Origin of the sequence: Streptomyces sp. P1-3 (assembly GCF_050613155.1) — a bacterium.
GTDB lineage: Bacteria > Actinomycetota > Actinomycetes > Streptomycetales > Streptomycetaceae > Streptomyces.
The window spans coordinates 2,236,769-2,294,439 of record NZ_CP192512.1 but is presented as its reverse complement, the minus strand read 5'-3'; the positions used below and the strand labels follow the sequence as shown (position 1 = coordinate 2,294,439).

The following is a 57,671-nucleotide window of genomic DNA, read 5'->3' as shown; positions in this document are numbered from 1 at the left end:
GTGTCCTGGAGCCGATACTGGCGCCGAGCCGGGCGATGCGCGCGGGGATGTAGCTCGGCGGCCGCCCCTTCAGGATCTGCGCCAGGGTGGTTCCGGGAGCCTTCAGCGGATGTCCCTTGAGGTACTTCTTCAGGTTGAGCGTCCCGACGACGGCCATCTTGAACGCCCCTGGGACTTCCGAGGCGAATGCCGTCAGCCTGATGTAGTCACTGACCACCTCACCCAGATTGCTGTTGTCGGTGATCTTGGCGATCGCCTCACCCTTGACCCGGGCCCGCCATTCGTCGAGTGTCTCGTGCGGCTGCCGCTTGATCCACTCGAATTCCTTGTCGCCGCTGGCGGCGGCGGCGCCCGCCAGGAGGGCGATGTCCGGATTCAGCGCGAGCGTCCTGGCGTCCTTCATCGACCAGCCGGCCCACAGCAGACCGCCCAAGGGGTCCCCGTCTTCGGCGCGCGCGATGGCGGCCCGCTTCCGCAGGTCCGGGGCCGTGGTGGTGATCCACGTCCGCATCGGCGTGAGCGTCGCCAGCTTGCCGCTCACGTTGAGCGTCTTCGCCCTGGTGAAGGCCTCGTTGAGGTCGTCGCTCAGGCCGCCCTTTCCGTCCAGGAGCTTGGCGAGTTGCTCCAGATCCTCCGGATTGACGTTACGCATTCCCCGTACCCCTCTGGTGTCCCCGTGCGCCTGGACCGATGGAGCCAGGCATTGTCAGAGTGGGACGATGATAGGCGTCGGCAAGATGGAGTTGAGTCAAATGCTCCGCCGGCGTCTCATCCAGTGGCCAGCGACAGCGCGACGACGGCGCCGCACGTGACGGACATCCCGACGAGGAAGAGCACCCCTGAGTAGGCCAGGGCGCGCCGGGCCGCGAGCCTCAGGGCCGGCGGGAGCCGTGGGGTGCGCGGCTTGGCGTGGGCGCGGGGGAGTTGGGGTCGTCGTTCCGTGGGCTCGGGGCCGGGCGCGGGGGTGGTGGGGGTCGGGTCGACCCGCCAGTGCCTGTGGGTGGTGACGAGGAACTGGCGGTGGGTGGGACTGTCTCGCGTGTGGGCGATCGCCCACACGCCGACGGGGCGGGTGTCGTCGTCGACGAGGCCGGATTCCTGCCCGCAGGTGATGCATTGCGCGCCGTAGATGCCTTGAGGGGCGCCCTCGGCGGTCTCGGGGCTGAGCATCCATTCAGAGCCCTTGATGACGGTGCGGTCCATCGTGGCGCTCCTCCGCTCGTTGCAGCAGTTCCGTCTCGATGACCAGCGACTTGCGTTCGGTGTGGTCGTCCAGGCGCGACCAGACGTAGGCGTGCTCGGCGTCCACGCCCGCCCACCCGCTGCCGACCTGGACCACGACGCCCTCGAAGGGTTCGGGTTGCTCCCGGGCGAACCGGTCCGGGTGGACGTAGGAGATGCCGCGTACGCGGTCGCCGATACGGAAGGGCGCTTTGTCGTTTAAGTGTTCGGGTGGCTTGTGTGCAGGCATAGCTGTCCCTGGGGGCAGAGTTGGGGGTTTCGCCCTCTTCGTTCATCGGGCTCAACTACCGTGGCGCGTGGGGGCGTTAAACCGCAAGCGAAACGGACGGGTGTCAGCCCTCGTCAGGAAAGTGGCACATGCCTGCGCGAGCACATGGGCTGTTGCCACGGACGCAAGGCGCGGCAGACTGCGCGCATCGACCCGAGAGGCAAGCACATGGCACAACGAGCACGGCCAACAGCGCGGCGCATCGAACTCGGTTATGAGCTGCGTCAGTTACGGAAGAGCGCCGGGCTCACGCTTGAGCAGGCCGTCCAGGAGCTCCCGTTCAGCGACACGAAGCTGTATCGGGTCGAGACCGGATTGCAGGACCTGCGGAACTCCGGCGACCTGCGCAAGCTGCTCGCTCGCTATGGCGTCACGGACGAGGGCGTCATCGAACACTTGGTGGCGCTCCAGCGTGAGGCGTCCAGCCAGGACTGGTGGACGCGGACCGAGAGCATGCTCCCGGCGGGGATGGCGAGGCGCGTTGCCACCGAGTCCATTGCTCAGGAGATCCGCGCCTTCCACCCCTGCTTGATCGTGGGGCTGCTCCAAACCGAGGCGTACGCTCAGGCCCTCTTCGAACTCGCGAAGCCGATCCACGAGACCACAACGGAGTTCATCGAAAAGGGCGTCGCCGCTCGGATGAAGCGGCAGGAGCAGCTGACTCGGGAGGAAGACCCGCTGAAACTCTGGGTCGTGCTCTACGAACCAGCTCTGCGTTATCGCGTCGGCGGGTCCGACGTGATGCGGGAGCAGTACGACGCGATTGCCAAGCTGGTGATGCGCGACAACGTGACCGTGCAGGTTCTCCCGCAGACAACGCGGGGGTACATCGCCCCACACGACTTCAGCATCAAGTACTTGGGTGACACGCTGCCGTCCACGGTGACGGTGGACACCCCGTGGGCTACTTCGGCGTTCTCCGACAAGCCCCGCGAGGTCGGCAGGTTCAACCGCCAGTTCAACGCCCTGGTGGCGTCTTCGCTCCCGCCCGAGGACACTCCGAATTTTCTGCAACGACTATCACGAGAGATCACGGAATGAGCACCGGCACGTACAACTGGTTCAAGTCCTCCTACAGCGACGGCGCTGGCAACGGCTGCGTGGAGGTCGCCAACCTCATACACACCGCCCACCACGGCGTGGGAATCCGCGACTCCAAGAACCCCGACGGGCCCTCCCTCCTCGTCACCCCCGACGGCTGGGCCTCGTTCATCTCCTCCGTCCGGCGCGGCGAGTTCCCTACCCCATAGGCAGCCGCATCCCCGCCGCTACCTGGAGGCGGGCGTGCACGATGCCCAGCGTGTCGTCGATGAGGCGGGACGCCGAGGGGCGGCTGGTGGGGACGGGGACGGGGATCGTGACCGGGGTGCGCGTCAGCGCGGCGCCCCGGCTCTCGATGGGGTCCATGAGGAGTCGCAGGGCGACCAACGCGGGCCGCAGCAGCAGCCGCCCCTCCGGGGCGGCTTGGTCGAGTGCTCTGAGGGCCGCGTCCACGGCGGTTCGGGCTCTCTGGCAGGCGTGGGCCAGCAGTGCCCGGACGGCGGGGGTGTCACGGCCGGATTCCAAATCGATGCGGGTGACGCCGAAGCGCGCCAGATCCGCCTCCGTCAGGGTGAGTTTGCCCGCGCGCAGGTCTGTGGACAGGTCCGCGAGGTCGTCCACCCGCTGTGCCGCTTCGACGAACATCCGTGCCCAGGGGCCGGGGCCGGTCTTGTCCGCGCCCCTGGGGCGGCAGACGGCCAGCATGAGGCGGATGATGGTCAGCCCGGCGCGGTCGATGTAGTCGTCGTACTCGCGCTCGGTGGCGTATCCGGTGCAGAAGAGCTGTTCTGCTTGTGCGGCCAGATGCGTGTGCACGTCGTCGTGCGGAATGCCGCGCGCGGCCAGTGTGTGGAGGAAGGCGCGCAGGTACGGTTCGTCGGCTCGCCCGGTGGCCAGCCCGCCGCGTACCTCGTCGGCCCAAGCGTGGTACCGCCTGTGGTCACGCTGGCGCACCGGTGCGTCGACCAGGGCGTCCCCGCGGCCGCCGAACGCGACGACGGCGAACAGGTGGGGTTGCCACGCGGACGGCAGCACGAATCGGACGCACGCGTATTCAGTCGGGCACTGGCGGGCCAACCGCCGTGCCGTCTGGGTGTAGTCGTCGCGCACCCGGTCGCCACGGACACCGGCGGCGTCCAGCGCGTGGTTCCAGGGCGCGACCACTCCCGGCAGGCGGAGCCACGAGGGAATGCTCCGGATCGGCACGTACGGGACTCTTGTCACAAAGGGACGGTATCCGTCGGAGCCGCCCGTCACACCTCCGTTCTCAGTAGCCGCAGGTACACCGCCGAGAACAGCGCGCCCACGAGCAACAGCAGCAGCGCCACCGCCGTGCCGTAGCCGATCAGGGCCTTCAGGAACGCCTGGTCGTACATGAACACCGGCAGGGTCTGGCTGCGGTTGCCCGGGCCGCCGCGCGTCATCGCCCAGATCAGGCCGAAGACCGAGAGGGTCTGGAGGGTGTTGAGCATGAGGTTGGTGCCGATGGAGCGGCGGATCATCGGCAGGGTGATGTACCAGAGCCTTCGCACCCCGCTCGCCCCGTCGACCTCCGCCGCCTCCGTGACCTCCTTGGGGATCTCGGCGAGCGCTGCTGAGTAGACGAGCATGGAGAACGCCGTACCGCGCCAGACGTTGGCGAAGGACACGGCCAGGATGGGCAGCGTGTACAGCCAGTTCTGTGACGGCAGATGCAGCCAGTCCAGGACCGCGTTCAACGTGCCCTCGCGGCGGAAGAAGGCGTACAGCAGGAAGCCCGCGACGATTTCCGGCACCACCCACGCGGCGATGACCACCGACCCGACGGCTGTCCGGACTCCTCGGGACGCGCGGCGCATCAGGGCCGCCAGCACCAGCCCCAGGGTGTTCTGGCCGATGATGGACGAGATGACCGTGAAGACGAAGGTCAGGACGACGGCGTTGCGGAAGTCCGGGTCCTGGAAGGCGCGCTGGAAGTTGTCGAATCCGACGAAGTGCGTGGACGCCGAGCCGGTCAGCTGCATGTCGGTGAACGCGATGTACACGCAGTAGCAGATCGGCCCGCCGAGGAAGAGCAGCAACAGGATCGTGGCGGGGGCCAGCGGCAGCCAGCGCAGCGGGCCACGGCGGCGCGTGCCCTTCGCCGCACCCGATGTCGTCGCACCCGATGTCGCCCCACCCGATGCCGCCACACCCGATGTCATCGGTCCCGAAGTCATCGGTCCCGCTTCACGACGGCGCCGTCGGTGATGTCGCCGAGTTGGTCCGCGTAGGCGTCCGCCGCCTTCGCCGGGGACGCGTCGCCGGTCGTCACGGCTTCCATCGCTTCGCCGATCGCGGACGACACCTGCGGATAGACCGGCAGCGCGGGCCGGTAGTGGGTGTGGCGCACGAGGGCGGTGAAGAACTCGATGCCGGGCATCGAGGAGAGGTATTCCGGGTCCTCGGCGACGTCCTTGCGCACCGCGATCTGCGCGCCGACCACGTCCCACTCGACCGCGTTGGCCTTCGTCTGGAGGGTTTCGACGACCTTCCACGCCAGGTCTGGTTTGGTGGACTTGGCGGTGATCGACCAGGTCCAGCCGCCGGACATGCTGACCGTGCCGGGGGCCTGGCCGTGCTGGGTGGGCATCGGCGCCCGTCCCAGCACCTTCGACCACTCGGGCCACGGCTTGCCGCCTGTCCTGACCCAGTTCTGGCCCATCCAGGAACCGTCGAGGGCGATGGCGAGCCTGCCTTCGGGCAGCCATTCGTTGGCCACGATGGTGCCGACGTTGGCGTCGAGGGCGTCGGAGGGGTCCGGGCCCAGCTTCTCGGCGAAGACGGTCCGTACGAAACCGAGGGCGTCCTCGAAGCCGGGGCCGCCCGCGACCCACTTCTTCTCGCCGGGGTCGTACAGCGGGTCCTCGCCCGTGCCGTACAGCAGCATCTCGAAACCCTGCATGACGGCGGCCTCGCCCGGGGCCTTGCCGGTGTAGACGTTGAGCGGGGTGACGCCGGGGACCTTCTTCTTGATGGTCCGGGCGGCCTGGAGGATCTCGTTCCAGTCCTTGGGCCGCCAGTCGGCGGGCAGTCCGGCCTTGGCGAAGATCTCCTTGTTGAACCACAGGCCACGGGTGTCGGTGCCGTCCGGGACCCCGTAGGTCCTGCCGTCCTCGGCCTTGGCCGCGGCCTTCGCGGTGCCGACGAACTGGTCCCAGTTCTTCCAGGATTTGAGGTAGTCGTCGATCGGGCGCAGGTAACCGGCCGCGATGTCGGAGTTGATCCGGAAGGTGTCCTCGTAGACGACGTCGGGCGCGGTCTTCGCGGACCGCATCATCTGCTGGATCTTGGTGGCGTAGTCGTTCTGGGACGCCTGGATCGGGATGAGCTTGATCTTCTTGCCGGGGTTGGCCTCCTCGAACTGCTTCTTGACGCCGTCGAGGAAGCGGTCCTGGAATCGGATCTTGTTGTCGGTGCTGCGGTTGTACGCGACCTTGACGGTGTCCGGGTCGTCGCCGGAGCCGCCGCAGGCGGTGAGCGTGGCGGCGGCGGTGGCGGTGAGGGCGGCGGCGAGGATCAGCGGGGCGGTGGGGCGCACGGGCACGACCTCCTAGTAGCCTCGGCGGGCTGCCCCGTGACGCTATGGTCGCTCTGGGTGAAAATCAATCCCCGGCGTGCCTGCGGCGGCGGGGGGCCTGTCAGCAGATGTCGCGGTACGGCACCTCCGGGATGTACGTCTCCCAGTCCGCGCGGGACAGGCCGCCGCCCGCGCGCTCGCAGACGGTGGCGGTGGCGCGGTCGGGGTCGATCGCGTAGGCCCGCAAGGGGACGTGCTCTCCGGCCACCAGCAGGGTCCGGTCGTCCTCGCCGAACGCGACGGACTGGACGGCGTCGCCCGCGGTGGGCAGCGGACCGCCGAGGGGGCGGCCGGAGACGGCGTCCCACAGCCGCACCGTGCCGTTGTCGCCGCCGACGGCCAGCATCGTGCCGTCGTGGGAGTAGGCGACGGCGTTCGCCGGCTCCTCTCCACCGCCCGCCGAGACGGTCCCCGTGAGCGAGCCCATACGCCGCGTGGTGCGGCCGTCATACACGGTCACCCTGCCGGAGGCCTCACCCATGGCGAACCGGTCGCCGTCGGGGCTGTAGGCCAGTGAAAGGCCTTCCGGCATGCCGGTGGCGTCCTTGGCCCGACGCCCCGACGGCAGGTCGAAGCTCATCCCGTAGGTGGTGGCGAGCCGGCGCCCGTCGGGCCGCACCGCCACGGCACCCACCGGAAAGGCCGACGAGTACGTCACGTCCGCACCCGCGGGCCGGACCGTCCTGGTGCCGCGGCCTGTGTCCCACTTCACCAGGGCGGGTTCGGGGCCCCGCCGGTAGGCGAACAGGAACGTGCCGTCGTGGCTCAGCGCGATCGCGTCGACGACCTGGCCCTGTTCGGACGTCGTGGCGAGCACGAGCTCCGTCCGCCGGCGGTTCTCCCGCAGGTCCCACACCCTGATCCGCTGCGGGTGCAGCAGGTTGCCGTCCCCGTCCCTTGCGCTGACCCCGTAGGCCAGCACCCGCCCGTCGCCGCTGAACGCCATGTGCGCCCAGCATGACTGGCGCTCGCTCGTCCCGCAGTCGACGGGCGGCAGCACGGCCGTCCGGCCGCCACCGGCGGTGGGCCGCACCTCGAACCGCGTCGGTCCGCCGTCGAAGCGGGCCGTGGCGGCCAGGCGTCCGTCCGGGCTGAACGCGGCACTCAAGGAGGGACGGCGGTGCCACGAGGAGACGGCGGCATCGCCCAGGAACAGCGTCCGCACGGTGGCGTCCCCACTGTCGAACCCCTCCCCGTAGCGGATCACCCCGTGGTCCAGGTCCAGCCGCAACTCCCAGAGAGCCTCACCGGAGAGGCGGTGCCGGTAGACGCGCTGGTACGAGTCGCCCAGGATCCGCCACAGCGTGATCTCCTCGTCGGCCACCCCGGCGAGGAACCGGCCGTCGCGGCTGAACACCACGTCCTGCAACTGTCCGACGTGGTCGACACCGGGCAGTTTCCTCCCGGAGCCGAGGTCCCAGACGCGCAGATCCTCTCCGGCCACCAGCAGCTTGTGGCCCTGCGGATCGAAGAGCAGTTCCGGCGCGCTGGCGGACTCACCACCGGCACCGCACGCAGCGCGGGACACCGCCGCCGAGCGGAGGGTCCGCAGCTGCCGCCGCGCCGCGACGTCCCACACCTCCAGGGAGGACTCCCTGCACAGGGCCAGGTGCCGGTCGTCCCCGCTCACGACCGGCAGTTGGATGTCGTCGCCCTGGCGTGCGAACACCCTGCGCCCCCGCCGGGGGTCCCACAGCTCCACCGATGTGCCGCTCGTCACCAGGACGGTGCGCCCACTCGGGGCGTATGACGCCGAGCCGCCGGAGGGAGTGATGGGCCGGCCGACCGGTTTCCCGGAGGCCACGTCGCGGATCCGCAATCCGTCAGCCACGTTCATCAGCAGCCGTCGCCCGTCCGGGGAGAGGTCCGCTATCTGCTCGTCGTCGGCGATCCGGAAACCGCCCACTCGCCGATGCCCGACCACATCCGACCCGAGCACGCGGTCATCCGAAGCCGTGACCAGCCTCCGCCCATCGGCGCTGAGCCACATCTGGCCCTCGGCGCCTGCTCCCGGCACCGTGAACGAGCCCTGCTCCTGCTGCGCGACAGCGCCCAGGAGCGCCGCCCGCGCCTCCACCGTGTCGCTGATCCGCCACGCCGCCGCGCTCAGCCGCATCGCCGTCGCCGGGTCCGTGGCGCGCATGTTCTCCGCGATCGACGCGATACGGCGGGAGGTGGCCTCCGCGCGGCGCCGGTCGCCCTCCCGGCTCTGCTGCCACGCGACCGCGCCCGCCACCAGGGCCAGGACCAGCAGCAGGGACAGTGAACCGAGCACGGCCCGGAGGCGGCGGCGGTCGCGGGTTCGGCCGCGGCCGCTCGCGGTGAGGAACGCCCGCTCCAGCTCGGTGAGGTCACCTCCCTCCGGGGACGGGGACGCGCCGAACGCCTCCTCCGCGTCCGCCAGGCGCGCGCCGCGGTACAGGGCGCCCGGGTCGCGGTCCAGTTCGTCCCACGCCCGCGCGGCCTCCGTCAGCTTCCGGTGTACGCGCAGGCGTCCGCGGTCCTCTTCGATCCAGCCCCGCAGCCGCGGCCACGCCGTGATCAGCGCCTCGTGGGCGAGGTCGACCATCCCGTCGTCCACGGTGACCAACCGGGCCCGTACCAGGCGCTCCAGGACCACCGAGGCGTCGCCCGCCCCGGTCTCCAGCTCGGCGCGCTCCGCCGGGCGCCGGGTGTCCTGGGCGCCCTCGCCCGGGGTGATCAGCCGGAGCAGGAGGCGGCGGGCGAGGTCCGCCTGCCGCGGGGACAGTTCGCCGTGGACCCGCTCCGCCGTCGCGGCGATCGCGCCGTGGACCCCGCCCACGGCCTCGTACGCCTCCTCCGTGAGCGTCCGGCCGCGCCGCCGGCGCCAGGTCTCCAGCAGGGCGTGGGACATCAGCGGCAGGCCGCCCGGCTCGTCGGCGACCTCGGCCACGATCCGGGCGGTCAGGGTCCGCTCCACGATCAGGCCCGCCGCGGCGGCCGGCTTCACGATCGCCTCGCGCAGCTCGGCCCGCCCCATCGGGCCGACGAGCAGCGTGGCGTCGCGCAGCGCGGCGGTCAGCGCGCGGTGTTCGGCGCACCGGCCGAAGAAGTCGGCCCGTACGGCGACGACGACCCGCAGCTTGCTGCCGGGGTCGCGTGCGGCGAGCAGGGCGTCGATGAACTCCGTGCGCTCCGCCGGATCCTGGCAGAGCGTGAAGACCTCCTCGAACTGGTCGACGACCAGCCAGGTGTCGCCGTCCCCGGCCTTCGGGACCAGCGCGTCGCGATGCGTACGGGCCGGGTGCTCGCCCGGGGTGAGGACGCGGATGACGGCGGGCGGCGGCTCGCCGGGCGTACCCGGTGTGCCGTTCGCGCGGTCGATGCCGTTCGTGCCGTTTGTGCTGCTCGTGCTCGTGCTCGTGCTCGTGCCGTTCCGGAGCGCGGGGATCAGGCCCGCCCGCAGCAGCGAGGACTTGCCGCTGCCCGACGGGCCGAAGACGGCGGCGAACCGGTTGCGCCGCGCCAGGTCCGTGACGTCGGCCACGAGCCGGTCCCGGCCGAAGAAGCGTTCATGGTCGCCCGGCTCGAAGCGGGCCAGGCCCCGGTACGGCGGTTCGGCGGCGGCGTCGTCCGCGGCCCGCTCACCGGCCGCGGCCTCCGCCGCTTCCGCGGCCGCCGCGCGCCAGCGCGCCTCCCAGTCCGCCCGGTCGCCGCCGCACGCGTCCACGTACGCCAGCGTCACCGGCAGCGACGGCAGTTGCTCGCCCGCCGCCGCCTGGGACAGCGTCGTGACCGAGTACCGGGCGCGCTGCGCCATCGCCCGGTAGGTCAGCCCCCCGGCCTCCTGCCGCAGCTTCCGCAGCTCGTAGGCGAAGCGCTGGACCGGCCCCGCGCTCGGATCCAACGGGCTCTCACGTCGGCCCACCCGTTCCCCTCCCCATGCTTCCCCCGTCCGACGCACCCCCGCCCACCTGCCCGTTCGTGATTGTTCAGTCCGTCGGGAGGGGGGTGCCGAACAACCGTACAGCCGCTGGAATGGCGGAGCGGACGCGTCGTGCGTCCCTCGCGGGGGTGGGGGCGCACGGCGCACACCGTGTTTCGCACGCGACCTGGGAGAGGCGCAGGAATGTCCGTCCAACTTCGCATAACAACAGCGCTCATGGCGGCCCTCTTCATGGCCTGGCCGCTCATCGTGTTCGTCCCGGGGGTCGGGCCGGAGGTGCTGCTGTGCGCGGGGGTGTTGGCTGTCGCGGGGTACTACGCACGGGACTAGCCGGGCCGGGCCCGTGTGCCGCCTCCGGCACCTCAGCGGTTGTCGTCCGGGCGGTGGACGCTGAGGTCGCCGTAGGCCGACAGAACGGAGGTCAGGTCGTCGGGCCCATGCCGCAGGGTGCTGTCCAGGAACGCGGCGGAAACGGCGGCGGTGACACGCGGGCCCTTGGTACGGCCCAGCGACCCGACGAGGGAGGGCACCGGCGGCATGTAGAGCGGAGCGTCGGTGAAGGTGAGGTGCGCCGCACCGGGGATGGTGAGCCGGTAGCTCGTCGCGGTGCTGAGCTTCAGGACCCGGGTGAGGCGGGGGATGTAGTCCGGGTCCGTGTCCGGGCCGATGGCCTGGGTGAGGGCGAGCACCGGCTGCCGGAAGGAGCGGGGGGCGGGGTCGTGCGGAAAGCCGTCCAGATCGATGACGGCGGCGAACCGCCGGTCCTGGCGGGCTGCCTGCAAGGCGGCGCCGCCGCCGAGGGAATGACCGGCGGCCGCGACACGATCCGTGTCCAGGCGACCGGTCAAGGGGCCCGCGACCTCGCCCCGGTCGAGACGGCCCAGCTGGGTGAGGACGAAGCTGAGATCGGCGGCTCGGACCTCGGTCCAGCCGGCGGCCCGCTTCTCGTCCTTGTCCGGGTCGCCCGTGGAGTCCACCTTCGTGTCGATCCTCCGGCCGTCGGCGAGGACGACGGCGGCGGAGTCGTACGGGTGGTCAAGGGCCACGACGACATAGCCGCGACCGGCCAGTTCCTCCGCCCAGGCCGTGTTCTGGGTGCGCACTCCCCCCAGCCCGGGAGAGAACAGCACGACGGGGAAGCGCCCGCCTCCGTCGGCCACCGCGGCGTCGAAGACCGCGTGCGTGCGGGCGCGGGGGACGCCGTCGAACAGGAAGCCCGGCACGCCGACGTAGTCCGCGAGGGCGTCGGAGACGGTGCGCGCTTCGTGCTCCGTGCGCCCGAGGTACTGGGCCTGCCGCGCGCCCGCGGGGCTCTCCTGCGCGGGGTACCAGAACTGGACCACGACAGTGCGCCGGTCGCCGGGGTCGGACGTGGCGGCTTCGGGGCGGTCCCGGTCGGTCCACTGCAGCACGCTGGTGCCGACCGCGAAGCCGCCCGAAGGCTCGGGAAACACGGGTATGGGGAAGGACCAGGCCGCCACCGGGCCCGCGGCGATCAATCCGGCGCATGCCACCGACCCCGGCAGCGCCAGCCACCACCGGGCCCGCCGCGCAGGCCGTCCGGTACGGCGTTGCCGCAGCCAGGAGATGGCGAACGGGAGGAACGCGAGAACCGCGCCCGCACAGACAGGCACCATCTGCCAGCGCATCCCCACCACGCTCAGCACGGTCCCGGACAGCAGGACAACCGCTCCCGCGCCGAGCGTGGCGGGTCGGCGGGCGCCGGGGGGAAGCCAGCGCGCCAGCACCAGCGCGACAGCCCCCAGCGCCACGAGGAATTCGAGCGGGGACATGTGCAGTCCCGTGGTCGTCTCGGTCACACGACCATCCTTGGCGCGCATGCGCGGTGCCGCATCGCTCCCAAGTCGCGGCCGTATGCGACCTCAGTCGCATACAGCGGGCCGTCCGGCGTCAACCTGTATGCGTACTCCTCGAGATGCTCGTACCGCTGTGGTGGCGCCGTGCCCTCGCTACGCCTCCTGGCGTTCCGCGGCCGTGGGGCCGCTCTGCTGGGCCGGGATCCTGTGTACGCACTCGATGAGGTAGTCGCCGCTGTCCGGGTCGAGGGTGACGCCGTGGGTCTCGCTGCGGAAGCCGGGGAAGCGCCGGTCGAAGGACTCCAGGGCGGTCAGGTAGCGCAGCAGCGGGCCGTCGGGGGCGCCGGTGTTCTCGCCGGGCATCAGGACGGGGATGCCGGGCGGGGTGACGGTGACCATGGCGGCGGCCACCCGGTCGGCCGCGTCGGCCAGCCGTACCCGCTCGGTGCCGCCGCGGATGAGGCGCTGGTAGCAGTGCTGGGGCGGGGTGACGGGCTCGGGAAGGTCCTGGAAGGCGGTGTCCAGCAGCTCCACCAGGCGCGCCTCGCGCAGATGGTCGTGCATCTCCTGGCACAGCTCGCGCAGGGTCCGGCCGGTGTAGCGCTGGGGGTACTCGGCGACCAGCTCGGGCAGCACGCGCTCCAGCGGCGCGTCCTCGTCGTACAGCGTCTTGAAGTCCATCAGGGCGTCCATGAGGGTTCCCCACTTGCCCTTGGTGATCCCCATGGAGAACAGGATGAGCGTGGTGTAGCTGTCGGTCTTCTCCACCACGATGTTCCTGGTGGCCAGATAGGCGGTGAGGACGCGCGCGGGAATGCCCCAGTCGGACATCCGGCCGGTGGCGTCGATGCCGGGGCAGGTGAGGGTGACCTTGACGGGGTCGAGCAGGCAGTAGCCCTCGGTCAGACCGGCGAAGCCGTGCCAGTCGGCGCCGGGCTCCAACTGCCAGCAGGACGGCTCGGTACGCAGCAGTTCGGCCGGGGCGTCGGCGAGGGGCAGCCGGTCCCCGGTGGCCGGGTCGGTGACGGTCTCGGGCTGCCAGACGCCGAAGAACCAGCCGGGCCGGTCACCGGCGGCCGCGATGCGCCGGCCGACGCGGACGACCGTCTGGCGGAAGCGGACGGCCTCGGCCACCGCCTCGTCGATCAGCCAGCGGCCCTGCGGCCCGTCCATCATCGCGGTGGCCACGTCCAGGGAGGCGATCATCGGATACAGCGGCGAGGTGGTGCCGTGCATCATGAACGCCTCGTTGAACCGGTCGTGTTCGACCGGCGCCCGGGGCGCGGGCTTGACGTGCACCATGGCGCTCTGCGACAGCGCGGCCAGCAGCTTGTGGGTGGACTGGGTGGAGAAGACGGTGGGGCGCTCCGGCCCGGGGAAGGTGTCGGGGCCCACCGCCATGCCGTACCGCCCGGCGTAGAGCGGGTGGAAGCGGGCGTAGGCGAACCAGGCCTCGTCGAAGTGCAGCCGGGGCGTGCTGGGCGCCAGCGCCTGGGCGACCTGGAGGGCGTCGTAGCACAGGCCGTCGTACGTGGAGTTGGTGAGCACCGCGTACGGGGCCTCGGGGGAGACCGCACCCTGGGCCAGCGGGTTGCGGCTGATCCGGGAGGCGACCGACTGCTCCTGGATCTCCGCCGGCGGCAAGGGCCCCGCCAGTCCGTAGCCGTTGCGGGTGGGCACCAGATAGACCGGCCGGGCCCCGGACAGGACCAGGCCGTGCAGGACCGACTTGTGGCAGTTGCGGTCCACCAGCGCGATCTCGTCGCGGGTGACGCTGAAGTGACCGACCATGCGGTCGCAGGTGGAGTCGCCGTGCAGGACGAAGTACGTGCGGTCGGCGCCGAAGACGCGGGCGGCGTTGCGCTCCGCCGCGCCGACCGGGCCGGTGTGCTCGAACAGCGAGCCGAGCTCCTCGACCGAGATCGACAGGTCGCTGCGGAGCAGCCGTTCCCCGAAGTAGTCGTGGAAGGCCCGGCCGACGGGGGACTTGAGGAACGCGACGCCGCCGGAGTGGGCGGGGGTGTGCCAGGAGTACTCGTGCGCGTCGTCGAAGCGGCGCAGCGCCTTGAAGAACGGCGGCAGCAGGTCCTGCTGGTAGCCGCGGGCGGCGCTGGCGATCCGACCGGCGATGAAGGGCGCGGTGTCCTCCAGCGGCCAGATGTAGCCGATCACGGTCTCCGCCACCCACAGCGGCAGGTGCTCCAGGTCCTCGCCGGCCGTGACCAGGAAGACCGGGAGATCGCGGAAGCGCCGGCCGACCTGGCGCAGCACTTCGGCCCCGCCCGGCTCGCCGCTGGCCTTGCAGTCCCCGGCGAGGCCCCAGTCCACGACGGCGGCGGCCAGACCCGCCTCGGTACGCAACACGGCCTGCGCGTCGTCGGCCGTGGCGGCCCAGCGCACCTCGAAGCCGCAGCTCTCCAACTCCTTGTGGATCCTGCGCAGTTGCTCGGCTCCGGTACCCCCGCTCTCCGGGAACTCGCGTACCGCGAACAGAACCGTTCCCTCGTCTGCCATGGTGCCCCTTCGTGTGTGTCGGCGATCGGCGTATCTCCGCTGAGAGGCAACCGGACGCGTGGCGACGGGGACGACGGGACGGGTTCGAAACCACCCCGATGAGGGAACACGCGGGTCCTTGGGGGGCGCTTGGGCGTTCTCAGGTTCGGTCGTGGGACTGCCAGCGGTAGACCAGTTCCGGTCGGCCGACCTGGCCGTACTGCGGAGCCCGGTCGGCCCGGCCCGCCTCGACCAGGTACTCCAGATAACGCCGCGCGGTGATCCGCGAGATGCCGACCGACTCGGCCAGCGCCGCGGCCGAGATCCCCTCCGGCGCGGACCGCAGTGCGCGGGTCACGGCGTCGAGCGTGGCGGGCGTCAGCCCCTTCGGCAGGGCGGCGGGCTGAGGGGCGCGCAGCGCGGCCAGGGCCCGGTCCACCTCGTCCTGCCCGCTGGCCTCGCCGGCGGTGGCCCGGAACTCCGCGTAGCGCAGCAGCCGGTCCCGCAGCGTGCCGAAGGTGAACGGCTTGAGCACGTACTGCACCACCCCGAGGGAGACGCCCTCGCGGACCACGGCCAGGTCCCGGGCCGAGGTCACCGCGATCACGTCGGCGCTGAGGCCCCCCGCGCGCAGCGACCGGATGAGCTGGAGGCCGTGCCCGTCGGGGAGATAGAGATCCAGCAGCAGCAGGTCCACGGCCGAGCGCTCCAGAAGGCGCCGGGCGCCGGCCGCGGAGTGCGCCGTTCCGGTCACGGTGAAGCCGGGCACGCGGGACACGTAGAGCGCGTGGGCTGCGGCCGCGACGGGGTCGTCTTCGACGACGAGTACGCGGATGGCCTGCCCGGGCGGCGTGCCGGTCCCCGGCGCGCCGGTCATCTTCGCCGCCCCGGGCCATCGGCGGTATGGGGGGCGCCGTGGGCCGCCGTTGGCGTGCCGGATGTGGCGTCCTGGGCCGTCCCGGGCGACGGGGGCGCGCCGTCCGGCGCGGGGGTGCCGGTCGGCGGGGGCGGGCTGTTAGGCGCGGGGGTGCCGTCCGGCGCCGTGGTGGCGGGGCCGTTGGCCGCGGTGGGTGTGCTGGGGGCGGGGGGTTGGCCTGCCCTGGGCGACGTGGGGGCGCTGCCCGGTGCGGGGGCGTCGGGGGCGCCGTTCGGCGCCGGGGGGTCGATCGGTGGTGTGGGGTCGGTTGGTGGTGTGGGGCGGGATCCGCTGTCCCGCCTCTGCGGGCTGGGTTCACCCGCCGTCGGCGGTACGCCGGGCACGCTGTCCGCTACCGGAGCCCGGCGCTCGTTCGGCGGGGCCGGGGCGCGGCGTTGGGCGGCCGGTGCCGGGGACGGTCCCCGGTGGGGCCGTGTCCCCACGCGCTCCGTGGGCGGCGTGGCATCGGTGCGGTCGGCGGCGGCGTCGTCGGCGGGCGGATCGGCGTCGGCCCGGCGCGGCGCGCCGGATGCCAGCGGCAGCCGTACGGTGAACTCCGCGCCGCCGCCCGCAGCCGGGCCCACCTCCACCGTGCCGCCGTTCCGCCGCGCCGCCTGGCGGACCAGGGCCAGCCCCAGGCCGCGGCCCGCCGGACCCGCTGCACTTGCCGCGTCCGGCACGCCCGTCGTATCTCGTGCGCCCGCCGCGTCTCGTGTGCCTGCCGTTTCCGGCACGCTCGCCGGAGCCGGTGCACCCGCCCGATCGCGTGCGCTTGCCGCATCCGGCATGCCCGTCGTATCTCGTGCGCCCGCCGCGTCTCGTGTGCCTGCCGTTTCCGGCACGCTCGCCGGAGCCGGTGCACCCGCCCGATCGCGTGCGCTTGCCGCATCCGGCATGCCCGTCGTATCTCGTGCACCCGCCGCGTCTCGTGTGCCCGCCGTTTCCGGCACGCCCGCCGGAGCCGGCGCACCCGCCCGATCGCGTGCGCCCGCAGCGCCTCGTGCGCCCGCCGCGCCTCGTGTGCCCGCCGTTTCCGGCACGCCCGCCGGAGCCGGCGCACCCGTCGTACGTCGTACGCCCGCCCCACCTCGTGCACCCGCCGTACCCCGGATGCCCGGCCCGCTCGGCCCGCCCGGCGCCCCGGTCGCGGCGGAGGTCTTCGTCGTCCAGCCGCGGCGGAAGACCTCCTCGGCCGCCGCCGGGTCCACCCCGGCACCGGTGTCCGCGACCCGCAGCAGCAGCTCGCCGTCGGCCGCGCGCGCCGTGACCGTGACGAGGGCGCGGCGGACCATGTCGCGGTGGTCGGCGGCGGCGTCGATCGCGTTGTCCACGAGGTTGCCCAGGACCGTCACCAGGTCGCGGGCCGGGAGGCCGGGCGGCAGCAGGCCGTCGTCGATCCGGCTGTCGGGGGCCAGCACCAGCTCCACGCCGCGCTCGTTGGCCTGGGCCGCCTTGCCCAGCAGCAGGGCCGCCAGCACCGGCTCGGCGACCGCGGCCACCACCTGGTCGGTGAGCGCTTGCGCCAGCTCCAGTTCCGCCGTCGCGAAGTCCACCGCCTCGTCCGCCCGGCCCAACTCGATCAGGGACACCACCGTGTGCAGCCGGTTGGCGGCCTCGTGCGCCTGGGAACGCAGCGCCTCGGCGAACCCGCGGACGGAGTCCAACTCCCCGGAGAGCGCTTGCAACTCCGTATGGTCGCGCAGGGTGACGACCGTACCCCGCTGTCCTCCGCTGCTCACCGGTGAGGTGTTGACCACCAGCACCCGCTCGGCGGTCAGATGCAGCTCGTCCACCCGCGGCTCGGCGGCCAGCAGCGCGCCGGTCAGCGGGGCGGGCAGGCCCAGGTCGCTGACGAGCCGGCCGACGGGGTCCGCGGCAGCGGACCCGGCACCGTCCTCTGTTACGACCCCCGCTTCCGTTACGCTCCCCGCCCCTCGCGTTCCGGCACCGGACAGGCCCAGCAGCTCCCGCGCCCCGTCGTTGACCAGCGCGACCCGCCGCTGCCCGTCGAGCATCAGCAGCCCCTCGCGCACCGCGTGCAGCGTGGCCTGGTGGTAGTCGTACATCCGGCTCAGCTCGCCCGCGTTCATGCCGTGGGTGTGGTGCCGCAGCCGGGCGTTGATCACGTACGTCCCCGCCCCGCCGAGCGCGAGGGCGGCCAGCGCCATGCCCAGCAGCGTGAGCAGCTGGTCCCGCAGCCGCGCGCTGATCTCGTCGACCGTGATCCCGGCGCTGACCAGCCCGGTGATCCGGGCGCCGTCGCGCACCGGGGTCACCACCCGGACCGAAGGGCCGAGGGTGCCGGTGTAGGTCTCGGTGAACGTCTCGCCGCGCAGCGCGGGGCCGGTGTGGCCGAGGAACTCCTCGCCGATCCGCTCCGGGTCCGGGTGCGTCCAGCGGATGCCCCGCGGGTCCATGATCGTGACGAACGTGACGCCGGTGCTCTTCCGCACCTGCTCCGCGTACGGCTGGAGTGCGGCGGTGGGGTCCGGGGTACGGATCGCCCGGACGACCGAGGGGGAGTCGGCGACCGCGGAAGCGGCGGCGGTCGCCTGGCGGCGCGCGGCGGCCTCGGCCTGGCTCCGGTCGGTGAGGTACGTGAAGACCGCGCATCCGGCGACGACCACGGCGACGAGCACGACCTGCATCGCGAAGAGCTGGCCGGCCAGGCTCCGGGGCCTTCGCGGTCTCCGGGGCCTCCGGGACGTCCGGGGGCGGTGAACGCGCATGTCGCTCAGTGTGCACGCGAGACGTTGTGTGAACGAAATGAACACAAGGGTGACCGCCGTCACAAGCGGGGTGCATAGTCACCGGGACCGTCCGGGACATGGGAGTCCGGGACGTCCGGGACGTGTGAGCCGCACGGACCGACCAGGACTTCAAGGAGGCAGCCGTGGCTGCGCAGACCTCGCCCCCGGTGAAGGGACAGCCCGGGCGCACCAAGCGGGACCGGACCCACTACCTGTACCTCGCGGTGATCGGCGCGGTGCTCCTCGGCATCACGGTGGGCTTCGCCGTGCCCGACGTGGCCGTGGAGCTCAAGCCCATCGGCAAGGGATTCGTCGATCTGATCAAGATGATGATCTCGCCGATCATCTTCTGCACGATCGTGCTCGGCATCGGATCGGTCCGCAAGGCCGCCAAGGTCGGCGCGGTCGGCGGCCTCGCGCTCGGCTACTTCCTGCTGATGTCCACCGTCGCGCTCGCCATCGGCCTGCTCGTCGGCAACGTCCTGGAGCCCGGCAGCGGGCTGCACCTGACCGCCGAGGCGGCCCAGGCCGGACAGGGCCAGGCCGAGGGCACCCACGAGTCCACCGCGGACTTCCTGCTCGGCATCATCCCGACCACGATGGTCTCGGCCTTCACCCAGGAGAAGGTGCTGCAGACCCTGCTCGTCGCGCTGCTCGTCGGCTTCGCCCTCCAGGGGATGGGCAAGGCCGGGGAGCCGGTGCTGCGCGGCATCGGGCACATCCAGCGGGTGGTCTTCCGCGTGCTGTCGATGATCATGTGGGCCGCCCCGGTGGGCGCGTTCGGCGCCATCGCGGCGGTGGTCGGCGAGACCGGCGCGGACGCGCTGAAGTCGCTGGCGGTCATCATGATCGGCTTCTACGTCACCTGTGCGCTCTTCGTCTTCCTGGTGCTCGGCACGGTCCTGCGGCTGGTCGCGGGCGTCAACATCCTGCACCTGCTCAAGTACCTGGGACGCGAGTTCCTGCTGATCCTGTCGACCTCGTCGTCGGAGTCGGCGCTGCCGCGGCTGATCGCCAAGATGGAGCACGCGGGCGTCAGCAAGCCGGTGGTCGGCATCACCGTCCCGACCGGCTACTCCTTCAACCTGGACGGCACGGCGATCTACCTGACCATGGCGTCGCTGTTCATCGCCGAGGCGATGGGCGACCCGCTCTCGATCGGCCAGCAGATCTCGCTGCTCCTGTTCATGATCATCGCCTCGAAGGGCGCGGCGGGGGTCACCGGCGCCGGCATGGCGACCCTGGCGGGCGGCCTCCAGTCCCACCGTCCCGAACTGGTCGACGGCGTCGGCCTGATCGTCGGCATCGACCGCTTCATGAGCGAGGCGCGGGCGCTGACCAACTTCGCGGGCAACGCGGTCGCCACCGTCCTGGTCGGCACATGGACCAAGGAGATCGACAAGGACCGGATGGGGGAGGTCCTGGCGGGCCGGCTGCCGTTCGACGAGACCACGCTGGCGGACGACGGGCACGGCGGCGGCGCGAGCGGGCACGACGAGCCGAAGGAGAACGCGCCCAAGGAGGCCGCCGGGGTCTGACGATCGACGTCTCGACCGGGCGGGGGTTGCACGGGCCGTGGCACCCACGGCCCGTACAACCCCTGCCCGACCGGCGGCTCAGGCCGCGGTCAGCGCGATGTCGAGCGGCAGCGGCTATCGATGGCGCATGGACATCGATCAGCGGCACGACACGGAAGAACCGCGGCCGTCCGACGAGGCGGCGCCGGACGAGACGCGGGTCATGCAGCTCGCCGCCGGCGGCGGCTTCGCGCGCGCCCTGGCCGTCGCCGCCAGACTCGGCATCGCCGACATCCTCGACGGCGGGCGCCTGCCGTACCGCGAGATCGCCGCGCGCGCCGGCGCGGACCCGGACGTGACGCGGCGCCTGATGGAGACGCTGACGCTCTGCGGGGTGTTCGACCGCGACGCGTGCGGCGACTACGGGCTCACCGCCGCCTTCGCGCAACTGCGCGGCGGCCATCCCCGGTCGCTGCGGCACTTCTGCGTCCTGATGGCCGAGACCTACGACGACGCCTTCGCCGGGCTGCTGGGCACCGTGACGACCGGGGAGTCCGGCTTCGAGCGGGTCTTCGGCAAGCCTCTGTACGCGCATCTGGAGGGCGACCCGGAGGCCGAGCGGGTCTTCGACGCCGCGATGGCCGAACTCGCCCGGCCCGTGGTCGCCGAACTGGCCCGGCGCGCCGACTTCGGCACCGTACGCCGGGTGATCGACATCGGCGGCGGGGACGGCACGGTGCTGGCCGGGGTGCTCGCCGCCCACCCGCGGCTGGAGGGCGTGTGCGTGGACCGGCCCAGCGTGTGCGAGCGGGCCCGGGCGAGGCTGCGGGCGGAGGCCGACCCACAGCCCGCCGCAGAGCGGTTGACCTTCCGGCCCGCGGACATCTTCGCGGAGGTGCCCGCGGGCGGCGACCGCTATCTGCTGAAGAACGTCCTGCACGACTGGGACGCAGAGCGGCGGCTGCGCATCCTGGCGGTGGTGCGCGAGGCGATGCTCCGTACGGCCGCGGGGAACGGGGCCGGGAACGGCGCGGCGCCTCGGCTGCTCATCGTGGAGCCGATCCAGGAGGGCGACCTGGACGGCGCGCACACGCTCTTCCAGATGGTGATGTGCGGGAAGGGCGCCGAGGTGTTCACCGAGCCGGAGATGCACAAGCTGGTGCAGACGGCGGGCTTCACGCTGCTGTCCGCGGAGCGGCTCGCCGGCGGACACCACCTCTTCGAGTGCACGGCCGTGGCCTCGTAGGGCCGCCGGGCCAGGACCGTCGGGCTAGGACCGTCCGGCGGCCGGGCGGGTCCACGCCGCGACGTAGTCGACGAGCATCGGGTGGCCCGGGACCGTGGCGGCGCCGGGCGTCCTGGTCCCCGCGATCGCGTCGGGGAAGGCGCCGCCGACGGCCACGTTGAGGAGGATGAAGTAGCCCGCGTGGCCGGTCATGTCGTTCCAGGTCCCGGCGTCGACCTGGTTCTGGGTGACGCGGTGGAACAGCTGGTCGTCCACGTACCAGCGCAGCTCGTTCGGCGCGGTGCCGCGGTCCCACTCGAAGCGGAACGTGTGGAACGCGGTCTGGCAGGACGCCCCCGGGCAGGTGCGGCTGGCGCCGATGCCGTTGGTCTCGTTGCAGGGCCCACCGGGGTTCACGCCGCAGTGCAGGGTGCCCCATACGGTGTTGGCGCCGTTGGCGTTCTCCATGACATCGAACTCGCCGATGCCCGGCCAGTTCTGGTAGTTGCCGCGATACGGCGAGCCGAGCGCCCAGAAGGCCGGCCAGTAGCCGAGCGCGGCGTCCCCGGTGACGTCCGGCATCCGGATCCGGCCCTCGATGCGCAGGACGCCGCCGTCGGGGGCCTTGAAGTCCGCCCGCCTGGTCTCGATGCGCGCCGAGGTCCAGTTGCCCGCCCCGTCGCGCAGCGGGGTGATGCGCAGATTGCCCGCCCCGTCCAGGCTCACGTTGTCGGGGGAGTCGGTGTAGTTCTGTATCTCGCCGGTGCCCCAGTTGGCGGGCCCGCCCGGGTAGTTGTGCCCGGTGTCGATCTGCCAGTTGTCGGACGACGGCAGGGACCGGGCGGGGCCGTTGAAGTCGTCGCTCCACTGGAGGTGCCAGCCGGGGGCGGGCGGCACCTCGGCGGTGGCGGGTGCGGCGCCGAGCAGCGTGGCCAGCCCGGCGGTCGCGAGGGCCGCCGCGGACAGGGCGGAGAGCAGCGCCCCGCGCCGACGGCGAGGTGTGCGCGGTGGTGCGGAAGGTACGGATGTCGCGGATGGTGCCTGGGTGCTCGCGTTCGTGCTCATGGGAGAACGCCTCCAGGGAGGTGTGGGGGATGCGCGCGGATGTCTGAGAGCGCTCTCACATCGTGGTTGCGGCGTCCGGAGACGTCAATGGGTCGGGCTGACGGCCTGTGACCGACCGAGCTCACACGCTCTTGGGCACCGTCTTGCGCACGGCGTCGGCCAGCTCCACCAGAGCCTGGACGTCGCCGTACTCCTCGGGAATGCTCACCTCCACGTACGCCTTGCGGTACGTGGTGGTGCAGCGGTGGCGGCCCCCTTCCGGGTTCTCCAACATCCAGTCCACGCCACGGAACCGTCCCCCCGCCGCCCTCGGGTTCTTCATCTCCTCCGGTGGTTCGACACCGCAGCGGAGCACGATCGCGGGATCTCCCCACGCCGTGGTGTACGGCGACGAGGGTTCGGTCTCCCGCCGCTCGCCACCGGCCACGGAATCGGGGACCGCGTCGAGCAGCGCCTCGCATATCCGGCCGGTCTCCGCGTCCGGATCGGGAGCCGACGCCCGCACCCCGTCGCCCGACGACGAGCACGAGGACAGGCCCAGCGCGGCGGCGAGCAGGAGGGCGAAGGGTTCGCTGCGCATGGCGGGGCGACGACGAGGGGTCATGCGTCGAAAGGTATAGGGCCGGCCCTCCCCCGGCGCGGGCCGGGGGAGGGCCGGCCGGCTCAGGCGGGCCGCAGCCAGATCGTCGCCAGGGGCGGCAACACCGGGGCGATGCTGGTGCGGCGGCCGTGCCAGGCGACCGGTTCCGACTTCAGGGGCTCCTCGTTGGCCACCCCGCCGCCTCCGTACGCCGCCGCGTCCGTGTTCAGCACCTCGCGCCAGGCGGCGATCCGGTCCGGCACCCCCAGCCGGTACTCATGGCGCACCACCGGCGAGAAGTTGCTCACCGAGAGCAGGGGGGCGCCCTGGGCGTCGAAGCGGAGGAAGGCGAAGACGTTGTCCTCCCAGGCGTCGCCCGCCACCCAGGCGAAGCCCTCCGGCATCGTGTCCCGCTGCCAGAGCGAGGGGGTGGCGGTGTAGAGGCGGTTCAGGTCGCGGACCAGGTCCCGTACGCCCCGGTGGTCGCCCGCCGAGGCGTAGGAGTCGTCGAGCAGCCACCACTCCGGGCCGTGCTCGTGCGACCACTCCGCGCCCTGGGCGAACTCCTGGCCCATGAAGAGGAGTTGCTTGCCGGGGTGCGCCCACATGAAGCCCAGGTACGCGCGGTGGTCGGCGCGGCGCTGCCACCAGTCGCCCGGCATCTTCGACACCAGCGCCTGCTTGCCGTGCACCACCTCGTCGTGCGAGATCGGCAGGACGTAGTTCTCGCTGTACGCGTAGACCATCGAGAAGGTCATCTCGTTGTGGTGGTACTTGCGGTGCACCGGCTCGTGCGCGACGTAGCCCAGCGAGTCGTGCATCCAGCCCATGTTCCACTTAAGCCCGAAGCCGAGTCCGCCGAAGCCGCCCGCGCCCACCAGGTGGGTCGGGCGCGTCACCCCGTCCCAGGCGGTGGACTCCTCGGCGATGGTGACCACGCCGGGGCAGCGCCGGTAGACGGTCGCGTTCATCTCCTGGAGGAAGGCGACCGCGTCCAGGTCCTCACGGCCGCCACGGGCGTTGGGCGTCCACTGGCCCTCCTCGCGGGAGTAGTCCAGATAGAGCATCGAGGCCACGGCGTCCACCCGGAGCCCGTCGATATGGAACTCCTCGCACCAGTAGACCGCGTTCGCGACCAGGAAGTTGCGCACCTCGGTGCGGCCGTAGTCGAACTCCAGGGTCCCCCAGTCGGGATGCGCGGCGCGCTGCGGGTCGGCGTGCTCGTACAGGGAGGTCCCGTCGAACGCGGCCAGCGCCCAGTCGTCCCGGGGGAAGTGGGCGGGTACCCAGTCGACGATCACGCCGATGCCCGCCCGGTGCAGCGCGTCGATCAGGAACTTCAGGTCGTCGGGGGTGCCGAGCCGGGCGGTGGGCGCGTAGAAGCCGGTGACCTGGTAGCCCCAGGAGCCGCCGAAGGGATGCTCGGCCACCGGCATGAACTCCACGTGCGTGAAACCCAGGTCCTTGACGTACGCGGGGAGCTGCTCGGCCAGCTGGCGGTAAGTCAGGCCGGGTCGCCAAGAGGGCAGATGCACCTCGTACACGGACAGGGGCGACTCGTGGATCCGGTGCTCCGTCCGGCGCTCCAGCCATGCCGCGTCCTGCCAGCGGTGGTGCGAGGCGTGGACGACGGAGCCGTTGGCCGGGGGGCACTCGGTACGGCGCGCCAGCGGATCCGCGCGCTGGGTGCGGCTGCCGTCCGGGCGGGTGATCTCGTACTTGTACAGCGCCCCCTCGCCGACGCCGGGCAGGAAGAGCTCCCAGACCCCGCTGTGCCCCAGTGAGCGCATCGGGAAGGCGGTGCCGTCCCAGTAGTTGAAGTCGCCGATGACCCGGACGCCGCGGGCGTTGGGCGCCCAGACGGTGAAGCGGGTGCCGGTCACCCCTTGGTGCGTCATCGGCTGCGTGCCCAGCGCCTGCCACAGCTGCTCGTGCCTGCCCTCGCTGATCAGGTGCAGATCGAGTTCGCCGAGGGCGGGCAGGAAGCGGTACGGGTCGTGCAGCTCCAGCTCGTCGCGGTCGTAACCGACCAGCAGCCGGTAGTCGGGGACGTCGGTCAGCGGCAGCGTCCCGGCGAAGAAGCCGTCGCCCTCCGCGTGCAGTTGGGCCCTCAGGCCCTTGGCGATCACGGCCACAGAGCGCGCGAACGGCCGCAGGGCGCGGAAGGCCACGCCGCCGGGGACCGGGTGGGCGCCGAGGTGGCCGTGCGGGTCGTGGTGCTCGCCCGCCAGCAACCGCCGCCGGTCGACGGGGCTGAGAGGCGGCGCGGCGCGCACCCCGCGGTCGGCTCTGGCTTCGGCGGCGGCCCCGGCTCCGGCGGCCCCGGCCCCCGCCCCGGCCGCGGGCGGACGGCCGGTCAGGGGCCGCTGCCGGGCGCCGCCGTCCTCGGCGATGGTGGCGGTTCCGGACCGCGGGGTGCGGGGGGCACGGGGCGTGGGCGGCGCGGTGTACGAGGACCGGCCGCCCGTGCCCGACGGCGCGTCCGCGCGCGGCCCGGCCGCCCCGGAACCGCCACGCAGGAAGGTGGCCGGGAGCTGCGGCGGCCGGAGCGGACCGGGCGCGGCGGTGGCGGGCTCGTGACCGGTCACCTCTTCGGACGGGTCGGGGGACGGCGGTCGTACGGTCACGGATGGTCCTCCTTGCGGCCCCGCCCTGAGGCGGCGGCCTTCGTCAGCGGAAGGTCGATGAGGGGGCGCCGGGTCCGCGCGAGCGGGACCGCGCGGTCAAGACGTACGGAGGGCCGGGGCCGGGCGGGAACGGGGCACGAGCCGCGCGCGGGTGCACGGGTGGCGCGGGGCGCGCCTGGTGTACGGGGGCTGCCCGGCGTCCGGGGCGGCCGGTGTGCGGGGGCTGCCCGGCGTGCGAGGCGGCCGGGCGCGGCCTGTGCCGGGCCGAGAACGTCACGGGGGCCGTGCGCCGGGCGTCCGGCGCGCGGGTTGGCCGGCCCGGGCCGGGGCACGTGCCGGGTGGGCGCGGCCGAGACCGGTGCGCGGGTCGGCCGCCCCCGTGCCGGGCCGAGAACGTCACGGGGGCTGCCCGGCCCGGCGTACGGACCAGTCGGTGACGCGAACGGGCCCGCCGCCGTGTGCGCGGTGCCGTGGTTGCCCCTGCGCGGCGGCCCGGTGGCCGGGTCGGGGGCGCCACCGGGTTCCCCCAGCGCGGCCGCTGGGAGGTGCCCCCGCTCGGTCGGCGAACCTACTGGTCGCAAGCGGGCTTCTGGCGGTCGTCCGCCGCGCTGCGGGGGCACCCGCCGCACCCCCTTCCGCCGGTCCGGCGACTGACCGTCGGTGGCACTGCGGGCGCAGGGGGTTCCGGCTGACCGCCGGTGGCGCCTCGGGCACGGCAGCGGCGACTGGCCCATGCGACACGGGTGGCGGGCCAGGTCCGGCTGGCCCGCAGTCGCGAGACGGCGTGAGGGGACGTGGCGGGTGCCCCCGCAGCGCGGCGAACATCTCGCCCGTACCCCGCGGTGTGCCAGTAGGTTCGCCGACCGAGGAGGTACCCGGCGGCGGCCCCGACCCACGCACTCGGCGCCGGCGCCCTGGCCACCGGCCGAAAGACGCCCACGTACGGGCCGAACCCCCCGCGCCCGCCGAACCCCCCGCGCGCGCCCCGTCATCGGTCGCCCGCCGGGCGGGTGGCGCCCGACAGGCGGCGGACCGCCGACATGGGGATGGACAGCCAGTCCGGGCGGTGCCGCGCTTCGTAGAGCACCTCGTACACCGCCTTGTCGGTCTCGTACGCGCGCAACAGCTCCGGTTCCTCGCGCGGGTCGGTGCCGGAGACCGCCGCGTACCCCGCGCAGTACGCGGCACGGGTGCGCCGGGCCCAGTCGTCGGCCCGTTCGACACCGGAGGGGTGACCGCAATTGCAACCGGGTCCGCCGCACCCGAACGCGATGGCGGTTCCGGCGCCGCCGCCCCCTGGCCTCGGCTCCGATCGGGTCTCCGTTCGCGCGCCCGCCCGGGACGCCGTGCCGGTCGCCGCCGCTCCGTCCCCCGGCCCCGCCCAGGTCGTCCCGACGCACGCCCCCGCGGCGCCCGCGCCGTTCTCGGCGGCGGTGCGGCCGGCCACCGCCGCCGCGTAGTCGAACGACCGCAGCATCCCCGCGATGTCCCGGACCGCGGGCTGCGGCCTGCGGCGTTCGGCGAGCGGCCGGGACGGTTCGCCCTCGAAGTCGATCAGCGACCAGGGCTCGCCCTCGGCCGTGCGCAGCACCTGCCCGAGGTGCAGATCGCCGTGGATGCGCTGGGCCGCCCAGGTGCGGCCGGCCCGTCCGAGTGCGGCGAGGTCCTCGAAGGCGGTGCGCAGCCGCGCGCGGTAGGGGTGCAGGGCGGGGACGGCGGAGGCGGCGGCGTCCAGGCGCTCGGACATGGCCGCCGCGAGGTGCTCGATCTGCGGGCGGCGCAGCACCGTGGCCGGCAGCGCGTCCGCCATCGCCAGGTGCACCTCGGCCGTGGCCCGGCCAAGGGCGTGCGCGGCGGAGCTGAAGTCGGCGCCCACGGCCAGCGCCCGCTGGGCCAGCTGCCAGCCGTCGGTGGAACCGACCAGATACGGCTGGAGCACGCCGAGGGTGAAGGGGGACGAGCCGTCCGGGGCCGGGGCGGTCTCGAACCACGCGGCGGGGGACGGCACCCGGGCGCAGCCGGTCCTGGCCAGTGCCAGGGGCAGTTCCAGGTCCGGGTTGACGCCGGGGCTGACCCGCCGGAACAGCTTGAGGATGTACGTATCCCCGAACACCACGGAGGAGTTGGACTGCTCGGCGGTCACCAGCCGCGGGGTGAGCACCGAGGGGATCGCGGTCGAGGGTTCGCGTACGAAGAGCAGCGGCCCGAGCCGGCCCGGCACCCGCAGCCGCTCCAGCAGCAGCGCGGCGAGCCGGGCGTCGTACAGTGCCTCGTAGACGGTGTGGCCGTCCAGCGGGCCGCCGGCCGGGCGGCCGATGAGCGCCGGGGCGAGCGGGGGCGGCAGCGGTGTGGTCCGTACGCCCAGCAGGATCTGGTAGCAGTCGGCCGTGGGCTCGCCCGCGGGGGAGCCGGGCTGTTTGGCGCGGATGAGCAGATGGAGCAGTCCGGGGGCGGCGCCGCCCGCGGAGCACGGCAGCAGTTCGGTCGCGGAGACGAGGGTGAATCCCGTGACCGGGCGGCCCTTCCCCGCGAACCAGCGCTGCCGGGGCAGCCACTCGGTCAGCAGGGGGGCGAGTGAGGGCAGCAGCCCGGCCGGTCCGCGGGCGGCCATGCTGCTGACGGCCCGTCCGGCGGGTGACTGAGGGTGCTCTGTGCCCCGGACGAAGGGAGCTTCCGGCATGACGTCGCGTCCTTTCCCCGGGGCACCCACAGATAGCCCAAAGTGTCCCGGATTGTGGCATTAGCTGTGCGACGGCGCGGTGGGGGTACCCCCAGACGGAGTCTGGAGGAGTGCCGGGCGGTGATCGTCCGTACGGCGAATCGTTACGGCGCATCCAGGAGGCATATGACGTGGCAGTGGCATACGTCGTGACGAGACGTACGGGGAACGCGACCTTCCCGGCCCGAGCGGTAGTAGGGAGGCTGCCCATGCTCGGGTGCGGAAAACGCCCGTACGCATCCGGGATGGACGCGTACGGGCGATGGGGCTGGTGGGGCTGGCGCGCCGTCGCTCAGGCGGGCGCGCCGCCCCGCCCGGGCGGACGCGCCGACCCACTCAGGCGGACAACTGGCTCGGGGTGGCCTCGGCCTGGCGCAGCCGGAACCAGTAGAAGCCGTGGCCCGCCAGCGTCAGCAGATACGGCAGCTCGCCGATGGCCGGGAAGCGGACGCCGCCGATCAGCTCCACCGGATAGCGGCCGTTGTACCGCTGGAGATCCAGCTCGGTCGGCTGTGCGAAGCGGGAGAAGTTGTTCACGCACAGCACGAGGTCGTCCCCTCCGTCCCTCGTTGAGGGGGCCTCGCGCAGGAACGCGAGCACCGCCGGGTTGCTGGACGGCAGCTCGGTGAAGCTGCCCAGGCCGAAGGCCCGGTTCTGCTTGCGGATCTCGATCATCCGCCGGGTCCAGTGCAGCAGGGACGACGGGCTGCTCATGGCCGCCTCGACGTTGGTCACCTGGTAGCCGTAGACCGGGTCCATGATGGTCGGCAGATACAGCCGCCCCGGGTCGCAGGACGAGAAGCCCGCGTTCCGGTCCGGTGTCCACTGCATCGGGGTGCGCACCGCGTCGCGGTCGCCCAGCCAGATGTTGTCCCCCATGCCGATCTCGTCCCCGTAGTAGAGGATCGGCGAGCCGGGCAGGGACAGCAGCAGGGCCGTGAACAGCTCGATCTGGTTGCGGTCGTTGTCCAGCAGCGGGGCCAGCCGCCGCCGGATCCCGATGTTGGCGCGCATCCGCGGATCCTTGGCGTACTCCGCGTACATGTAGTCGCGTTCCTCGTCGGTGACCATCTCCAGCGTCAGCTCGTCGTGGTTGCGCAGGAAGATGCCCCACTGGCAGCCGGACGGGATGGCCGGGGTCTTGGCGAGGATCTCGGAGACCGGATAGCGGGACTCGCGCCGCACCGCCATGAAGATGCGCGGCATGACCGGGAAGTGGAAGGCCATGTGGCACTCGTCGCCGCCGGACTCGAACTCGCCGAAGTAGTCGACCACGTCCTCGGGCCACTGGTTGGCCTCGGCCAGCAGCACGGTGTCCGGGTAGTGGGCGTCGATCTCCGCCCGCACCCGCCGGAGCATCTCGTGGGTGCGCGGCAGGTTCTCGCAGTCGGTGCCCTCCTCCGCGTACAGATACGGGACCGCGTCCAGCCGGAAGCCGTCGATGCCCAGGTCCAGCCAGAACCGCAGGGCCGCCAGGACCTCCTCCTGCACGGCGGGGTTCTCGAAGTTCAGGTCGGGCTGGTGCGAGAAGAAGCGGTGCCAGAAGTACTGCTTGCGCACCGGGTCGAAGGTCCAGTTCGACGCCTCGGTGTCCACGAAGATGATGCGGGCGTCCGCGTACTGCTTGTCGTCGTCCGCCCAGACGTAGTAGTCGCCGTACGGGCCGTCCGGATCGCTCCGGGACTCCTGGAACCACGGGTGCTGGTCGCTGGTGTGGTTCATGACGAAGTCGATGATCACCCGCATGCCGCGCTGGTGCGCGGCGTCCACGAACTCCACGAAGTCGGCGAGGTCCCCGAAGTCCGGCAGGACCGCGGTGTAGTCCGACACGTCGTAGCCGCCGTCGCGCAGCGGCGAGGCGAAGAACGGAGGCAGCCACAGGCAGTCGACGCCCAGCCATTGCAGATAGTCGAGCTTGGCCGTGAGTCCTTTGAGATCGCCGATGCCGTCGCCGTTGCTGTCCTGGAACGAGCGCACCAGCACCTCGTAGAAGACGGCACGTTTGAACCATTCGGGATCCCGGTCCTTGGCGGGGGTGTCCTCGAAAGTGTCCGGGACGGGCTCATTGACGGTCATGGTGTGGGTGACCCTCCGATCTGTGGAGACGGTCGCAGGGACAGCACGTGCGCCGGAGCCGGCTCCCGGCTCGGGTCGAGGCGCACGTAGTTGTCCCTGCCCCAGTGATAGGTCTCGCCGGTGAGCTCGTCGCGCACGGCGAAGGACTCGTGCCAGTCGAGGCCGAGTTCCGGCATGTCCAACGAGACCGTGGCCTCCTGGGTGTGGTGGGGGTCGAGGTTGACCACGGTCAGCACACAGTCCTCGCGCGGCCCGGCGGTGCGCTTGGAGTAGACGATGACGGAGTCGTTGTCGGCGTGGTGGAAGTGCAGGTTCCGCAACTGCCGCAGCGCCGGGTGGCGGCGCCGGGCCCGGTTGAGCGCGGTGATCAGCGGTGCGATCGTCCTGCCCTCGCGCTCGGCCGCCGCCCAGTCGCGCGGCTTGAGCTGGTACTTCTCCGAGTCCAGGTACTCCTCGGAGCCCGGCCGCAGCGGGGTGTTCTCGCACAGCTCGTACCCGGCGTAGACACCCCAGGAGGGGGAGAGGGTGGCCGCGAGCACGGCGCGCGCCTCGAACGCGGGACGGCCGCCCTCCTGGAGATGGGCGTGCAGGATGTCGGGGGTGTTCACGAAGAGGTTGGGCCGCATGTACGAGGCCGCGTCCCCGGTGAGCTCCCGCAGATAGTCGGTCAGTTCCCGCTTCCCGTTACGCCAGGTGAAGTAGGTGTACGACTGCTGGAACCCGATCGCGGCCAGGGTGTGCATCATCGCCGGCCGGGTGAACGCCTCGGCCAGGAAGACCACGTCCGGGTCGGTGCGGTTGATGTCCCCGATCACCTTCTCCCAGAACACCACCGGCTTGGTGTGCGGGTTGTCGACCCGGAAGATCCGCACCCCCCGGTCCATCCAGAAGCGCAGCACCCGCTCCGTCTCCCGCACGATGCCGCGGAAGTCGGCGTCGAACGCTACGGGATAGATGTCCTGGTACTTCTTGGGCGGGTTCTCGGCGTACGCGATCGTCCCGTCGGCCCGGTGGTGGAACCACTCCGGGTGCTTGGAGACCCACGGGTGGTCCGGCGAGCACTGCAACGCGAAGTCCAGCGCCACCTCCATCCGCAGGGCGCGGGCCCGGGCCACGAAGCGGTCGAAGTCCTCGAAGCCGCCCAGGTCCGGGTGGATCGCGTCGTGCCCGCCCTCGGCGGAGCCGATCGCCCACGGCACGCCCACGTCGTACCGGCCGGCGGTCAGGGCGTTGTTGGGACCCTTGCGGCAGGTGGTCCCGATGGGGTGGATCGGCGGCAGGTACACCACGTCGAAGCCCATGGCGGCGATGGCCGGGAGCCGTTCGGCCGCGGTGCGGAAGGTGCCGCTCACCGGCGGCCTGCCGTCCTTGACCACCGCGCCCTCCGAGCGCGGGAAGAACTCGTACCACGACCCGTACAGCGCGCGCTCGCGCTCCACCCGCAGCGGCATCGCGCGGGAGGCGCTGACCAGTTCGCGCAGCGGATGCCGGTCGAGCGCGGCGACCACGTCGGGCGCGAGCGCCGACGCCAGCCGGTCCGCCACCGCCCGCCGCTCGTCGCGCAGTCCGTCGACGGCGCGCAGCACCGCCTCCCGGCCGTCGTTCTTGGGCACGCCGGAGGCGGCCCGCTCGTGCAGCAGGGCGCCCTCTTCCAGTACCAGACCGGTGTCGATCCCCGCCGGGATCTTGATCCCGGCCTGGTGCCGCCAGGTGGCCACCGGATCGCTCCACGCCTCGATGGTGTAGGTCCAGTGGCCCTCCGCGCCGGGCGTGACCTCGGCGCCCCAGCGGTCGGTGCCGGGCTCCAGTTCGCGCATCGGGGTCCATGGGCCCGAGCGCCCGGCCGGGTCGCGGAGGACCACATTGGCCCGGACCGCATCATGGCCTTCCCGGAAAACGGTGGCGCTGACCTCGAAGGTCTCGCCGACCACCGCCTTGGCGGGGCGGCGGCCGCAGTCGATGAGCGGGCGGATGTCCAGGACGGGGATACGTCCGATCATGGGATCACCTGATTGCGGCGTCGCGGGTTGATGTTCGTTGGAGGCGTTCGTCCTTTGTAACTGCTCCACTGTGGTGCGCAGGGTCGCGCGCATGACTGCTCCTGTCCGCGTTCACTCTGGTGGGCGGATGGCATGGGCCATGGGGGGCGTCAGGAGAGAAGCCTTCCCACCGGGTACGGGGAGACAATCAGGATGCGGTGCGCTTCTGGGGGGCTCGTGGTGTGCGGACGGGAGCGGCCGCTGCCGGGGCCGGTGCGGGGTGGGTCTCGGGGGCGGGTTCCGCGGCCGTTCGCGGGGCCGGTCCCGCCGACGCCGTCGACAGCAGCCGCAGCGCGCCCTCCGACGGCGAGCCCGGCTCCGCGCTGAACATCAGCAGCCCGTGCCCGGCGGACTCCGGAAGCCGCGTCATCTCGAACGACAACTCCATCGCGCCGACCAGCGGATGGTGGAAGGACTTCACCCCGAACGCGCACTTGCGCACCGGATGCCGCGACCACAGCGCGGCGAACGCGTCGCTGTTGATGGTCAGTTCGCCGATCAGCTCCGCCAGCCGCCGGTCCTGCGGCAACTCGCCGGCGGCCAGCCGCAGCGCCGACACCGCGCGCCGGGCCTCGCCGTCCCAGTCGGGATACAACTCGCGGGTGTGCGGATCCAGGAACAGCAACCGCTGGGTGTTGGGCCGGGTGGCGGGGTGGTCCGGGCTGTCGGCCGCCAGATGCCCGGCGAACAGCGCGTGCCCCAGCCGGTTCCACGCCAGCACGTCGAAGCGCTGGTCGAGAACGAGCGCGGGCACGGCGTCCATGGCGGCCAGCAGGTGCCGAGTGCTGCGGCGGGCGGACTCCGGGCGCGGGTCCGGCTGCCGGCGCGCACACGCCGGACGGGCCAGGTTCCGCAAGTGCGCGTGCTCGTCCGGGGTCAGCCGCAGCGCCCCCGCAATGGCGTCGAGCACACCGTCCGAGGCGTTCCGGCTCTGCCCCTGCTCCAGCCGGGTGTAATACGCGACGCTCACCCCGGCCAACTGCGCCAGCTCCTCGCGGCGCAGCCCGGGGACGCGGCGGCGGGTTCCGTACGCGACGAGGCCGACGTCCTCCGGCCGCAGCCGCGCCCGGCGCGACCGCAGGAAGGCTCCCAGTTCGGTGGGTGTGTCCATGCGCGCAAGTCTGCGGCACGGGGGTGGGGCCGTGCCTGTCCCTGCCAGGGCCACGCTGCGGTCGGCCGCCCCGGCGTGCGCCTTCCCGCGGTGCCGTGCGGCGTGTGACGACGCGGCGCGCCGGGGTCTGGGGCGGCGCCCCGGATACCGTCGAAGGGTGAAGGCCATCCGTCGATTCACCGTACGCCCCGTCCTTCCGGAACCCCTACGACCGCTCTGCGACCTCGCCCGCAATCTGCGCTGGTCCTGGCACCCCGAGACGCGTGACCTGTTCGAAGCCGTCGACCCCGAGGGCTGGCGCGCCGCCGACGGCGACCCGGTGCGGCTGCTGGGCGCCGTGTCCGCCGCCCGGCTGGCCGCGCTCGCCGCCGACCACGGCTTTCTGCGGCGGCTGACGGCCGCCGCCGACGATCTGTCCGATTACCTGAACGGGCCCCGCTGGTACCAGAGCCGGGCCGACGAGCCCGGCCCCGACTCCGGTATCGGCTCCGAGCCGGGCGCCGGCTCCGCCCCCGGCCCCGACGCCGCCGCAGGCGGCACCGGCACCCCGCCCCCCGCCGCCATCGCCTACTTCTCGCCGGAGTTCGGCATCACCGCCGCCCTCCCCCAGTACTCCGGCGGGCTCGGCATCCTCGCCGGGGACCACCTCAAGGCCGCCAGCGACCTGGGCGTCCCCCTGATCGGCGTCGGGCTGCTGTACCGGTACGGCTACTTCCGGCAGAGCCTGTCCCGCGAGGGCTGGCAGCAGGAGCACTATCCCGTACTCGACCCGCACGAGCTGCCGCTGACCCTGCTGCGCGAGCCGGACGGCGCGCCCGCCCAGGTCGTCCTCGCGCTGCCCGGCGGGCGCCTGCTGCGCGCACGGATCTGGCAGGTGGCGGTCGGCCGGGTGCCGCTGCTGCTGCTCGACTCGGGCGTGGAGGACAACGCGCCCGGCGAACGCGGCGTCACCGACCGGCTGTACGGCGGCGGCAGCGAGCACCGGCTGCTCCAGGAGATGCTGCTCGGCATCGGCGGAGTCCGCGCGGTGCGCGCGTACTGCCGGCTGACCGGCCACCCCGCCCCTGAGGTGTTCCACACCAACGAGGGCCACGCCGGGTTCCTCGGCCTGGAGCGCGTCCACGAACTGGTCGCGGCGGGCGGAGACGCCGGCGCGGCGCTCGAAGCGGTCCGCGCCGGTACGGTCTTCACCACCCACACCCCGGTCCCGGCCGGGATCGACCGCTTCGACCGGCGGCTCGTCGCCCGCCACTTCGGGCCCGACGGCGAGCTGCCCCGGATCCCCGTCGACCGGATCCTGGACCTGGGCGCGGAGACCGGGCCCGACGCCCGGCCCGACCTGTTCAACATGGCTCTGATGGGGCTGCGGCTGGCACAGCGCGCCAACGGCGTGTCCGTCCTCCACGGGCAGGTCAGCCGCGAGCTGTTCGCGGACCTGTGGCCGGGCTTCGACGCGGAGGAGGTGCCCGTCACCTCCGTCACCAACGGGGTGCACGCCCCCACCTGGGTGGCCCCGGAGGTCCACCGGCTCGGCGCCGGCCGGATCGGCGCGCGCCGCACCGAGCAGGCGCTGTCCGTCGGCGGCGCCGGGAGCTGGGACTTCGTCGCCGACATCCCCGACCGCGAGATCTGGGAGCTGCGCCGGTCCCTGCGCGCCCGACTGGTCACCGAGGTACGGGCCCGGCTGTACGCGTCGTGGCGGCAGCGCGGCGCGGGCGCCGCCGAACTCGGCTGGATCGACGGCGTACTGGACCCGGACGTGCTGACCGTGGGCTTCGCCCGCCGCGTCCCCGCCTACAAGCGGCTGACCCTCATGCTGCGCGACCGCGACCGGCTGACGGAGCTGCTGCTGCACCCCGAGCGGCCGGTGCAGATCGTCGTGGCCGGCAAGGCGCACCCCGCCGACGACGGCGGCAAGCGCCTGGTCCAGGAGCTGGTGCGGTTCGCCGACGAGCGGCACGTGCGGCACCGCGTGGTCTTCCTGCCCGACTACGGCATGGCCATGGCCCGCACGCTCTACCCCGGCTGCGACGTCTGGCTGAACAACCCGCTGCGCCCGCTGGAGGCGTGCGGCACCTCAGGGATGAAGGCCGCGCTCAACGGCTGCCTCAACCTCTCCGTGCTGGACGGCTGGTGGGACGAGTGGCACGAGCCGGACTTCGGCTGGGCGATCCCCACCGCGGACGGAGCGGACACCGACGAGGCGCGGCGCGACGATCTGGAGGCCGCGGCGCTGTACGAACTGCTGGCCGAGCGGGTCGCGCCACGCTTCTACGACCGGGACGAGGCCGGGCTGCCCGGCCGCTGGATCGAGATGGTCCGCCGCACGCTGGCCGGTCTCGGCCCGAAGGTGCTGGCCGGGCGGATGGTCCGGGAGTACGTGGATCGGCTCTACACCCCGGCCGCCCGCGCCCACCGCGCGCTGGACGCGGCGGCCGCCGGAGCGCTGGCGGCCTGGAAGGCGCGGGTGCGCGAGGCGTGGCCGCGGGTCGCCGTCGACCATGTGGAGGCGGGCCGTTCGGCTCCGGCGGGCGACGGCGCGGCTCTCGCGGGCGACGGCGCGGCGGAGCTGGGGACCGCGCTGCCGCTGCGGGTCCGGGTCGCACTCGGCGGGCTCACGCCCGGCGATGTGGAGGTGCAGGTGGTCGCGGGGCGGGTCGGCGCGGACGACCGGATCATCGACCCGGTCCGCACGCCGCTCAAGCCGGCCGGCGGCCCCGACCTGGAGGACCGGGTGGTGTACGAGGGGCCGCTGGCCCTGGACCGCACCGGTCCGTTCGGCTACACGGTGCGGGTGCTGCCCGCGCACCCGCTGCTGGCCGACGGCGCCGAGCTGGGGCTGGTCGCCGTACCGCCGCGGACGGCCGCGGGCGGCGACGAGGCCGCCGGCGTGCTGCTGCGCTGACCGGCGGCCTCTGACGGGCTGGGTGGGCGGTGCCGGGGGCGGCTCAGGCAGCCCCGGGCACCGCCCGGATTGTGGGGGGTGGTGCGCTGTCGTCCTAGGCGGTGTGCTTGACGTTGATGCCGGCCCAGGCGTTGTTCACGGCCTTGTACTCGGTGCTGTTGTGGCCGTACAGCGCCCTGGCCGCCTTGAGGGTCGCGTCGCGCGCGCCCTTGTAGTTGGTGGTCGAGGTCATGTACGAGGTGAGCGCCTTGTACCAGATCTTCTCGGCCTTGGCGCGGCCGATGCCCTTGACCGTACGGCCGTCCTTGGTCGGGCTGTCGTAGGTCACGCCGCCGATGACCTTCCGCCCGCTGCCCTCGGACAGCAGGTAGAAGAAGTGGTTGGCGGGGCCGGAGGTCAGGTGCGGGTCCTCCGCGCCGATGCCGCTCTTCCAGTAGTCGAAGGACGCGCCGTCCTTGCTGGGCTTGTCCATGTAGCGCAGCGGGGTGCCGTCGCCGTTGATGTTGATCTTCTCGCCGATGAGGTAGTCGCCCGGGTCCTTGGGGTTCTTGGCGTAGAACTCCACGGCGGTGCCGAAGATGTCGGAGGTGGCCTCGTTGAGGCCGCCGGACTCGCCGCTGTAGACCAGGCCGGCGGTGGCGGAGGTCAGACCGTGGCTCATCTCGTGGCCGGCGACGTCCAGCGAGGTGAGCGGGTTGTTGTTGCCCTCACCGTCGCCGTAGGTCATGCAGAAGCAGTCGTCGTCCCAGAAGGCGTTGACGTACGCGTTGCCGAAGTGGACGCGGGAGGGGGCGGCCTTGCCGTTGTTCTTGATGCCGTTGCGGCCCAGGACCTTCTTGTAGTAGTCCCAGGTCATGGCCGCGCCGTAGTGGGCGTCGACGGCGGCGGTCTGGCCGTTGGTCGGCTTGCCGTTGCCCCACTTGTCGTCGGCGTCGTAGTAGCGCCACTTCGGGATGTCGAGGTAGTCCTCCTCGGTCCCGCCGTGCTTGAGGTTGTACGTGACGTGGCCGCCGCGGGCCTTGTCGGTCAGCGTGTACCGGCCGTCGCTGCCCTTGACGGTGCCGAGCTTGACGTCGCCGTTGTGCTGGCCGGTGCCCGTGCCGGTGACGATGGCCTCGTACTCGTACAGCTTCGCGCCGGTGTCGGCGTCGGTGATGACGTGCAGCTTGGACGGGGTGCCGTCGTGCTGGAGCCCACCGACGACGGTCTCGTAGGCCAGGACCGGCTTGCCGGTGGCGGCCCAGACCACCTTGCGCGGGGCGCCGTCGGCCTCGGCCCCCTTCGTCCCGCCGGAGGACTTGGCGATGCCCAGGGCCTTCTTCGTGGCGCCGGCCGGGGCGACGTCGGCCTTGGTGTCGGCGACCTTGATGGTGGCGCCGGTGGCCTTGGTGACGTCCTGCGTGGTGCCGTCGGCGGAGGTGTGCACGATCAGGTCGCCGCCGAGGACCGGCAGGCCGTCGTAGGTGCGCTCGTACCGGGTGTGCGTGGTGCCGTCGGCGTCCTTGACGACGTCGCGGACGACCAGCTTCTCCTTGCCGCCCAGGCGCAGTTCGTCGGCGGTGTCGGCGGTGTGGGCCTGGGCCGTGCGCAGCAGTTCGGCGCGGACCGAGGCGGAGAGGTTCAGCGTCGCGGCGCCGGACTCGGCGGTCTTGGGGGTGGCCGCATCGGCGGAGCCGGTGATCGTGACGGCCGTGATCAGCGCGGCGGCGACGGCGGTCGCGGACGCGGCGACGGCGGTGCGGCGGTTTCTCAGGGGCGATATGGAACCAGAGCGCACGCGGAGACTCCTGGTGACGTGGGGAGTTGGGCAGGCGGCAGCGTCACCCGAGATGGAACGGGTGCGGCTGTGTCGCATGTGGGGGGAAGACTGCCATCAGACAAGTGTTCATGTCACGGGCGATATGACTGATTGACAGGAAGATGTCCGGTAAAGGGATTGTCAAATCCGGATAACGACGACGAGCGGTGCCCGGAAGGAGATATTCCGGACACCGCTCGTTCGGCATCACGTGCTCGCGCCACCGCGGTTCAGCCCGCTGCCCAAGGCGGTCCGCCGGTCGCGCGGAGGGGGGTTACTTGACGTTGACCCCGGCCCAGGCGGCGTCGATGCCCTTGTACTCGGCGCTGTCGGCGCCGAAGAGGTCGGTCGCGGCCTTCAGCGTCGCCTCGCGGGCGGCGTGGTAGTCCGTGGTCGACGTCATGTACGAGGTCAGCGCCTTGTACCAGATCTTCTCGACCTTCTCCCGGCCGATGCCCTCGACCTTGGAGCCGTCGGCCGTCGGGCTGTCGTACTTGACCCCGTTGATCTCCTTCTGCCCGCTGCCCTCGGAGGCGAGGTAGAAGAAGTGGTTGGCGACGCCCGAGGAGTGGTGGACGTCCTCGTTGCCGACGCCGTCGTACCAGTCGTCCTTGGACGAGCCGTCCTTGCTGGGCTTGTCCATGTAGCGCAGCGGGGTGCCGTCGCCGCGGATGTCGATCTTCTCGCCGACCAGGTAGTCGCCGGCGTCCTCGGCGTTGCCCGCCTTGAACTCCACCGCGGCGGCGAAGATGTCGGAGGTGGCCTCGTTCAGGCCGCCGGACTCGCCGCTGTACTCCAGGCCCGCCGTCGCCGAGGTGACGCCGTGCGTCATCTCGTGCGCCGCCACGTCGATGGAGGTCAGCGGGTGCGAGTTGCCGTCACCGTCGCCGTAGGTCATGCAGAAGCAGCTGTCGTCCCAGAAGGCGTTGACGTAGTTGTCGCCGTAGTGCACCCGGGAGTACGCGCCCTTGCCGTCGCCCTTGATGCCGTCGCGGCCGTGCACGCTCTTGTAGTAGTCCCAGGTGAGGGTGGTGCCGTAGTGCGCGTCGACGGCGGCGGTCTGCGCGTCCTCGGGCTTGCCGTTGCCCCAGGCGTCGTCCTCGTCGGTGAACAGCTCGCCCTCGCCGTTCTCGCCGTGGTCGAGGTTGGTGGTCTTGTGGCCGCCGCGCTCGGTGTCGGTCAGCGTGAAGCCGTTGCCCTCCTTGCTGGTGCCCAGCTCGACCTTGCCGCCGTACTGGCTCTCGCCGCTGCCGGTCTCGATGCCCTGGTACTCGTAGAGCTTCTTGCCGGTGGTGGCGTCGGTGATGACGTGCAGCTGGTTGGGCGTGCCGTCCTTCTGCAGGCCGCCGACGACGGTCTCGTAGGCCAGGACCGGCTTGCCGGTGGCGGCCCAGATCACCTTGCGCGGGGCGCGGCTGGCCTCGGCCTTCGCGGTGTCGTCGGCCTTGGCCAGCTTGACCGCGGACCGCTCGGCGGCGGACGGCGCCAGCTTGGCGGTGGTGGAGGCGACCTTGACGGCGGCCTTGGTGGACTTGGTGACGCCGCGGACCTTGCCCGACTTCGTCTCGTGGACGATCAGGTCGCCGCCGAGGACCGGCAGGCCCTCGTAGGTGCGGTTGTAGCGGGTGTGGGTCGTGCCGTCGGCGTCCTTGATGACGTCCTTGACGACCAGCTTCTCCTTGGCGCCCAGACGCAGTGCCTTGGCGGTGTCCGCCTTGGTGGCGTTGGCGTCGCGCAGCAGCTCGACGCGCTGCGACGGGGAGAGCTTGACGGGCATGGCGCCCGCCTCGGCCTGGGATCCCTTGCCCGGCGCGGCTCCGGCGGAGCCGGTGGTCATGCCGGTGGCGATCAGCGCGGCGGCGGCGACGGCGGCGCCCGCGACGGCGGCCGTACGGCGCTTCCGGGACGCGGATATGGGCATGCGAGAGTGCTTGCTCACGCTCAAACTCCTCAGTGCTGTGGGGGGTTGGGCCGGACGGCGGGGAAGTGCCGCCCGGTCCGAAACATGAGGTGCGGGTGCGAAGTTCGTGGGCAGACTGTCACACAAGCTGCGTACATGTCACGGGTAAAGCGCGAGGACGGCCGGAATTTGTCCGCTGCCGGCCATCAGGCCTCCGTATTCCGGACGCCTTCTGGTAAGACGCCGGAAGGGCGGACACCACAGGAGCGAACAGCAGGCGCCGCCCAAGGGAGTCGGGTCACCTTGGGCGGCGCCTGGGTCACAGATGGCTGGAAGGTCTACCTGGGCCCGGAAGGGCCTACCTGAGCCCGGAAGGGCCTAGAAGGTCAGCTTCCAGCTGTTGATGTAGCCGGTGTCGATCGAGTAGACGTCCTGGACCTTGAGCTTCCAGGTGCCGCTCGCGGCCTCCGAGGAGGCGTTGACGGTGTACGTCGCCTGGACGTTGTCGGCCGAGTCCGAGGAGCTGGAGTTCTTCAGCCGGTAGGTCGTACCGTCCGGCGCCACCAGGTCGATGACCAGGTCACCGCGGTAGGTGTGCACGATGTCCACGCTCACCTGGAGGGTGGACGGCGCGTTGCCGGACCGGCTGACGGTGATGGGTGAGGTGACCGCGGCGCCCGCGTCCGGGATGGCGACGTCGGTGGTGCTCTCGAAGACGTTGCCGCCGCCGGTGGTGTTGACGGTCCACTTGAAGGAGGCGGTGCCGGTCTGGCGCGCGGAGTCCGTCACCGTGACCGTCACGCTGCTGGTGCCGGTGGTGGTCGGGGTGCCGGAGATCAGGCCGGTCGAGGTGTTGATCGACAGCCCGGTGGGCAGCCCGGTGGCCGCGTAGGACAGGGCGCCCGCGTTGGTGCTGGTCGCCCTGATCTGGAGGCTCGCGGCCTGGTTGACGATGGAGGTCTGGTCACCGGGCGGGGTGACCGTGACGCCGCTGGAGACCCGGGAGCCGACGTTGATCCCGGCCCAGGCGTTGGCCACGTTGTTGTACGTGGCGCTGCCCACGCCGAACAGCTCGCCCGCCGCCCACAGCGTCGCCTCACGCGCGCCCGCGTAGTTGGTGTTGGACTGCATCCGCTGGGTCAGCGCCTTGAACCAGATCTTCTCGGCGTTGGCCCGGCCGATGCCGGTGACCGGCAGCCCGTCGGAGGTGGGGCTGTCGTAGCTGACCCCGTTGATGACCTTCTGCCCGCTGCCCTCGGAGGCCAGGTAGAACCAGTGGTTGGCGGGACCGGAGGAGTAGTGGACGTCGATGCCGCCGATACCCGAGTACCAGCTGTCCTTGGACGAGCCGTCCTTGCTGGGCTTGTCCATGTAGCGCAGCGGGGTGCCGTCGCCGTTGATGTCGATCTTCTCGCCGACGAGGTAGTCGCCGGCGTCCTTGCTGTTGTTGGCGTTGAACTCCACCGCGGCGGCGAAGATGTCGGAGGTGGCCTCGTTGAGACCGCCGGACTCGCCGCTGTAGGTGAGGTTGGCCGTCGCCGAGGTGACGCCGTGCGTCATCTCGTGTGCCGCCACGTCGATCGAGGTCAGCGGGTGGTTGTTGCCCGAGCCGTCCCCGTACGTCATGCAGAAGCAGGAGTCGGACCAGAAGGCGTTGACGTAGTTGTTGCCGTAGTGCACCCGGGAGTACGCCCCGACGCCGTCACCCCGGATGCCCGAGCGGCCGTGCACGTTCTTGTAGTAGTCCCAGGTCAGGCCCGCGCCGTAGTGCGCGTCGACGCCCGCGGTCTGGGCGTTGGACGGCGTGCCGTCGCCCCAGGTGTCGTCCGCGTCGGTGAACAGCGTCCCGGTGCCCGACGTGCCGTGGTTGAGGTTGTACGTCTTGTGGTTGCCGCGGCCGGTGTCCGTCATCGTGTACGAGGGGGCGGTGCCGATCGTCACCTGGCCGCCGTACTGGCTGTTGCCGGTGCCCTCCTTGATCCCCTGGTACTCGTAGAGCTTCGCGCCGGTGGTGGCGTCGGTGATGACGTGCAGCTCGTTGGGCGTGCCGTCCTCCTGGAGCCCGCCCACGACGGTCTCCCACGCCAGTACGGGCGTGCCCTTGGCCGCCCAGACCACCTTCCGGGGCGCCTTGGCGGCCGAGGTGTCCTTCGAGCCCTGCGCCGCCGCGCGCTTGACCGCGGCCTTCTCGGCGCTCGCGGGCGTGACCGAGGCGTTGGTGGAGGCGACCTTCACCCGGGCCTTGGTGGCCTTGGAGACGGTCTCGACCTTGCCGTTCCGGCTCGCGTCGACGACGAGGTCGCCGCCGAGCACCGGCAGGCCGTCGTAGGTGCGCTCGTACCGCGTGTGCGTGGTCCCGTCGACGTCCTTGATGACGTCCTTGACGACCAGCTTCTCCTTGGCGCCCAGGCCCAGCGCCTTGGCGGTGTCCGCCCTGGTCGCGTTGGCCTCGCGAATCAGCTCCGCCCGCTGCGCGGGGGACAGCTTCGCGGGCATGGCGCCGGGGTCCGCCTTGGCGACGATCTTGCCGGCGGGGGTGGAGCGAGCGGTGGCGCCGTCGTCGGGACCGGCGGAAGCGGCGCCGGTCGCCGCGCCGACGGCGAGCATGGCGGTCACGGCGACGAGTGCGCCGGCCGCGACGGCGCGCCGATGGGGGGTGGATCTATGGGGGGTGGATCTCACGCTGACTCCTTCTGCGGTGGCCGCGCTGGATACGCGGACCGGTCAACACCGGTCGGCTGGGCGCCGTCCGGGCCGAGCGAGGCAGAACACGTGGGGGAGGTGTGCCGAATGGCACGGGGTGTGCTGAAGAGCGCAGGTGTGCTGAATGGTGCAGGGTGTGCTGAATGGCACGGAAGGTCTCCGACGCGCAACGGAAGGCTGTGGGGGAAGCTGTACGTCGGCCGAGGGAAGAGTGCCACCCCGCACCAGTGAATGTCAGGAGCGCGACAAAAACTTGGCCGGAATCTGTTCGTTGATACAACAGTGGTGTTCGCATAACGAACCCGGGCTGTGATCACGAACTCCCCCACGCGGCCCGCGGGCTCCGTACGATCAGTCCATGAACGACATCGCCAACTCCCGCCCGGAACCGTGGGCTTCGCGCTCCGAGCCCCCGATCTCGCTCACCGACCCGCGAGAGCTGCTGGACGCGTACCTCGACTACTACCGGTCCGTGGTGCTCCGGAAGCTGGAGGGCGCCCCGGAACACGTATTGCGCCACAGCGCCCTGCCCTCCGGCTGGACGCCACTGGAACTGCTCAAGCACCTGACATGGGTCGAACGCCGCTGGTTCCAGTGGGGTTTCATGGCCGAGCCGATGGCGGACGCCTGGGGCGACCGGGGCCCGGACGACCGCTGGCATGTGGCCGCGGAGGAGTCGGCCGAGGACGTCAGGGCGGACTTCCTGGCGCAGTGCGCGCGATCGAGGGAACTGGTCGCGGGCGTCCCCGCCGAGCAGCGCGCCCGCACGGGCGGCCGCTTCCCGGCGGAGGCGGACGCGCCGTCGCTGGGCTGGATCCTCTTCCACGTCCTACAGGAGTACGCCAGGCACGCCGGGCAGTTGGACGTGGCGCGGGAACTGGCGGACGGGCGGGTCGGGGAGTAGGCGACCGCGGAAGAGAGGGCGTTGGGGCAGGGCCGCAGGGCCGCGTGGAGGCGGCCTGCTCACCCGTCTTCGCGGGGTGGGCTGGCGTCGTTCCCACGGCGGATGGTCCTCACCGGGCGGCCGGGGCGCCACACCCGTACGACCAGGTCGTTGCCCTCAACCCGAGTGAGGACGGCTTCGGTCAACTCGACCCGGAACAGATGGAAGGGCTGCGGCGGGTCGGCCTCATCGACGTAGCGAGAGACCACGTCGGGGTCGGTCACCTCGACGGCGTGACCGCTGACGCGCGCATCCTGTGGACCTTCGGCGCGATGCGCGTTTCGCGCTCCATGCGAACTCCGGGCCGGACACGTCCGGGGGCGATGGTGGCGGGCGAGGTGGCGCGGCGGCCGGTGGCCGTCGGCGCCGGCGATGTCGGTGAACGGAGCGCCGCGCTCAGACTTGGCGCCGCACCAGCAGGCTGCCCAGCGCGGTCCGCCGGTGCAGGACCGCGCGTCCTGCGCGGACCGTGGTGATCAGGCCCGCGCCGCGCAGCGCGGCGGCGTGGGCCGAGGCCGTGGCGTTGCTGACGCCCAGCCGCCGGGCGAGCCCGCTCGTGGTGTGCTCCTCGGCGAGCAGCAGCAGGGTCTCGAAGCGGGTCCGTCCGAAGACCTCGGCCAGCGGGTCCGCTGTGCCGCCCGCCCCGGTCGGCGTGAGGGGCAGGCCAGGACCCGCCGGGTAGGTCAGGTGCGGGGGGCGGGCGGGCAGGTCGGCGACGACGGGGTGGCCGGTCCAGTGGAAGGTGGGCACGAGCACCAGGCCGCGGCCGCCCAGCTCGATGTCCCGCTCAGCGGACGCTCGAAGCTCCCATACGCTCTCGTGCAGCCGGGCCCCTGGGACGAGTGCGGCGAGCGCGGCGCCGATTCCGTGCTCGGCCACGGCCAGGGCGTGGCGCGTGAACTCCGTCCGGTGCAGGTCCTGCACCAGCGGCCACACGGGGCGCAACACCGTTTCGAAGGCCGCGTGCTGGGCGCGGCGGAGGAGCTGCCAGGCGTCGGCGTCACCCCGGTGCAGGTCGCGGATCCAGGGCGGCGCCGGGGAGGCGTGGCGGGAGTAGACCCGCTCGATCTCGGCGCGGACCCAGCCGGGACGGGAAGCGCGGACGGTGTCCAGACCCTCCGTGAGGGCGTCGCTGAACACGTCGAGGAACGCGGGCGCTTCCCCCGCCGGTACCAGGTCGGCCAGCGGCTCGACGACGGCCGGCAGGGATCGGAGCAGCCGTCCTCTCCAGCGGCCGAAGAGCAACGCGTCGTGGGGGTGGGTCATTTGCATGAAGGCAGCGTTCAGCTCTTGCAGCGGGGCGGGCCGGGGCGCGAACCGTACGCGGGCGAAGTCGCCGGCCGTGAAGTGGATCCGGATCACTACTGCTCCTGCCCGCGCCGCGCCATCGTTTCGGGCAGGGCCTGAACCATCGCCCGCGCTCCCCGTTGATATCAGCATTCGGCTCATGACCGAAGGCACAAGGGCCCACGTCACAGAGGCACAAGGGGAGAACCATGAGGCGCGACAGAGCTGGTGACGGTGAGGGCGTGGCCGAGGTGTCCCGGCGGACCGTCGCCAGGTCGGCCGCGGCGGCCGCCGCCGGTCTGCTGCTCGCGGGCGGCATCGGCGCGGCACGGTCACAGGCCGCGGACGGCGGACGGGCACGGGCCGCGGATGGTGCACGGGCACGGGCCGCGGACGGCGGACGGGCACGGGCCGGGGGCGGCGTCACCGTACGGTTGCAGGCGCCGACCGGTCGGCACCGGGTCGGGGCCACCACGCTGTATCTGGTCGACAAGGGCAGGCGGGACCCGTGGCAGCCCGCGATCCCCGTCCGGGAGGTGATGGCCACGGTGTTCTACCCGGCCCGCACCGTGCGCGGCTACCCGGTCGCGCCGCAGCTCAGCGCGGGTGCCGTGCGGCTGTTCCCGCAGATCGACGTCCCCATGCGCCACTTGCCGACGGCGGGCGTGAACTGGGCCGCCACCATGACCCACGCGCACACGGGCGCGCCCGCGCAGCCCGTGCGGCGACCGGTGCTGCTCTACAGCCCGGGCGGCGGCGACCCGCGCACCATGGGCACCTCACTCGCCGAGGAGCTGGCGAGCCACGGCTGGGTGGTGGTGGCCGTCGACCACCCCGGGGACGCCAGCGAGGTGGAATTCCCGAACGAGAGGGCGGGGCGGGAGCAGGTCCGTGAGACCGTCTTCCTCGGACCGCCCACGCCGGAGCAGTTCCGCACGATGATCGACACCCGGATAGCGGACCTCGCCTTCGTGCAGGACCAGCTGGCGGCGCTGGCGGCCGGCCGGAACCCGGACGCGGCGGGACGTCCGCTGCCGGAGGGCCTCGGCTGTGCGTTGGATCTGCGACGCGTGGGCGTGTACGGCCACTCGGCGGGCGGTACCGCCGTGGCCGAGGCGATGTACGAGGACCGCCGGATCGGCGCGGCGGTCAACCTGGAGGGCTATCTGGACTACCCACCGGACGCGAACGGCCGGCCAGGGGAGCTGTTCCCGATCGCCCGGTACGGAGTGGACCGGCCGCTCCTCCTGCTAGGAACCGACGGTTTCCGCGACGAACGGTTCGACCGTTCCTGGTCGGCCATGCTCGCCCACCCGCAGGGCCGCACCCGCCGGCGGCAGCTGGACAGGGCCACGCACTGGGTGTTCACCGACTACGCCGCCATCGCGCCGCAGTTGCAGGCCGCCGGGCTGATGACCGCCGCCGCCCGCACCGCACTGGTCGGCGCCGCCGACCCGGCGGAATCCGTGCCCGCGGTCCGCGGCCACGTCCGCTCGTTCTTCAGCCGGCATCTGCCCGCGCACTGAGGCCGCACGATGCGAAGCCTGCCCACCGGCGGCGTCATGCGGTGCGGTGCCGCCGGTTCGCGGTGTCATGCCGTGCGGTGCCGCCGGTGGTAGGACACCGTGACGGCGGCCAGCAGCGGGCCCCACAGCAGCAGCGGCGTGTAACAGGCCAGCATGAAGGCTCGGTATGCGCCGTATGGCGCGTCGTGCTCATGCGGTACCCACAGGACCACGACCAACTGCGACCACCACAGCAGGGTGAGGATCCCGGCGCCGACCGCCGCGGGGATCACCGCGGCCATCGGGCGGACGGCCCTGCCGCCGATCACCGGGATCCACCGCGGGGCCACTTCCCCCCACGGCCGCACGAGGCCGAGGGTGAGGTAGGCGAGGCATTCGACGAGCGCGCTGAGGCCGAGCATGTACACCGTGCCCCAGCCGGGGGAGTGGTAGTTCTCCAGCAGTTCCTGCTCGCTGATCCCCAGTGGGACGCCCAGCGCCAGTGCGGCCCGCCACAGGCTGGACGGGACGGTGCTCGCCACGGCCAGGTGGGCGGCGACGCGCGCCCACCTGGGCGGGGGCGCGATGCCACCGGGCGCGACGGCTGACCGGGCTTCGGTGCTCATGAGTCCGAACGTAGTCGCGGTGGTGGCCCCGGGCGACCGACCGCAGAACGAGGCGGCTCCGCCCTGAGGATAACGAGGCGGCTCCGACTTGGGGTTGATGTCCACCCCGCGACGGTGGACCGCTCACCGCCCCCGGGCGAGCTCGGTGATGAGGTGGTCGAGCGCGGCGGTGGCGACGAGCCCGGTGGTGGCGACCTCGGGCACGATGTCGCAGGCGGAGCGGCGCAGTTCGAGCCAGCCGAGGTAGGCGGCGTACGTGGTGACCGCCTGGCGCCGGGCCGGGGCGGCGGCCAGGCCCAGATCGGTGTAGAGGTCGGTGAGGTAGGCGAGCCGCCGCTCGGTGACCCGGCGCAGCACCGGCGCGACGGCCGGGTGGTCGGCGTGGGCGACGATCGCGGGCTCCAGGCCGTTGATGTGCTCCTCCCCCAGGGCGGTGGAGAACAGGGCCGTGAGCCGCTGCTTCGGATCGGCGATGTCGCCCAACTCCGAGATCAGGGCCGCGGTGTGGTCCTGCTCCCACATTTCGAGCGCGGCCGTCAGCAGCGCGTCGCGATCCGCGAAGTGCCAGTAGAAGCTGCCCCGGGTCGCCCCCAGCTCGCCCGCGAGCGCGTTGACCGACACCGCGGCGACGCCGCCGCGCGCCATCGCGCGCAGCGCCGCGGTCGACCAGTCCTGGGGGGTGAGGTGCCTTCTCGCCATGTCCGTACAGTACTGTATGGTCACTCCGTACAGGGGTGTACGGAGTGGATGGGGGAGCGGCATGAGGACGTGGGGGAAGTCGACGATGGTCCGATGGATTCCCCGGCTGGTGATCGGGCTGGCCGCACTGCACTTCGCGGTCTCGCTGATCGCATCGAGCACCTTCGACGACATGGCCCGCGACGGACTCTGGAACGTCGTCCCCGGGGAACCGCTGCGTGAGTACGAGATGTGGTTCTTCCTCGCCGGGTTCGGCCTCCTCGGTCTGGGCACCCTGAGCGCGCGCATCGTCCGCGACACCGGCAGGCTCCCGGCGCAGTTGGGCTGGTACCTGCTTGCCATCGGGGTGCCGCTGCAGATCCTGTATCCCGTATCCGGTGCGCCCGGACTGATCGTGCTCGGGGTGCTGGCTCTGATCGCGGCTCGGCGGGACGTCGCGGCCTAGCGCCGCCGGGCGCCCGGCTCCTCGGGCTCGGTAGCTCCCGTGGTGCCGGCAGCGGCAGGTGTCACCGGAACCGGCGGGCCACCGTGTGGAAGGACCGCTTGGGCTGCCACTGCCCGGTCTCCGCGTAGCCGCGCCGCGTCCCGGTGGGGAAGGTCTTGGCCAGTGCGAAGCTGGCGATGTCCAGGTCGTGGCGGCGCTGCGGGGAGTAGGGCGAGTCGGGGGCGATGAAGTTGTAGACGAACGCGCCGTGCATCCGCTCGGCCGCGTAGAGGTCCAGCAATGCGCCGATCTCGTCGGCCTGTTCCTGTTCGTTGCGCACATAGCCGTCCTTGACCACCGGGGGTTCCCGCTCCCACTCCACTACGTTGAAGCCCGCCCCGCCCTGTTCCTTGGCCCCCGTGAAGGTGCAGCAGCCGAACTCGGTGATGACGACGGGCTTGCCGCGCCGTCGCAGGGCGCGCACCTTCTTGGTGTATATGGCCTTGTTGTCGGCGTTCCGGTACAGATTGATTCCCACGATGTCGAAGCCGCGCCAGTCGACCTCCTCCCACTCCCCGGAGCTGTAGGTGACCTGCCCCTTGAACAGTGACCGTACGGTCTTCAGTGCCCGGTCCAGAAAGGCGTTCAGCCGTTCCTGGTAGCCGGCCGACTCGGGGCGCTCCAGCGCCTGGCCGCGCTCGTTGTAGTCCTTGCCCGGCACCAGGCCGGACATGAAGATGGTCAGCTCCGTGCCGACCGCGATGCCCACGTCGGGGTGCCGGGTGCGCAGCCGCTCGGCGGCGCGCGCCACCGAGCCGAGGAAGGCGAGGGTCTGCTCCGCGTCCTTGTCGAACTGCCGCGGCTCGAACCAGACGAACAGGCCGTGCGCGGCCGCGATCGACGCGGCCTCCGTCAGCCGGTCGAGATCGTGGCCGAGCAGCAGGATCGCGTTGCAGTGCAGCTGCTCCTTGATGGCCGCGATCTCCCGGCGGACATACTCCGTCCGCCAGACCTCGCGGTCCGTATCGAAGTTGACGCCTTTGAAGGTGAGCGATCCGGCGGTTCGCGGCGACGCCGCCGCGTCGGCGGAGCTCGTACGGGCACGCGCGTTGTCGGCGGCGCAGGCGGTGGTGGCCAGGGCCGCGGTGGCCAGGGCCGCGGTGCCCGTGAGCATGGTCCGGCGGGCGATCGGTGCTGGTGTCATACCGTCAGCCTGCACGGGGTGCGGTCCGCGGCGCGTCGGCCGAAGGTCTAGCGCCCGTCGACCAAAGTCGCTGCCGTGCGATCAAGGCCGCTGCCGTGCGATAGGGGTCGTGCTCCACGGGAAGGGTAGGTTGGTGGCCACCGCCCAAGGAGATGCACCGTGCCCGCCCGCCGCAGCGTTCTGTTCGTGACCGACCTCGCCTACCAGGCCCGCGGGCGGCGCTACTGCGACGAGGACATCTTCCTGACCTCCCGGCTGCGCGACCACTTCGACATCGCCCTGTGCCACCCGCTGGACGCCGCCGCGCTGATGGACGCCTTCGACGCCGTCGTGGTCCGCAACAGCGGCCCCGTGCTGCACTACCAGAAGGAGTACGACGCCTTCCGGGAACAGGCCGCGGCGCGAGGCACCCGGGTCTACAACCCGCTGTCCGGCCGCGGCGACATGGCCGGCAAGCAGTACCTGCTGGACCTGACCGCCGCCGGCTACCCGGTCATCCCCACCATCGACCGACCCCAGGACCTGCGCCTGCTGCCCAAGGCCGGGCAGTACGCGGTCAAGCCGAAGGCAGGCGCGGACTCGATCGGCCTGACCTTCGTGCCCCAGGACCAGCTGGGCGGCCTCGCCTACGGCGACATCCTGGTCCAGCCGCGCATCGACTTCCGCTACGAGGTGTCCTTCTACTACGTCGACGACGCCTTCCAGTACGCCCTCCACGCCCCCGACCCCGACCGGCGCTGGGTCCTCGAACCCTATGAGCCCACCGACGCCGACCTCGCCTTCGCCCGCCGCTTCATCGACTGGAACACCCTTGACCACGGCATCCAGCGCGTGGACGCCTGCCGCACCCGCGAAGGCGAACTACTCCTGGTGGAGTTGGAGGACCTCAACCCCTACCTGTCCCTGGATCTGGTCTCCGACGCGACCCGCGCCGCCTTCGTGACCAGCATGGCGGCCTCCATCCACCGGTTTCTGAACGCTCAGCCCCGCACCTGAGGCGACATACCGAGAGCCCCGCGCCGCTCAGACCAGGCTGTCCCGCCAGGCCTTGTGCAGCCCTGCGAAGCGGCCCTCGCCCGCGATGAGTTCCGCCGGGCTGCCGTCCTCCACCACCCGGCCATCCGCCATCACCAGCACCCGGTCCGCGATCTCCACCGTCGACAGCCGGTGCGCGATGACCACGGCCGTACGGCCGCTGAGCACGGTGTGCATGGCCCGCTGCACCGCCTGTTCGCCCGGTATGTCCAGCGACGACGTCGCCTCGTCCAGGATCAGCACCGCCGGATCCGCCAGCAGCGCACGGGCGAAGGCCACGAGTTGCCGCTGGCCCGCCGAGATCCGGCCGCCGCGTTTGCGTACGTCCGTGTCGTAGCCGTCGGGCAGCGCGGCGATGAAGTCGTGCGCGCCGATGGCCTTCGCCGCCCGCTCGATGTCGGCCCGGGTGGCGTCCGGGCGGCCTATGGCGATGTTGTCCGCCACCGTGCCGGAGAACAGGAACGCCTCCTGCGTCACCATCACCACCCCGCGCCGCAGTTCCGGCATGGCCAGCTCGCGCAGGTCCACGCCGTCCAGCAGCACCCGGCCCGACGTCGGGTCGTAGAACCGGGCCAGCAGCTTGGCGAGGGTGGACTTGCCCGCCCCCGTCGAGCCGACCACCGCCACCGTCTGACCCGCCGGGAGCGTCAGGTCGAAGCGCGGCAGCACCTCGCCGCCGGTCCGGTACGCGAACCGTACGCCCTCGAAGACGACCTCCCGGCCCGGCAGCCCGGCGCGGCGCTCCGGCAGCGGGCGCGGCCGCTCGGGCTCCGGTACGGACGGCCGCTGCGCCAGCAGGCCCGCGATCTTCTCCAGTGAAGCGGCCGCCGACTGGTAGGAGTTGAGGAACATCCCGAGCCGGTCGATCGGGTCGTACAGCCGGCGCAGATACAGCGCCGCGGCGGCCAGCACGCCCAGCGCCAGATCCCCGGCGGCGACGCGGTAGGCGCCCCACAGCACGATGGCGGCCAGCGCGACGTTGGCCACCAGCCGGGACCCCACCACATAGCGGGCCATCTCCAGTATGGAGTCGCCGTTGACCCGCTCGTGCCGGCCGTTCAGCTCGTCGAAGTGCGCGTCATTGGACCGCTCCCGGCGGAACGCCTGCACCGGCCGGATGCCGTTCATCGTCTCGGTGAACTTCACGATCACCGCGGCGATGGCCGTGGACCGCTTGCGGTAGACCCGCTTGGAGCGGCGGTCGAAGAGCCGTATGAGCAGATACAGCGGCCAGAACGACAGCACCGCGGCGCCGCCGAGGCCCCAGTCCAGATAGAGCAGCGTCAGCGAGATGTACACCACCGACAGCACCACGCCCAGCAGCTCCTCCAGGCCCTCGTTGACCAGCTCGCGCAGCGACTCCACATCCGTGGTCGCACGCGAGATCAGCCGCCCGGAGGTGTAGCGCTCGTGGAAGTCCACGCTCAGCGCCTGCGCGTGCCGGAAGATCCGGCCGCGCAGATCCAGCAGGACGTCCTGGCCGACCCGGGCCGAGGTGCGGATGAACGCGTACTGAAGCAGCCCGGACGCCGCTGCGCTGCCCAGGTACGCCGCCCCGACGGCGATCAGCGGTCCGTGGTCGCCGTCGCGGTAGGCGGGTACGGCCCGGTCGATGGCGTACGCCACCAGCAGCGGGCCGGCCTGGACCGCGGCCTGCTGGAGGAGCAGCAGCACGGCGCCCAGCCAGACCCGTGCGCGGCGCGGGACGAGGAGCGACCGCAGCAAGGAGCGGGCGGCGCCCTTGGGCGCGGGCAGCGCGTCCTGGGCGAACGGGTCGACGGCATCGGCCCCGGTGGTGCCGGTGGTCCCTGTGCTCCCGGTGGTCCCGCTCGTCCCGGCGGTGCCGGTGGTCATCGTGTGCTGTCCCCCTCACGGCCGAGCCCGGCCTCGGCAGCGGTCAGGGCGTTGCCCTCGGCGGCACCGGAGGCCCCGGCCTCCGTGGCCGTCGACGCGTCGTTCCCGTGGGTCCCGGCCTCTGCGGCCGCAAGGGCGCCGGTCCCGGCCTCCGTGGCCGTCGGCGCGTCGTCTCCGCCGGTCCCGGGCTCCGCGGCGCCGGACATCAGCAGCCGGTACTCCGCGCTCTCCCGCAGCAGTTCTTGATGCGTGCCGACCGCCGCTATCCGCCCCTCCGACAGCAGCGCCACCCGGTCGGCGAGCAGCACGGTGGACGGTCGGTGCGCGACGATGAGCGCGGTGGTGTCCGTCAGGACCTCCCGCAGCGCGGCCTCGACCAGCGCCTCCGTGTGCACGTCCAGCGCGGACAGCGGATCGTCCAGGACCAGGAAGCGGGGCCGTCCGGCGACGGCGCGAGCCAGCGCCAGCCGCTGCCGCTGACCGCCCGACAGGCTCAGCCCCTGCTCGCCGACCTCGGTGTCCGTCCCCTCCGGCAACGTGTGGACGAAGCCCGCCTGGGCCACCGCCAGCGCCCGCGACAGGTCCTCGGGCCCGCCGTCCGCCGTGCCCATCAGCACGTTCTCCCCGGCCGTCGCCGAGAACAGGGTGGGCTCCTCGAACGCGACCGAGACCAGCGCACGCAGTTCGTCCCGGGACATGGCGGTGATGTCCCGGCCGTCGACGGTGATCCGGCCGCCGGTCGCCTCATGCAGCCGGGGCACCAGCGCGGTCAGCGTGGTCTTGCCGGAGCCGGTCGTGCCGACCAGCGCCATGGACTCGCCCTGCCGTATGTGCAGATCGATGCCGCGCAGGACGGGCGGCTCCTCCTCCGGCGCGTCCGCGTATCGGAACTCGACGCCCTCGAACCGCAGTCCGTCGCGCGCGCCGTCACCGCCCGGCGGCTTCGCGTCGCCCAGTGTCTTCGCACCGCCGGAGGGTCGCCGGTCCCCGTCCGCCGCCCGCGGCTCGTCCATCACCTCGAAGTACCGGTCGGCCGCCGTCGCCGCGTCCTGGCTGATCGCGATCAGGAAGCCGATCGACTCCACGGGCCAGCGCAGCGCGAGCGCGGTCGACAGGAAGCCGACCAGCGTGCCCGCGGACATGTCGCCGTCGGCGACCCGCACCGTCCCCAGCACCAGGGCCGCGCCGATCGCCAGCTCCGGCAGCGTCATGATCAGGGCCCACAGGGTGGCGAGCAGGCGGGCCTTGCGCAGCTCGGTGGCGCGCAGCCGGTGCGACAGCGAGTGGAACGCGCGGGCCTGGGCGCGGTGCCGCCCGAACCCCTTGATGACGCGGATGCCGAGGACGCCCTCCTCGACGACCGTGGTCAGATCGCCCACCTGGTCCTGGGCGGTCCGCGCCACCGCCGAGTACCGCGCCTCGAACAGCGAGCACAGGATGAGCAGCGGGACGGCCGGGACCAGCAGCACCAGCCCCAGCGTCCAGTCCTGCGCCAGCAGGATCGCGAAACCGACCACGATGGTGGCGCCGTTGACCACCAGGAAGGTCATCGGGAAGGCCAGGAAGAGCCGCAGCAGCATCAGGTCCGTCGTCGCCCGCGACAGGAGCTGACCCGAGGGCCAGCGGTCGTGGAAGGAGACCGGCAGCCGCTGCAGATGGCGGTACAGGTCGGCGCGCATCGCCGCCTCGACGCCCGCCAGCGGACGGGCCACCAGCCATCGGCGCAGCCCGAACAGCAGTGCCTCGGCGAGCCCCAGCCCCAGCAGCAGGGCGCCGCCCAGCCACACCCCGCCCGGATCCCGGTCGGCCACCGGCCCGTCCACCAGCCACTTCAGGACGAGCGCGATCACCAGGCTCAGGCAGGACGCGACGATCGCCACGCCCGCCGCCGTGAACAGCCGCGCCCTCACGGGGCGTACGTACGGCCACAGGCGCAGCAGCGAGCGCACCGCGGACCGGCGGTGGGGTTCCTTGGTGCCTTCACTGGTCGCAGACATCAGGACCGAGACTACGGTTCGGCACTGACACCGCTCACTCGGTTTTTCGGCCTAGGACCTGTCCGGTCCCGAGTCCGGTCCCGAGGATGGAACCGCTCTCAGTAGCAGCGCCGAGCGCCCCGGCAGCCGTACTTCCGCGCCCGCCGGGTGCCGCTCCCCGGGGCCCGCCGCCCCGCCGTCCTCCCGCGCGGTGTCGACGAGGACCTCGTACGCGTCCGCCCACGGCGGCCCCGGCAGAGTGAAGGAGACCGGTTCCGCCCCCGCGTGCCAGATCGCCAGGAAGCTGTCGTCGGTGACCGGCACGCCCCGCTCGTCGTGCTGCGGAATGTCCCGCCCCGACAAGTACATGCCGAGCGCGGCGGCCGGTGCGTACCAGTCCGCCTCGGTCATCTCCCGGCCCCGCGCCGTGAACCACGCCAGGTCCCGCAGGCCGTCCGGGGTCTGCGGGCGGCCGGAGAAGAACGCGCGGCGGCGCAGCACCGGATGGGTCCGGCGCAGCGCGATCAGCCGCGCGGTGAGATCGGCCAGCGCCCGCCCGCCGTCCTCCCGCAGCAGCGACCAGTCGACCCAGCTCACCGCGTTGTCCTGGCAGTACGCGTTGTTGTTGCCGCCCTGCGTGCGCCCCATCTCGTCGCCCGCGACCAGCATCGGCACGCCCGTGGACAGCAGCAGCGTGGTGAGGAGGTTGCGCAGTTGGCGGCGGCGCAGCGCGGTGATCTCCGGGTCGTCCGTCTCGCCCTCGGCGCCGCAGTTCCAGGAGCGGTTGTCGTTCGTGCCGTCGCGGTTGTCCTCGCCGTTGGCCTCGTTGTGCTTGTGCTCGTAACTCACCAGGTCGCGCAGCGTGAACCCGTCGTGCGCGGTGATGAAGTTGACCGACGCGTACGGGGCGCGGCCGCCCCAGCCGTACAGGTCGCTGGAGCCCGACAGCCGGTAGCCGAGGTCGCGCACGTCCGGCAGCGCGCCGCGCCAGAAGTCCCGTACCGCGTCGCGGTAGCGGTCGTTCCACTCGGTCCACAGCGGTGGGAACGCGCCGACCTGGTAGCCGCCGGCCCCGACGTCCCACGGCTCGGCGATCAGCTTCACCCGCCGCAGCACCGGGTCCTGGGCGATGACGGCGAGGAAGGGGGACAGCATGTCGACGTCGTGCATGGACCGGGCCAGCGCGGCGGCCAGGTCGAACCGGAAGCCGTCGACTCCCATTTCGGTGACCCAGTAGCGCAGCGAGTCGGTGATCAGCCGCAGCACCTGCGGCTGGACGACATGGAGGGTGTTGCCGCAGCCGGTGTAGTCGGCGTAGCGGCGGGCGTCGTCCTGGAGCCGGTAGTAGCCGCGGTTGTCGATGCCGCGCAGCGAGAACGTGGGGCCCAGCTCCCCGCCTTCGGCGGTGTGGTTGTAGACGACGTCCAGGATCACCTCGATGCCCGCCTCGTGCAGGGCGCGGACCATCCGCCGGAACTCCCCGACCTGCTGGCCGCGGGTGCCGGTGGCGGCGTACCCGGCGTGCGGGGCGAAGTAGCCGATGGAGTTGTAGCCCCAGTAGTTGCGCAGGCCCCGGCGCAGCAGATGGTCCTCGTGCGCGAACTGGTGGACCGGCAGCAGCTCGACGGCGGTCACCCCGAGCCGGACCAGGTGCTCCAGCGCGGCCGGGTGCGCCAGCCCCGCGTAGGTGCCGCGCAGTTCGGGTGGCACGCCCGGGTGGCGCATGGTGAAGCCGCGCACATGGAGTTCGTACAGCACCGTGTCGGCCCACGGGGTCTTCGGCCGCCGGTCCTCGCGCCACTCGTCGGGCGCCCCGGCGGCGGTGTCGTCGCCGACGACCACCCCCTTGGGGACGTACGGGGCCGAGTCGCGGTCGTCCCGTACGGTGTCGGCGATGTGCTGCTGCGGCCAGTCCCGGACATGGGCGTACACCTCGGCGGGCAGCGGGCCGCGGCCGCCGGGGCCGGGACCGGTGAACTCCCCGTCCACGGCCCGCGCGTACGGATCGAGCAGCAGCTTCGCGGGATTCCAGCGGGCTCCGGTCCACGGGTCCCAGCGGCCGTGCACCCGGAATCCGTACCGCAGCCCGGGCCCGGCGCCGGGTATGAAGCCGTGCCAGATCTCGTGCGTGCGCTCCGGCAGCGGGCAGCGGGTCTCCCGGCCCTCCTCGTCGAACAGGCACACCTCCACGCCCTCCGCACCGCCCGCCCACAGCGCGAAGTTGGTCCCGGCGACACCGCCGGGACCGAGGTGCACCCGGGCGCCCAGCGGCTGCGGAGAGCCCGGCCACACGGGGGCGCCGAGCGGCTCGCCGCCGCGGGAAGCGGGGAGCCGGACGGGAGCGTCGGCGGGAAGGCGGGGCGATGGGTCGGCGGGCGTATCGACGGGCGGGCCACCGTGCGCGGCCGACGGCACCCGGCCCGCGCTGCCTTCCCCGGTCGCGTCCCGGACTGTCTCCTGCTCGGCTGCGCTCGACATGTGGGTCGCCTCCGGCGGCTCGCTGTTTAAGCCCACGGCCCATGAGCGGGCCGCGGCGGACGGACCCGGACCGCCGGCCGCGACGGTGGCGCCCGAGCGGACCCGGCGGCACAGGGCCGGGCGCCCGGCGCCGCTCGCCCGGCGGCCACCGGTGGCTCCGGTGGTCGCCCGGTGCGGCCACCGGCGGCTGCGGTCCCGGACTCCGGCCCGGCTCCGGTCCGGGCGCCGGCCCGGGTCCGGCCCGGGCTTCGGCCCGGTCCCAGCCCGAGCGTCCCGGACCCGGCCCGGGCCATCCGCCCCGACTCGCGCCGGATGCCGGCCCGTACTCCGCCGGCCCCCGGCCCGGCTATCGGCCCGAACTCCGGCCCGAACTCCGGCCCGCATGGCGTCCCGTGCCGCGCGGGTCCGGTCCCGTCCTTCACCCCAGTTGTGCCCAGAACGGGCCGCCCCTCACTCCTGTGGCCCTGGCCCCCTCCCCCCGTCCGGTGGAGCTTTCGTTTCCCGGTGCCTGGGCGGTCGTTGGGTCCGGCGTGGACAAGGGATCGAACTGGGGGACGTACGTGCGGGCGGGGCGGCGGGCGGCGCGGCGGGCGATCGCGGTGGCCGCCGTGGCGGTGGCGCTCGCCGGGTGCTCGCTGACCCGCCTCGGGAGCGACGACGCACCCCGGCCGCCTGCGGAAGTCGTCCGGGTCACCCCGCACGACGGCGCGCGCGGCATCCCGCCCGGCGGGCGGCTGACAGTGACGGTGCCCGACGGACGGCTGGAGCAGGTCCGGGTCACGCGCACCGACCAGACCGGTACGACGGAACCGGTCGACGGCCGGATGACCGTGGACGGGCGCGCGTGGCGGCCGACCGGCACGCGGCTCGCGCTCGCCGCCCGGTACGCCGTCAACGCGGTCGCCGTCGACGAGCGCGGCCGCCGGTTCGCCCGGCACACCACGTTCACCACCGTCGTCCCCCCGCACCGGTTCATCGGCTACTTCACGCCCGAGGACGGCGCGACCGTCGGCACCGGCACGATCGTCTCGTTCACCTTCAACCGGCCGATCACCAACCGGGCCGCGGTGGAGCGCGCCATCCGGGTCACCTCGCGGCCGCGCACCGACGTCGCCGCGCACTGGTTCGGCAACCGGCGGCTGGACTTCCGGCCGAGCGAGTACTGGACGCCGGGCACCGAGGTCACCCTCGATCTGCGGCTGCGCGATGTGCGCGGCGCCCGGGGCGTCTACGGCATCCAGCACAAGAAGGTGCGGTTCACCGTCGGCCGTTCGCAGGTGAGCACCGTGGACACCGTCGCCCACACCATGACCGTACGGCGCAACGGCGCGGTGCTGGCGGTG

The 57,671-nt window shown here is 72.4% G+C and carries 38 protein-coding genes and 2 pseudogenes (2 of these 40 running past the window's edge); 11 read left to right on the top strand and 29 right to left on the bottom strand.

Translation table 11 applies throughout. From position 1 onward, the window contains the following. The 3 genes from ACQUSR_RS09415 to ACQUSR_RS09405 form a co-directional block, all read right to left on the bottom strand. On the bottom strand, positions 1-652 hold the 5' portion of the coding sequence (locus ACQUSR_RS09415) for a mucin-2 (RefSeq protein WP_431042102.1). 566 nt of this gene lie to the left of the window's left edge; the window shows 652 of its 1,218 coding nt (coding positions 1-652); its start codon is at positions 650-652; its stop codon lies beyond the left edge, outside the window. A 116-nt stretch (positions 653-768) separates the two neighbouring features. Next, positions 769-1,203 carry a hypothetical protein gene (locus tag ACQUSR_RS09410; protein ID WP_431042101.1) on the bottom strand — a complete coding sequence of 145 codons (435 nt, stop codon included), beginning with the start codon at positions 1,201-1,203 and terminating at the stop codon, positions 769-771. Then, positions 1,175-1,471, bottom strand: coding sequence for a hypothetical protein (locus tag ACQUSR_RS09405; RefSeq protein ID WP_431042100.1), 297 nt, complete (start codon positions 1,469-1,471; stop codon positions 1,175-1,177). The genes ACQUSR_RS09410 and ACQUSR_RS09405 overlap by 29 nt, the downstream gene beginning before the upstream one ends. A 207-nt stretch (positions 1,472-1,678) precedes the next feature. Between ACQUSR_RS09405 and ACQUSR_RS09400 the strand changes: the two genes are divergently transcribed. Continuing rightward, complete coding sequence (locus ACQUSR_RS09400; RefSeq protein WP_431042099.1) at positions 1,679-2,551, top strand: helix-turn-helix domain-containing protein; 873 nt, start codon at positions 1,679-1,681, stop codon at positions 2,549-2,551. Further along, positions 2,548-2,760 carry a DUF397 domain-containing protein gene (locus ACQUSR_RS09395; protein ID WP_431042098.1) on the top strand — a complete coding sequence of 71 codons (213 nt, stop codon included), beginning with the start codon at positions 2,548-2,550 and terminating at the stop codon, positions 2,758-2,760. The genes ACQUSR_RS09400 and ACQUSR_RS09395 overlap by 4 nt, the downstream gene beginning before the upstream one ends. Here ACQUSR_RS09395 and ACQUSR_RS09390 read toward each other — a convergent pair. From ACQUSR_RS09390 to ACQUSR_RS09375, 4 genes are all read right to left on the bottom strand, one after another. After that, positions 2,750-3,775, bottom strand: a complete 1,026-nt coding sequence (locus tag ACQUSR_RS09390; protein WP_431042097.1) for a phytoene/squalene synthase family protein — start codon at positions 3,773-3,775, stop codon at positions 2,750-2,752. The genes ACQUSR_RS09395 and ACQUSR_RS09390 overlap by 11 nt on opposite strands. Positions 3,776-3,804: 29 nt before the next feature. Beyond that, the gene (locus tag ACQUSR_RS09385; RefSeq protein ID WP_431042096.1) at positions 3,805-4,749 is read right to left on the bottom strand and encodes a carbohydrate ABC transporter permease; all 945 of its coding nucleotides are present in this window, start codon (positions 4,747-4,749) and stop codon (positions 3,805-3,807) included. Then, the gene (locus ACQUSR_RS09380; protein ID WP_431042095.1) at positions 4,746-6,110 is read right to left on the bottom strand and encodes an ABC transporter substrate-binding protein; all 1,365 of its coding nucleotides are present in this window, start codon (positions 6,108-6,110) and stop codon (positions 4,746-4,748) included. The genes ACQUSR_RS09385 and ACQUSR_RS09380 overlap by 4 nt, the downstream gene beginning before the upstream one ends. Before the next feature lie 100 nt (positions 6,111-6,210). After that, positions 6,211-10,038: a hypothetical protein gene (locus tag ACQUSR_RS09375; RefSeq protein WP_431042094.1), complete on the bottom strand. Its 3,828-nt coding sequence runs from the start codon at positions 10,036-10,038 to the stop codon at positions 6,211-6,213. A gap of 201 nt (positions 10,039-10,239) precedes the next feature. Here ACQUSR_RS09375 and ACQUSR_RS09370 point away from each other — a divergent pair, with 201 nt between their 5' ends. Next, a complete protein-coding gene (locus tag ACQUSR_RS09370) occupies positions 10,240-10,386 on the top strand; it encodes a hypothetical protein (protein ID WP_431042093.1) in 147 nt (48 codons plus the stop codon). 32 nt (positions 10,387-10,418) lie between these two features. Here the strand turns inward: ACQUSR_RS09370 and ACQUSR_RS09365 are convergent, their stop codons facing one another. From ACQUSR_RS09365 to ACQUSR_RS09350, 4 genes are all read right to left on the bottom strand, one after another. Then, positions 10,419-11,876, bottom strand: a complete 1,458-nt coding sequence (locus ACQUSR_RS09365; RefSeq protein WP_431042092.1) for an alpha/beta hydrolase family protein — start codon at positions 11,874-11,876, stop codon at positions 10,419-10,421. 150 nt (positions 11,877-12,026) lie between these two features. After that, positions 12,027-14,387, bottom strand: coding sequence for an Orn/Lys/Arg decarboxylase N-terminal domain-containing protein (locus ACQUSR_RS09360; RefSeq protein ID WP_431042091.1), 2,361 nt, complete (start codon positions 14,385-14,387; stop codon positions 12,027-12,029). Between the two features lie 139 nt (positions 14,388-14,526). Beyond that, positions 14,527-15,243 carry a response regulator gene (locus tag ACQUSR_RS09355; protein WP_431042090.1) on the bottom strand — a complete coding sequence of 239 codons (717 nt, stop codon included), beginning with the start codon at positions 15,241-15,243 and terminating at the stop codon, positions 14,527-14,529. After that, positions 15,240-17,930, bottom strand: a complete 2,691-nt coding sequence (locus ACQUSR_RS09350; RefSeq protein WP_431042089.1) for an ATP-binding protein — start codon at positions 17,928-17,930, stop codon at positions 15,240-15,242. The genes ACQUSR_RS09355 and ACQUSR_RS09350 overlap by 4 nt, the downstream gene beginning before the upstream one ends. Positions 17,931-18,175: 245 nt before the next feature. Here ACQUSR_RS09350 and ACQUSR_RS09345 point away from each other — a divergent pair, with 245 nt between their 5' ends. Both ACQUSR_RS09345 and ACQUSR_RS09340 read left to right on the top strand, forming a co-directional pair. Then, entirely contained in the window at positions 18,176-19,570 is a 1,395-nt protein-coding gene (locus tag ACQUSR_RS09345) for a cation:dicarboxylate symporter family transporter (protein WP_431042088.1), read from the top strand. 127 nt (positions 19,571-19,697) lie between these two features. Further along, positions 19,698-20,795: a methyltransferase gene (locus tag ACQUSR_RS09340; RefSeq protein WP_431042087.1), complete on the top strand. Its 1,098-nt coding sequence runs from the start codon at positions 19,698-19,700 to the stop codon at positions 20,793-20,795. 33 nt (positions 20,796-20,828) lie between these two features. On the opposite strand, the pseudogene ACQUSR_RS09335 reads toward ACQUSR_RS09340, so the two are convergent. The 7 genes and pseudogenes from ACQUSR_RS09335 to ACQUSR_RS09305 all read right to left on the bottom strand — a co-directional run. Continuing rightward, positions 20,829-21,839 (bottom strand): annotated as a pseudogene (locus ACQUSR_RS09335) (glycoside hydrolase family 16 protein); the annotation flags it as partial. A gap of 121 nt (positions 21,840-21,960) precedes the next feature. Next, on the bottom strand, positions 21,961-22,443 hold the full coding sequence (locus tag ACQUSR_RS09330; RefSeq protein WP_431042086.1) for a DUF3515 domain-containing protein: 483 nt from the start codon (positions 22,441-22,443) through the stop codon (positions 21,961-21,963). 59 nt (positions 22,444-22,502) lie between these two features. After that, positions 22,503-25,046: a 1,4-alpha-glucan branching enzyme gene (gene glgB, locus ACQUSR_RS09325; RefSeq protein ID WP_431042085.1), complete on the bottom strand. Its 2,544-nt coding sequence runs from the start codon at positions 25,044-25,046 to the stop codon at positions 22,503-22,505. Between the two features lie 988 nt (positions 25,047-26,034). Next, the gene (locus ACQUSR_RS09320; protein WP_431042084.1) at positions 26,035-27,726 is read right to left on the bottom strand and encodes a maltokinase N-terminal cap-like domain-containing protein; all 1,692 of its coding nucleotides are present in this window, start codon (positions 27,724-27,726) and stop codon (positions 26,035-26,037) included. A 375-nt stretch (positions 27,727-28,101) separates the two neighbouring features. Next, positions 28,102-29,841 carry a maltose alpha-D-glucosyltransferase gene (gene treS, locus ACQUSR_RS09315; protein WP_431042083.1) on the bottom strand — a complete coding sequence of 580 codons (1,740 nt, stop codon included), beginning with the start codon at positions 29,839-29,841 and terminating at the stop codon, positions 28,102-28,104. Continuing rightward, positions 29,838-31,841: a maltotransferase domain-containing protein gene (locus ACQUSR_RS09310; protein WP_431042082.1), complete on the bottom strand. Its 2,004-nt coding sequence runs from the start codon at positions 31,839-31,841 to the stop codon at positions 29,838-29,840. The genes treS and ACQUSR_RS09310 overlap by 4 nt, the downstream gene beginning before the upstream one ends. 187 nt (positions 31,842-32,028) lie before the next feature. After that, a complete protein-coding gene (locus ACQUSR_RS09305) occupies positions 32,029-32,991 on the bottom strand; it encodes a helix-turn-helix domain-containing protein (RefSeq protein WP_431042081.1) in 963 nt (320 codons plus the stop codon). Positions 32,992-33,148: 157 nt separating this feature from the next. Here ACQUSR_RS09305 and glgP point away from each other — a divergent pair, with 157 nt between their 5' ends. Beyond that, entirely contained in the window at positions 33,149-35,896 is a 2,748-nt protein-coding gene (gene glgP / locus ACQUSR_RS09300) for an alpha-glucan family phosphorylase (RefSeq protein WP_431042080.1), read from the top strand. A gap of 94 nt (positions 35,897-35,990) precedes the next feature. Here the strand turns inward: glgP and ACQUSR_RS09295 are convergent, their stop codons facing one another. From ACQUSR_RS09295 to ACQUSR_RS09285, 3 genes are all read right to left on the bottom strand, one after another. Further along, positions 35,991-37,658, bottom strand: a complete 1,668-nt coding sequence (locus ACQUSR_RS09295; protein WP_431047469.1) for a M4 family metallopeptidase — start codon at positions 37,656-37,658, stop codon at positions 35,991-35,993. A gap of 310 nt (positions 37,659-37,968) precedes the next feature. Next, entirely contained in the window at positions 37,969-39,615 is a 1,647-nt protein-coding gene (locus ACQUSR_RS09290; protein ID WP_431047467.1) for a M4 family metallopeptidase, read from the bottom strand. A gap of 357 nt (positions 39,616-39,972) precedes the next feature. Then, entirely contained in the window at positions 39,973-42,201 is a 2,229-nt protein-coding gene (locus tag ACQUSR_RS09285; RefSeq protein WP_431047465.1) for a M4 family metallopeptidase, read from the bottom strand. Between the two features lie 454 nt (positions 42,202-42,655). Between ACQUSR_RS09285 and ACQUSR_RS09280 the strand changes: the two genes are divergently transcribed. Further along, positions 42,656-43,201 carry a DinB family protein gene (locus ACQUSR_RS09280; RefSeq protein ID WP_431042079.1) on the top strand — a complete coding sequence of 182 codons (546 nt, stop codon included), beginning with the start codon at positions 42,656-42,658 and terminating at the stop codon, positions 43,199-43,201. Positions 43,202-43,260: 59 nt separating this feature from the next. Here the strand turns inward: ACQUSR_RS09280 and ACQUSR_RS09275 are convergent. Further along, positions 43,261-43,494 (bottom strand): annotated as a pseudogene (locus tag ACQUSR_RS09275) (pyridoxamine 5'-phosphate oxidase family protein); the annotation flags it as partial. A 142-nt stretch (positions 43,495-43,636) separates the two neighbouring features. Further along, positions 43,637-44,602 carry an ArsR family transcriptional regulator gene (locus ACQUSR_RS09270; RefSeq protein ID WP_431042078.1) on the bottom strand — a complete coding sequence of 322 codons (966 nt, stop codon included), beginning with the start codon at positions 44,600-44,602 and terminating at the stop codon, positions 43,637-43,639. Positions 44,603-44,736: 134 nt separating this feature from the next. Between ACQUSR_RS09270 and ACQUSR_RS09265 the strand changes: the two genes are divergently transcribed. Beyond that, positions 44,737-46,053 (top strand): alpha/beta hydrolase family protein, encoded by a 1,317-nt coding sequence (locus ACQUSR_RS09265; RefSeq protein WP_431042077.1) that lies wholly within the window; start codon positions 44,737-44,739, stop codon positions 46,051-46,053. A 65-nt stretch (positions 46,054-46,118) separates the two neighbouring features. Here ACQUSR_RS09265 and ACQUSR_RS09260 read toward each other — a convergent pair whose 3' ends face one another. Together ACQUSR_RS09260 and ACQUSR_RS09255 are read right to left on the bottom strand one after the other, a co-directional pair. Then, entirely contained in the window at positions 46,119-46,658 is a 540-nt protein-coding gene (locus ACQUSR_RS09260) for a hypothetical protein (protein WP_431042076.1), read from the bottom strand. A gap of 123 nt (positions 46,659-46,781) precedes the next feature. Further along, the gene (locus ACQUSR_RS09255; protein WP_431042075.1) at positions 46,782-47,357 is read right to left on the bottom strand and encodes a TetR/AcrR family transcriptional regulator; all 576 of its coding nucleotides are present in this window, start codon (positions 47,355-47,357) and stop codon (positions 46,782-46,784) included. A gap of 61 nt (positions 47,358-47,418) precedes the next feature. Between ACQUSR_RS09255 and ACQUSR_RS09250 the strand changes: the two genes are divergently transcribed. After that, positions 47,419-47,802, top strand: coding sequence for a DUF6463 family protein (locus ACQUSR_RS09250; RefSeq protein WP_431042074.1), 384 nt, complete (start codon positions 47,419-47,421; stop codon positions 47,800-47,802). Between the two features lie 61 nt (positions 47,803-47,863). Here the strand turns inward: ACQUSR_RS09250 and ACQUSR_RS09245 are convergent, their stop codons facing one another. After that, positions 47,864-48,985: an abortive infection protein gene (locus ACQUSR_RS09245; RefSeq protein WP_431042073.1), complete on the bottom strand. Its 1,122-nt coding sequence runs from the start codon at positions 48,983-48,985 to the stop codon at positions 47,864-47,866. A gap of 159 nt (positions 48,986-49,144) precedes the next feature. On the opposite strand from ACQUSR_RS09245, the gene ACQUSR_RS09240 reads away from it, so the two are divergent. Continuing rightward, a complete protein-coding gene (locus ACQUSR_RS09240; RefSeq protein WP_431042072.1) occupies positions 49,145-49,981 on the top strand; it encodes a hypothetical protein in 837 nt (278 codons plus the stop codon). A 27-nt stretch (positions 49,982-50,008) separates the two neighbouring features. On the opposite strand, the gene ACQUSR_RS09235 is transcribed toward ACQUSR_RS09240, so the two are convergent. Genes ACQUSR_RS09235 through glgX form a run of 3 tightly spaced genes read right to left on the bottom strand, consistent with a single transcriptional unit; the run spans position 50,009 to position 56,328 of the window. Continuing rightward, entirely contained in the window at positions 50,009-51,874 is a 1,866-nt protein-coding gene (locus ACQUSR_RS09235; RefSeq protein WP_431042071.1) for an ABC transporter ATP-binding protein, read from the bottom strand. Further along, positions 51,871-53,871 (bottom strand): ABC transporter ATP-binding protein, encoded by a 2,001-nt coding sequence (locus ACQUSR_RS09230; RefSeq protein WP_431042070.1) that lies wholly within the window; start codon positions 53,869-53,871, stop codon positions 51,871-51,873. Before ACQUSR_RS09230 ends, ACQUSR_RS09235 begins: the two co-directional genes overlap by 4 nt. A 51-nt stretch (positions 53,872-53,922) precedes the next feature. Continuing rightward, positions 53,923-56,328, bottom strand: coding sequence for a glycogen debranching protein GlgX (gene glgX, locus ACQUSR_RS09225; protein ID WP_431042069.1), 2,406 nt, complete (start codon positions 56,326-56,328; stop codon positions 53,923-53,925). 530 nt (positions 56,329-56,858) lie between these two features. Between glgX and ACQUSR_RS09220 the strand changes: the two genes are divergently transcribed. Further along, positions 56,859-57,671, top strand: the 5' portion of a protein-coding gene (locus ACQUSR_RS09220; RefSeq protein ID WP_431042068.1) for an Ig-like domain-containing protein. Its footprint extends 426 nt past the window's final position; the window shows 813 of its 1,239 coding nt (coding positions 1-813); the start codon lies at positions 56,859-56,861; the stop codon falls past the right edge of the window.

What these genes read in the sequence shown, in the direction of transcription:
- ACQUSR_RS09360 (WP_431042091.1), bottom strand. Translation starts at nt 14,387, where the DNA reads ATGGCAGACGAGGGAACGGTTCTGTTCGCGGTACGCGAGTTCCCGGAG.
- ACQUSR_RS09280 (WP_431042079.1), top strand. Translation starts at nt 42,656, where the DNA reads ATGAACGACATCGCCAACTCCCGCCCGGAACCGTGGGCTTCGCGCTCC.
- ACQUSR_RS09255 (WP_431042075.1), bottom strand. Translation starts at nt 47,357, where the DNA reads ATGGCGAGAAGGCACCTCACCCCCCAGGACTGGTCGACCGCGGCGCTG.
- ACQUSR_RS09285 (WP_431047465.1), bottom strand. Translation starts at nt 42,201, where the DNA reads ATGCTCGCCGTCGGCGCGGCGACCGGCGCCGCTTCCGCCGGTCCCGAC.
- ACQUSR_RS09290 (WP_431047467.1), bottom strand. Translation starts at nt 39,615, where the DNA reads ATGCCCATATCCGCGTCCCGGAAGCGCCGTACGGCCGCCGTCGCGGGC.
- ACQUSR_RS09230 (WP_431042070.1), bottom strand. Translation starts at nt 53,871, where the DNA reads ATGTCTGCGACCAGTGAAGGCACCAAGGAACCCCACCGCCGGTCCGCG.
- ACQUSR_RS09400 (WP_431042099.1), top strand. Translation starts at nt 1,679, where the DNA reads ATGGCACAACGAGCACGGCCAACAGCGCGGCGCATCGAACTCGGTTAT.
- ACQUSR_RS09250 (WP_431042074.1), top strand. Translation starts at nt 47,419, where the DNA reads ATGAGGACGTGGGGGAAGTCGACGATGGTCCGATGGATTCCCCGGCTG.
- treS (WP_431042083.1), bottom strand. Translation starts at nt 29,841, where the DNA reads ATGACCGTCAATGAGCCCGTCCCGGACACTTTCGAGGACACCCCCGCC.
- ACQUSR_RS09405 (WP_431042100.1), bottom strand. Translation starts at nt 1,471, where the DNA reads ATGCCTGCACACAAGCCACCCGAACACTTAAACGACAAAGCGCCCTTC.
- ACQUSR_RS09330 (WP_431042086.1), bottom strand. Translation starts at nt 22,443, where the DNA reads ATGACCCCTCGTCGTCGCCCCGCCATGCGCAGCGAACCCTTCGCCCTC.
- ACQUSR_RS09385 (WP_431042096.1), bottom strand. Translation starts at nt 4,749, where the DNA reads ATGACTTCGGGACCGATGACATCGGGTGTGGCGGCATCGGGTGGGGCG.
- ACQUSR_RS09245 (WP_431042073.1), bottom strand. Translation starts at nt 48,985, where the DNA reads ATGACACCAGCACCGATCGCCCGCCGGACCATGCTCACGGGCACCGCG.
- ACQUSR_RS09235 (WP_431042071.1), bottom strand. Translation starts at nt 51,874, where the DNA reads ATGACCACCGGCACCGCCGGGACGAGCGGGACCACCGGGAGCACAGGG.
- ACQUSR_RS09350 (WP_431042089.1), bottom strand. Translation starts at nt 17,930, where the DNA reads ATGCAGGTCGTGCTCGTCGCCGTGGTCGTCGCCGGATGCGCGGTCTTC.
- ACQUSR_RS09310 (WP_431042082.1), bottom strand. Translation starts at nt 31,841, where the DNA reads ATGATCGGACGTATCCCCGTCCTGGACATCCGCCCGCTCATCGACTGC.
- glgX (WP_431042069.1), bottom strand. Translation starts at nt 56,328, where the DNA reads ATGTCGAGCGCAGCCGAGCAGGAGACAGTCCGGGACGCGACCGGGGAA.
- ACQUSR_RS09320 (WP_431042084.1), bottom strand. Translation starts at nt 27,726, where the DNA reads ATGCCGGAAGCTCCCTTCGTCCGGGGCACAGAGCACCCTCAGTCACCC.
- ACQUSR_RS09260 (WP_431042076.1), bottom strand. Translation starts at nt 46,658, where the DNA reads ATGAGCACCGAAGCCCGGTCAGCCGTCGCGCCCGGTGGCATCGCGCCC.
- ACQUSR_RS09265 (WP_431042077.1), top strand. Translation starts at nt 44,737, where the DNA reads ATGAGGCGCGACAGAGCTGGTGACGGTGAGGGCGTGGCCGAGGTGTCC.
- ACQUSR_RS09395 (WP_431042098.1), top strand. Translation starts at nt 2,548, where the DNA reads ATGAGCACCGGCACGTACAACTGGTTCAAGTCCTCCTACAGCGACGGC.
- ACQUSR_RS09340 (WP_431042087.1), top strand. Translation starts at nt 19,698, where the DNA reads ATGGACATCGATCAGCGGCACGACACGGAAGAACCGCGGCCGTCCGAC.
- ACQUSR_RS09355 (WP_431042090.1), bottom strand. Translation starts at nt 15,243, where the DNA reads ATGACCGGCGCGCCGGGGACCGGCACGCCGCCCGGGCAGGCCATCCGC.
- ACQUSR_RS09410 (WP_431042101.1), bottom strand. Translation starts at nt 1,203, where the DNA reads ATGGACCGCACCGTCATCAAGGGCTCTGAATGGATGCTCAGCCCCGAG.
- ACQUSR_RS09370 (WP_431042093.1), top strand. Translation starts at nt 10,240, where the DNA reads ATGTCCGTCCAACTTCGCATAACAACAGCGCTCATGGCGGCCCTCTTC.
- ACQUSR_RS09305 (WP_431042081.1), bottom strand. Translation starts at nt 32,991, where the DNA reads ATGGACACACCCACCGAACTGGGAGCCTTCCTGCGGTCGCGCCGGGCG.